Origin of the sequence: Micromonospora sp. NPDC005172, from assembly GCF_040608555.1 — a bacterium.
GTDB lineage: Bacteria > Actinomycetota > Actinomycetes > Mycobacteriales > Micromonosporaceae > Micromonospora.
In genome coordinates, this window is record NZ_JBEXIL010000028.1 from 1 (window position 1) to 57,506 (window position 57,506).

Here is a 57,506-nt window from a genome sequence, read left to right on the forward strand (position 1 = left end):
CGTACCGCTGGAAGACCACCCCACGGCCGGACGGGCTGTCGATTGTCGAGCCGTCGAGCGGACGCAGCGACGTGACGTCCACGCTCCGGTCGTGCAGGGTCAACAGCCGGGCCGGAGTCACTGCTCCGGGGCAGCGCGCTGTTCGGGGTGGGTCAGCCGTCCACACGCTCGGCGAGCCGGTGGAACACCGCCTGGGTCGGCGAGCCCGGCTCGGGCACGTAGACGATCAGCCGTTGCTCGGTCTCCGGCACCATTAGCACCCGGCACTCGAACTCCAGCGGCCCCAGCCCGGGGTGCGCCACCCGCTTCACGATGGGACGCCGCTCCTCGACCTCGTGCTCGGCCCAGAGCCGGGCGAAGCGTGGCGACGTGCCGAGCAGCTCGGTGACCAGCTCGCGGATCGCCGGATCGTGCGGGTAACGGCCGTAGGCGGCCCGCAGGTCGGCGACCGTGCTGTGCACGAACCGGCGGGCGTCGGCATCGGACCAGTGGGCGTCGGTCACCGGCTGCCGGAAGGTCCAGCGGATCATGTTGCGCTCCGCGTGCGGCACGGCCGCGAGATCCCCCACGAAGTACGTGGCCAGCCGGTTCCAGGCCAGGACGTGGTACGCGGCGTCGACGAGGTACGCCGGGGTCTCCGTCATGGCGTCGAGCAGGTGCCGCAGCCCGGGCGGCACCTCGCGGCTCGGTCCGACGGGCGACGGCGGGTTCTCCCCCGCGACCCGGAACAGGTACTCCCGCTCGTCGCGACTCAGGAGCAGCGCCCGGGCCAGCGCGGCGAGCACCTGCCGGGACGGGTGCGGCCCCCGGCCCTGCTCCAACCGGATGAAGTAGTCGATCGACATCCCGGCGAGCTGGGCGACCTCCTGCCGACGCAGCCCCGGCGTACGCCGCCGTACCCCGTCGGGGAGGCCGACCTCGGCGGGCCGCAGGCGGGCGCGCCGGGCGCGGAGGAACGCCGCCAGTTCGTCACGCCGCAGGCCGCTGGTCGTCATGCCTCCCAGCATGCCGCCTGCCGGGTCGGCCAGGGTGGTACCGCTGGTCCCAGCCTCGGGGCGTCTCTCCCCACCGGCCGCCGGCGAGCACAGGCTCGGTGGCATGACGAAGATGACCGCCCTGATCACCGGGGCCAACAAGGGAATCGGCCTCGCCACCGCCCGTCAGCTCGGCGGCCTCGGGATGACCGTCCTGGTCGGCGCGCGGGACACCGAGCGGGGCCGCGCCGCGGAGCGGGAGCTGCGCGACGGCGGCGTCGATGCCCGTTTCGTGCCGCTGGACGTCACCGACGCCACGTCGGTGGCCGCCGCCGCGAAACTCGTCGAAGCCGAGTACGACCGACTCGACGTGCTGGTCAACAACGCCGGCATCGTGCTCGCCGACGGTACGCGGGGGCTGCCCAGCGAGACGACCGTGGCGACGATGCGCCGGTTGTACGAGACGAACGTCTTCGGGGTCGTGGCGGTCACCAACGCGCTGCTGCCGCTGCTGCGCCGGGCACCGGCGGCACGGATCGTCAACGTCTCCAGCGAGGTCGGCTCGATCGCCGTGATGACCGACCCGGACGGCGCGCTCTTCGCGCTGACCTCGGTGCCGTACCCGTCGTCGAAGGCGGCGCTCAACATGCTCACCGCCATGTACGCCAAGGAGCTGCGGGACACCCCGATCAAGGTGAACGCGGCGAACCCCGGCTACTGCGCCACCGACTTCAACGGCAACAGCGGCTTCCGTACGCCCGAGCAGGGCGCCGAGGTGAGCGTGCACCTGGCGACCCTCCCGGCGGACGGGCCGAGCGGGTTGCTCTGGGGCTTCCAGATGGACGCCGGCGGTGGTTACGGCGTACTCGCCTGGTGAGACGGGCGCTTGACCTGGAGTGCACTCCAGCCGCCAGGGTGGTCCTCGGCGCCCACCGGCAGGGCGCACGGAAGGAGATCCCATGCGGTACCGCACGATCGGCACCGACCCGGCGACCCGGCGCGAGGTCAGCGTGCTCAGCCTCGGGGCCATGCTGTTCGGCAGCACCACCGACGAGGCCACCTCGTACGCGATCCTCGACCGGTACGTCGAGGCGGGCGGCACCTTCATCGACACGTCGGACAACTACGCGTTCTGGGTCGACGGCTCGCAGGGTGGCCAGAGTGAGGAGTTGCTGGGGCGGTGGCGGCGCAGCCGGGGCATCGGCACCGAGATCGTCATCGCCACCAAGCTGGGTGCCCGTCCACTGGCCCCCGGCACCAGCTACCTCGACAACGCCGAGGGTCTGTCGGCGAAGGTGATCCGCGAGTCGGCGGAGCGCAGCCGCGACCGGCTCGGCGTGGAACGGCTGGACCTGCTCTACGCGCACATCGAGGACCGCACGGTGCCGCTCGCGGAGACCGTGGAGGGCTTCGCCGACCTGGTCGCCGAGGGCACGGTGGGCCTGTTGGGCGCGAGCAACCACCGCGCCTGGCGGGTGGAGCGGGCCCGCGCGCTCGCCGCCGCCGCCGGCCTCCCGGGGTACGAGGTGCTCCAGTACCACCACAGCTACCTGACCCGGCGCACCGACGTGGCCAGCGAGCTGGACCCGGACGGCGACCCGGGCGCCGCCGGCGGCCACCTGCTCAGCTACCTGCGCGCCGAGCCGGAGCTGACCCTGGTGGCGTACTCGCCACTGCTCAGGGGGGCGTACAGCCGGGCGGACATGCCGCTCAACGCCGCGTACGACCTGCCGAGCGCACCCCGGCGGCTGGCCGCCCTACGGGAGGTCGCCGGGCAGGCCGGCGCGACGGTGAACCAGGTGGTGCTCGCCTGGTTGCTCGGCGGTGACCTGCCGTCGATTCCACTGGTGGGCGCCTCCTCGGTGGCCCAGCTCGAGGAGAGCCTGGCCGCGGTGGAGCTGGAGTTGACCGCCGAGCAGCGGCACCGTCTCGACACCACCTGGTGACCTGCGACGGCCGCCCCGCCGACCTCAGTCGTCGGCCGGCGGGGCGGTCAGGTCGAGCTGCCAGTCGTTGGCACGCATCAGGTGCCCGGGCGGGTACTCGAAATTCGTCTCGCCCAGCAGGGTGAAGCCCGCCTTGCGGCAGACCGCGTTCGAGGCGGGGTTGTCGACGGACGGGTACGCGTGCGCATAGCCCCGGTCCCGTCGGGCGCGCGTCACGTCGAGAGCCGCGCGCACCGCGGCGGTGGCCAGCCCCTGCCCCCGGTACGCGGGCAGCACCGCCCAGCCCAGCTCGTACACCGGTTGGTCGCGCCACTCGCGAGCCCAGTAGCCGACGCTGCCCGCCCGCGTGCCGTCCGGCAGCACCACCGTGAACATGCACCCCTGCCCGCCCTCGGCGAAGTGCACGTACCGGTCGTGCCGGGCGACCACCTGCTCGTCGGTCTCCGGGCCGCCCGTGTGTCTGCGCGTGTCCGGTGAGTTGAGCAGCCGCAGCAGATCGAGATCATCCTCGTGCCACGGCTCGATGCGTACCTGCGTCATTCCGTCCCCCTCGTCGGTCCCAGTCAAGCCGGTCCCACCGACATTCCGTCCCGAAACGGCACGTGCTAGTTCCGATCTAGCGGACAGGCGATCGTCACCTCGCGCCTGTAGGACGGCGGGGTCGTTGGTCACACCGACCACGACGTCGCCGGCCATCGGACGAGAGGTAGGAATGATGAACACACGCTCCACCGGCCTGGCCATCGAGGCCGAGGGGCTCACCCGCACGTTCGGAGAGACCCGGGCGCTGGCCGGCATGGACCTGCGGGTGCCCGCCGGCACCGTCTACGGCCTGCTCGGCCCGAACGGGGCCGGCAAGACCACGGCGGTCCGGGTGTTGGCGACGCTGCTGCGTCCCGACGGCGGCACGGCGCGGGTCTTCGGGCACGACGTGGTCACCGAGGCCGACAAGGTTCGCAGCCGCGTCAGCCTCACCGGCCAGTACGCCTCCGTCGACGAGGACCTCACCGGCACCGAGAACCTGGTGCTGCTGGCCCGTCTGCTGGGCCTGCGCAAGCCGGCCGCCCGGGACCGCGCGGCGGCGCTGCTGGCCGCGTTCGGTCTGACCGAGGCGAGCGACCGCCAGGTGAAGAAGTACTCGGGTGGCATGCGACGACGCATCGACATCGCCGCGAGCATCCTGAACACCCCTGACCTGCTCTTCCTCGACGAGCCGACGACAGGCCTCGACCCGCGCAGCCGTAACCAGGTGTGGGAGATCGTCCGCGCCGTGGTGTCACACGGCACGACCGTGCTGCTGACCACCCAGTACCTCGACGAGGCCGACCAGCTCGCCGGGCGGATCGCGGTCGTCGACCACGGTCGGGTGATCGCGGAGGGCACACCGGGCGAGCTGAAGTCGTCGGTCGGCTCCGGCACGGTCCACCTGCGACTGCGCGACCCCGGCCAGCGGCCCCAGGCCGAGCAGGTACTCCGGGAGGCACTGAACGTGCCGGTGCAGCTCGCCGCCGATCCGGTGGCCCTGACCGCCCGCGTCGGCGAGGCCGGCACCGACCTCGACGCCAGCGCGCAGGCGGCCCGCGCACTCGGTGACCTGGCCCGCGCCGGCATCGTCGTCGACGACTTCTCCCTCGGCCAGCCCAGCCTGGACGAGGTCTTCCTGGCCCTGACCGACCACCCGGCCGTGTCGGCCGACGAGCGCGACGACGAGCTGGAGGCAGCCCGATGAGCGACACCACCACCGCCACCACCGCCGAACGGGCACCGTCGGTCTACGTACCGTCCGCCGAGGCGTTGGCGACAGTCCTCGCGCCGGGCGCCCGACCGACCCGGCCGAGCGCGTTGGGCGCGTCGCTCACCTTCGGCTGGCGAGCCCTGCTGAAGATCAAGCACGTGCCGGAACAGCTCTTCGACGTGACCGCGTTCCCGATCATCATGGTGCTGATGTTCACGTACCTGTTCGGTGGCGCTCTCGCCGACAGCCCGCGCGACTACCTGCAATTCTTCCTGCCCGGCATCATGGTGACAAGCGTCGTGATGATCACCATGTACACCGGCGTCGGCCTCAACACCGACATCGAGAAGGGCATCTTCGACCGCTTCCGGACGCTGCCCGTCTGGCGACCCGCCGCGCTGGTCGGAATGATCTTCGGGGACGTGCTGCGCTACATCCTCGCCGCCCTGGTCATCCTCGGTGTCGGGCTGGCGCTCGGCTTCCGGCCCGCCGGTGGCGTCGCCGGCGTGGCCACCGGGATCGGGCTGCTGGTGGTCTTCTCGTTCGCGTTCTCCTGGGTGTGGACGTTCTTCGGCCTGATCCTGCGCAGCGAGAAGTCGGTGATGGGGGTCAGCATGATGGTGCTGTTCCCGCTGACGTTCCTCAGCAACGTCTTCGTCGAGCCGACCACCATGCCCGGCTGGCTCCAGGCCTTCGTGAAGGTCAACCCGGTGACGCAACTGGTGGCCGCGGTACGCGCCGTCATGTCCGGCGAAACGGACCCGTCCGCCACGATGTGGCTCCTGCTGTGGAGCGCCGGCTTCGTCGTCGTCTTCGGCACCCTAACCATGCACCGCTACAACCGCCGCTAAACCCGCTCCCCGCTCCCCGCTCCCCGCTCCCCGCGCCCCGCGCCCCTGCCCCCGCCCCGTCGATCATGAAGTTGTGGTGGGCGACAAATCAGCCCGCAAATCCCCAAACCGGGCACCACAACTCCATGATCGACGAGACCTGACGGCGACTGCCCCGCGATCTTGCACTTGCTGTGGCGACATAAGCCACGGGAGCGCCCAAATCAACAACCGAAAGTGCAAGATCGCCGAAGCGGGGGCGGGCGGGGGCGCGGGTGGGGATTTAGAGGTGCCAGGGGAGGCGGGTTTGCGGGAGGTAGCGGCAGGTGGCACCGGTGGAGACCGCATCGCGCAGGTGGTTGGCCAGCGCGGGATGGTTGTCGTCGAGCTTGCGCAGGGTGTCGCGGATTCGCGCGGTGACCGTCTTGCGGGCGCGTTCGGCCTCGTCGCCCAGCCGTCGGCTTCGACCGGCCAGCCCCGCCGCGGCGCGCAACTCCTCGATCAACGCGCCGCGCTCGACGTCCAGCGCGCCGACCTTCGCCGTGTCGCCACGCGCGGCGGCCCGGTCGATCTCGTCGTCGAGGCGTGTCAGGTGCCGCCGGTAGCGGGCCTTCGCCTCGTCGTCGAGGACCGGGTCGCCGCCCATCCGACGGGCGGCCACCAGCACCGGCCCAGCGGCCGGGTCGAGCAGTTCCACCGCCGGGACGTCACTGCCGGGGCGGCCCAGCAGCAGGTGCAGGTCGTGCAGGCCCTTGGCGTCGGGCAGGTGCGCCACCACTCCCGCGTACGCGAGCCGCCAGACCGGCCCGTCGCGCTGGAACGCGTACCCCTCGATGGTGGGGTCGGACGGCACCACCTGACGCCGGCCGACGGCCGGGCCGCCCCCGACCACCTGGTCGCCCCCGCCTGCGTGGCCTTCCCCGCCGGCCTGGCCCGCGAGCGCGACATCGCCCAGCCCGCTGCCCCCGGCCCGGCCAACGGCGTGGCCCGACGCAGCGTGAGACAGCCCGCCTTGGTTCAGCTCGGCGTGGGTTGGGTCCGGGTTGGCGAGCCGGAGGAGCACCTGCTTCATGCCGAGGGCGGTGGCGTCCCGGACGGTGGTGGCGCGCACCTCCGCCAGCGTCGCGGCGTCGCCCGGGTGACCACGGCGGGCGAGGGCGTTCACCAGTTCGGCGCGGGCGATGAGTGACCAGGGTCGGGAGCCCATCCGGTCGGCGGCGTCGCGGGCCGCCGTGAAGCCGGTGATCGCGTCGTCCCAGCGCTCCTGTGCGGCGTTGACGACGGCGAGCCAGTGGTCGATGGGTCCGCTGATGTCGCAGCCGAACAGCCCTACTGCCCACTGTCCAGCGTGTGGGGTCAGCGCGACGCGGGCGTCGTCGCAGCGCCGCGGGTCCCGGGACGCGGCGGCGGCCTGTGCGCGCAGGCGCAGCCACAGCGGCGACACCGGACGCGGGTAGTGGATGCCGGCGGCCTCGATGCCAGCGGTCAATCGCACCGCCTCGTCGTCGTCGCCACGTTCGGCGGCCGTGATGGCCGACAGTAGTTCCCGGTACGGGTAGTCGGTCGGCGCCCACTCGCGCAGCAGCGCGTCGATCTCGTCGAAGCGCCCCTGCAACAGCAGCCGGGCCCAGCGCAGGTGATGACCCATGAAGGCGAATTCGGCGTGCCCCGGGTCGGACAGCTCGGCGATGACGGTGAACCGCTCGTCCGCCTCGGCGAAGTCGCCCCGGAACGCCGCGATGATCCCACCGTCGACCGCCGCCGCCATCCGGGGACGAGCCAGCTCACCCTGCTGGCCCACGGTGACGAAGGCGGTGAACTCCTCCATGAAGCGCGGGTCGCCCAGTTCCAGTAACGCCACCCAGCGCAGCGACGTGGCCCACAGCTCGGTCTCCCGGTCACCCGAGCGTCGAGCCACGTCCCGGATCTCGGCGGTGAGCGCGGCTCTCGCCGCCGCGGTGCCCAGCCCCCAGGTGGTGTCGTGGCGGGCCCACAGGCTGAAGGTGAGCGCTTCGTCGTCGCGACCCCGACGGGCGATGGTCTCCGTGGCGGTGATCAGATCCGCTACCAGGGTGCCCGTCGAGACGGTGGCGGCGGGCTCGCCGATCAACCGCCGGTACGCCTCGCGGATCAGGTCCGTCGTGTCGACCGCGTGGGTGGTGTCCACCTGGCGGGCGCGGTGCACGGTGAGCGCGACGCGGGCCAGCGGCACGGGGTCGTCGAGCGTACGGGCGAGCGTCGCGGCTTCGGCCAGCAGACGTACGGCCTCCGCTCTGCCGGCGTGGTGGGACTGCACCTCTCCGAAGTCGACGAGCAGCCGAATCCGCTGCGCGGGGTCCTCGACGATCTCCAACGCTCGGCGGAAGTGCATCCCCGCCTCGTCGGCGGCGAGCCGGGCGAACGCGTCCCGCCCGGCGGCGACCAGCAGCTCGACGGCCCGGGTCCGGTCGAGCGCGGCACCGGCCAGGTAGGCGTGGCGGGCCAGGTCGGCAGGGATCGGCCGGTCGGTGGGCGCTCTCGGCGGGTCCACCGCCCGGACCACTGCGGCGTGGCGGGACTGCCGGTCGTCGACGGTGAGCCCGTCGTACAGGGTCTCCCGGACGAGGTCGTGGGCGAAGGTGAAGCGGCCGCCGCCCCGGGCGACCACCAGGCGGGCGGTCACCGCGTCGTCGAGGAGCCGGTCGACCTGCGCGGGCGGGACCGCCGCGCTGGCCGCCACGACCTGCCGGTGGAACTCGCGGCCCAGTACGGCGGCGACGGTCAGCGCCTCGACCACCGCGGCGGGCAACTGGGCGAGCCGACGTCGTACCGCCTCGCGTACGCCGGGCGGGATGGCGCCGGTCGTGCCGTCGGTGTGCCACAGCCGCGCGGTCTCCTCGACGAAGAACGGGTTGCCGCCGGTGCGGCGGTGCACCTCGTCGGCCAGCTCAGGGGCGGGTTCCCGGCCGGCGGTACGCGCCATCAACGCGGCCACCTCGTCGCGGGCCAGGCCGGTGAGGGTGATCGTGGTGGCCTTGGCGACCAGAGGCAGCAACAGCGCGCGCAGCGGATGGTCGCCCGCCTCGACCTCCGCGTCGCGGTACGTGCCGATCAGCAACAGGCGTTCGAACCAGGTGTGCTGGGCGGCGAACGCCAGCAGCCGCAGCGAAGCCGGGTCGGCCCAGTGCAGGTCGTCGAGGACGACCACCACCGGCCGGCGCGCGGAGACGGCGACCAGTGCCGCGGTCACCGCGTCGTACAGGGCGAACGCCTCCTGGTCGGCGACATCCTGGCCGTCGCGGGTCGACCAGGCGGCGGTGAGGCCGGGTACGTCACCGGTGCCGGTCTCGCCGAGCAGGGCGGCGAGGGCAGGCTCGGCGTCCGAGCGTGCGAGCGCCCAGTCGTCGGCGGAGCGTCGGATCGCGCGCAACACCTGCACCCATGGCCAGTAACCGGGGGCGCTGTCGGAGTCCCAGCAGGCCGCGCCCACCACGAGCGCCCCTCGCCGGCGGGCTTCCCGCGCCGCCGACGTGACGAGTGTGGTCTTGCCGATGCCCGGCTCACCGGTGACCAGGACGAGACCGCCGTGGCTGGTGGCGGCCCGGTCCAGTTCGGCGCGCAGCAGACCCGCGGGATGATCCCGCCCGATGATGGCGTCGCCGGCCCGCGCGTCCATGGTTTCCAGACGGTACTGGAACCCTGCGACGACCAGTGTCGAGATTTGACAGCGGCATAGCTAGCGGTTATCTATAAGCGATCTATTCGGGGGGGTCGCATTGCAGGACGTGGTGCTAGCCCTGTTGGCCAAGGAGCCGGCGCACGGGTACGAGTTGCGCAGCCGGATGCGGAACGCACTTGGCCCGCTCGGGGAGTCGATGAACGCAGGGCAGGTCTACGTGACGCTGGCCCGGTTGGCGAAGGCTGGCCTGGTGACCTCGGAGCAGGCCGAGGGCCTGCCGGACCGGCCGGACCGACGGGTCTACGCGTTGACGCCGGCCGGACAGCAGCGTTTGGCTGGCTGGCTGACCGAGGTGAGCTGGCCGAAGCCGGACCTCACGGAGTTTCACCTGAAGCTGGTAGCCGCCGCAGCTGCCCGGTTGGCCGATCCGGTGGCGTTGGTGGACGCGCAACGACGTGAGGTGCTGCGCCGCCTGCGTGACGCGCAACGGGCGGCGTTGGAACGGTCGGTCGATCCGGTTGCCGGGTTGCTGTTGGAGGGCGTCGTGTTGCGGCTGCGAGCTGATCTGGAGTGGCTGGAGGCGTGCGAGCGCATCTGGTCCGAGCGTGATCGAGCTGAACGGAAGGCGGGGGCATGACCGGGTCGATGGCCGTGCGGACGCGTGGGCTGAGCAGGTGGTACGGCTGGGACAACGCGCTGGTACGCGCGGTCGACGAGGTGGACCTGGACGTGCCCGCCGGCCAGACGTTGGCGATCATGGGGCCGAGCGGCTGCGGCAAGTCCACCCTGCTGCACCTGCTGGGCGGGCTGCAACGCCCCACCGACGGCGAGGTGTGGCTGGCCGACCGCCGGATCGACACGATGAGCGAGCGCGCCCTCGCCCGACTCCGGCGCGACACCATCGGTCTGGTCTTCCAGTCCTTTCACCTCATGGACGAACTCACCGCCGTGGAGAACGTCGAGATGGCCGCCCTGCTGGCCGGGTGGTCTCCGGGTCGCGCTCGGCGGCGCGCGCTGCATCTGCTCGACCAGGTCGGGCTGGCCGACCGAGCCACGCACCTTCCCTCGGCGCTATCCGGCGGCCAGCGCCAACGCGTCGCCATCGCCCGCGCGTTGAGCAACGAGCCGCAGGTCGTTCTGGCCGACGAGCCGACCGGCAATCTCGACACCGCCGCCACCCTGGAGGTGCTACGGCTGTTCGAGGAGTTGCGCCCCACCGGGCAGACCCTCGTGGTGGTCACGCACGACGCCCGCATCGCGGCGGTCGCCGACCGGGTGATCTCCATGCGCGACGGGACCTTCGCCGACGACAGCCTTCTCACCGGGACCGGCACCGGCACCGTCTACGGCGGGGTGCACTGAGATGGCTGGTCGTCTGCTGCTCATCTGGCGACTACTGATACGGGGCCTGCGTCAACACCGGACCGAGAACGTGCTGCTGCTGGTCGCCATCACCGCCGCGACCGCGACGTTGACCCTCGGCCTCGCCCTCAACGAACTCGTCACCCGCCCCTACGAGCGCACCCAGGCCGCCACCGCCGGGCCCGACCTGGTGGTGGAGTCGGGCCTCACCGGTCCGCAGGCCCTCGACGCGCTTGCCCCGCTGGCGACCCTGCCCGGCGTCACCGAGCACAGCGGCCCCTTCCCGCTGGCCTTCCTGACACTGACCGCCCGCGACACCACCGTCCGGGTCATCGTCGAGGGCCGCGACGAGGCACCCGCCGCCGTCGACCGGCCTGCGCTGACCGACGGCACCTGGATACGTGCCGGCGGCGTGGTCATGGAACGCACCTTCGCCGAGGCCCTCGACGTACACACCGGCGACACGGTCACCATCAACGGCCACCCATTGCAGGTGACCGGGTTCGCGGTCACCGCCGCCCGTGCGGTGTACCCACAGGTCCACTGGCACCTTCCGGGCGGGAACCTGGTGGAGAAGGGCGGCCTGGTCTGGGTCGATCACCGCGACATCACCACCCTCGCCGGCGACCGGCGGCTGTCGTACACCCTGAACCTCAAGCTGGTCGACCCACAGGCCGGCGCCCAGGTCGTCGGCCGGTCGACCGACGATCCCCGCTTCCGCGGCTGGATCTTCCGGTCGGCGGGCGATATCGCCACCAGCAGCGGCCGGCAGAACAGGCAGGCGGAGACGGCTCTGACGGTCGGCAGTTGGTTGCTGACTGGCCTAGCGATCGTCGGCGTCGCCGGCATCGTCGCGGGCCGAGTCATCGCCCGGCGTCGCCAGGTGGGGCTGCTCAAGGCCGTAGGCGCCGGGCCGGGCGTTATCGCTGCCGTACACCTGGCCGAATACCTCGTGCTCGGGCTCGCCGCCGCCGGGGCAGGCCTGGCTACCGGATGGTTCGCGGCGCCCCTGCTGTTTCGTCCCAGCCCTGGATTCATCGGCTCCGTCGACGTGAACCCGCCGCTTCGCATGGTGGTCACCGCCACCACGTTCGCCCTCGCGATCGCCGTCGCGGCGACCCTGGGACCGGTGCTACGCGCCGTGGCCACCAGCACCGTCCACGCGTTGGCCGATGCTCCCACGCCAGCGCGCCGCCGACGGTGGCTCATCTGGCTGTCGCGCCGGCTGCCCACCGCACTCCTGATCGGCGTACGCATCAACGCGCGGCGGCCGCACCGTGCCCGACTCGTCACCATGAACACCCTGATCACCACGACCGCGATCGCCGCCGTCCTGTCGATCCTGGCGCAGGACGACGACCCACTGAATCTCGGCTACTCGGAACTCCCCGACCCCCGCAACGAGCGAACCCTCCAAGCCATGCTCATCGTCGCCGGGGTGGCCTGTTTCCTCGCGCTACTCAACGCCATCGTGAGCACCTGGACGGCAGTGCTCGAAACTCGGCACCCGCTGGCGGTCGCCCGCGCGCTCGGCGCGACACCTACCCAGGCCGGTATGGGCATGGCGGTGGCGCAACTCCTACCCGCCGTGCCTGGCGTCGTCGCAGGGATTCCCGTCGGCACCGGGCTGTACCTGTTCTTCGACGGCGAACGATATCCACCCGCTTCCTGGGCCCTCACCGCGGCACTCGGAGTCCTGCTCGGGGTGGCCCTGATCACCGCCATTCCCGCGCTGGCCGCCGCCCGCAGACCGGTCGCGGACACCCTCCGGGCCGCAGCGACCTGACCGACGCCGTGCAACCAGTCGAGTGGCGGTCCTCTGGAGCTGACGTGGTCAACGAGCCGACCCTATCGTTACCCAAACTTCCCTCTAGCGCTATGTTAGGGAACGATGACGGAAGAAATGTACTCGGTTGAACAGGTCGCCGACCGGCTCGGCCTGCACGTGCGCACGGTGCGCGGCTACATCCGCTCCGGCCGCCTGCGGGCGGTGCGGATCGGCAAGCAGTACCGGATCGCTGCCCGGGATCTCGACGCGCTCACCGGACGGCCGCCCGCCGCCATGGTGGCCGGGCAGGCGGAGGTGTCCAGCATCGTGCAAGTCGACGGTGTCGACCGGGCCGCCGCCGACCGGCTCGGCACGCTCGTGCTCACCAGCGCCAACACGGCCCACGACCAGGCCAACCCCCTGCGGGTGCAGACCATGTACGACGAGGAACGCCACCGGATGAAGGTCATCATCCTGGGTGACCCCGCCGCCACCGCCGAACTGCTGCACCTGCTCGACGCCGTCCTCACCGCCGACAACGGCCTACTCGACCGGGAGGTCCACGATGCCTGACGAGATGCAGCAGCGCGCCGGGGTGCCGGTGCTGGTCTGCGACCCGACCGGCCCGCCGATCGCCACCGAGCAGGACGCGCTGGACCTGATCGGCGCGGCCTTTCTCGGCGCCCAGGTGGTCGCGGTGCCGGCTCACCGGCTCGACGAGCGGTTCTTCTCGCTGGGCACCCGCTTCGCCGGCGACGTGATGCAGAAGTTCGTCAACTACCGGGTGCGGCTCGCCGTGGTCGGTGACATTTCGACACAGCTCGCGGGAAGTTCGGCGCTGCGCGCACTCGTGCACGAGTCGAACCAGGGCGGGCAGGTCTGGTTCGTCCCCGACCTCGACGCCCTCGACGAGCGACTGCGCACGGCGCGATAGCCACCTCAGCGGCCCGATCGGAGCGCCATCTCCACCGCGTCCGACTCGATCCCCCGGATGCTGGCCTGCTCGGCGGCCCAGCGCAGGTAGGCCAGCCACACCTCGGACGACCACCCGTCGCGGCGACCGACGCCCGCCTCGGCGGGGAGCAGGCCGGCCACTACACGGTCGAGGATCAGGGGTTGCACGCCGCCCACCCCGCGCCGGTAGCCGACGACGTAGAGGACCTTCGTGAACAGGCCCGGCCCCAACCAGGGCAGCCGAGCGTGGTCGCGATGAGCGAACCGGCGGTACGCCGCGCCCAGCGCGGCCTCGTCTGACTCCGGTGTGGAGACCTCCTCGAGCGCGTACGCCAGGCGTTTGCCCTCCGGATCGGCGTCGAGCGACCGGGTGGCACGCCACGGGCCGTACCCGATGGGACCGTAACCCCAGACCAACACGGCGGTCAGCAGTTGCCGTGCGCTCGCCAGGCCGGCCCGGTATGCCTCGGCCACCGCGAAGACGTCATGTCGCCAGATCTCGCCGCTCGCCGGCAAGCTGTCGGGCCAGGCGTCCGGCGGCAGCCCGGCCCGCCAGCGGTCCACCCGCACCGTGACCGGGGCGGACTCACCCAACACCACACCTGCGGCCGTCTGCATGGTCGCCTCCCTCGAATCGAGCGCGTGGACCGTCGATCGGGACGCTACGGTCGGGCCCTCCCGTCCACCGTCCTTCGACGCCATATCGGGGTATCGACCGCAGAGCGCAGGTCCCGAAGCGGCGTGGCCACCCCGAGCGGTATGGGGTGGCCACGCCGGACCATCAGCCTGTTACGGCGTGGCGCAGATGGCGTACGCCGTGTCGGACCAGTTGCCGGCGAAGGCGTCCTCCTCGTACGCGCCGGACGCGGCGGACGTCGGGGCGGTCGCGGGGCCGCCGTTGGGACGGAAGTCGTCGACGATGCCCTCGCCGGTCACGCCGTTCAGTTCGTAGCCGGCACCGGTCAGCACCTTCCCGACCGGGCAGGTGGCGACGACGCTGCGAAAGTCGACGGAGTTGCTGGCACCTACTGTCGACGTCCGCACCAGACCGGCCAACGGGTTGGCGCAGATCGCGTACGCGGTCACGGACCAGTTCAGCGCGGTGGCGTCCGACTCGTACGCGCCGACGGTGACCGCTGTCGGTGCTGCGGCGACACCGCCGTTGGGGCGGAAGTCGTCAACGACGCCCTCACCAGTGACGCCGTTCAGCTCGTAACCCGTACCGGTCAACACCTTCCCAGCCGGGCAGGTGGCCGTGGCGGAGTGGAAGTCGGCCGAGTCGCTGACGCTGACCGTGGAGACCCGGACCAGGCCGGGCAGCGGGTTGGCGCAGATCGCGTACGCCGTCACCGACCAGTTGCCGGCGAACGCCTCCGTCTCGTAGGCACCTGCGGTGACGGCCGTCGGCGCGGTCGCCGGGCCACCGTTGGGGCGCAGGTCGTCGACGATGCCCTCACCGGTGACGCCGTTCAGCTCGTAACCCGTGCCGGTGAGCACCTTGCCGACCGGGCACGTCGCGGTGGCGCTGTGGAAGTCGGCCGAGTCGCTGACGCTCGTCGCGGTTATCCGGACCAGGCCGGGGACTGCGGCGGACGCCGGGCTCGCCGGGGCGATCACCGCTCCGGCGGCGACAAGACCGAGCACGAGTACGGACGCGCGGGCACCGAACCGGCGGCAGGTGTTCTGAGTACGCATATTTTTCTCCCGTCTGAGGCCGGACGGGGCGGCAGGTAGGACGCCGACGTCGAGGCCGTTCGTGATGACGGGTTGACGCTAGGTAACCACCTGACCAGGCATTATCTTCAAGCCGACTACGTCGCGTAATGGACCGATGGTCCGGCGACCACCACTGTCAGTCGACGTGGGCGGCGGGCGGACGGGTGCTGAGCAGGTCGCCGAGATTCATCATCGCCGCCTGGAAGTCGACCCGGTCTGCGGCGTGGAACCGCCGGAAGAACCAGTCGGGAACGCGCGCCTGGGCCTGCCTGCTCTGGAATATCAGGTCCTGAGTCTGCCTCGCGAGGGTCAGCAGGTCGGGTACGGCGGACGAGTCGTCGCCGCGCCGGACGGCGGCGGTGAGCCGCCTGTGCACGATCCCCAGGGCCCGGTATCGCTCGATGGCGACGTCGCGTTGCCCCCGATAGATCTCGACACCGAGCAGGAGAGCGCCGAGCGACGGCACGAACCACTGCGTCAACAGGTTGGCGACGGTGAGATCGGCGGTCACCGCGAAGACGACGCCCACCGCCGTCCAGAGCGCGACACCACCAAGCACGCCGTACGCGTAGCGTCGGCGCACCCGAGCGCCCCACCCGAGGTTCTGCTGTTGACATGCGAGCACGTCGTACGGGCGGGGCAGCGGGGGCACCTCGTAGTAGTCCCGCAGGTATCGCTCGTCACCCCGGTAGGCGCGGTCCAGACGGCTGACCTCCTCCGCACCGAGCGGCTCGCCCGCCGCGACAGTGTTCCAGGGCAGCTCGAAGAGCCGTACGTCGAACATCTCCTGGAGGGTGGCCGCCCGACGGAGCTGGCCGGTCGACCAGGAGGCGAGCCCGATCGCGTTGACGACCGCCCACAGGGCACCGACGGCGGTGACGGCGACGGCCGACACGCCGATGAAGGCGACGACCGCGCCGACGATGCCGATGGCGATGGAGAGCACCATCCGGAGGTTGTCGAGCCGTTGGGCCCGGCTGTGGCACACGGACATCGCGTGCAACAGTGCCATCATGTCGGGTCGGTTCTGCCGGCTGAGCAGGGAGTCAGTACGCTCTGTCACAGGACCCTCCCATCCTGGTGACGAGTCTATATCCAGGTCAATAGATGTGACGTACCGTCGCGAACCGGCTCTCCCCAGTGATCTTTTAGCTACCATTTAGTAGCTTTCACATATCGCTGCGAATTTCTCACGCATTCGCCCTTTCCAGGGGTAATCTTTGATGCCGCGCACATCCCACGCGCGACTCTTTTCGGCCGACACAGACCCGGTCACCCTTGTCCGCTCGAACCAAAGGACCGACCGACGGTCATGAACGACGGCCTCGATGACCTGTTCCAGGACCCGCCAGCCACAAGACGTCTACGAGGCTGGGCGAAGCAACTGGACGGCACGGTGCGGGCACCGAGTCACGCGCTGGTGATCCGCGGCTACACCGACGCCTACCTGGTCGCCGTCACCCTGAGCCGACGCGCCCGCTGGGGCGGCAACAGCGCCGAGAAGCTGATCGTCAAGGTGCACAACCGCGGGACGAGGGAGTCGGGCGGGCACGAACGGGCGTGGCGGCTGTCCAACGAGGAGTTCGCCAAGCGCCACCTGGTGCGACAGCCCTACCCTCCGCTGGATCTGGACGGCGACCGCATCCTCACCTTCCAGGAGATCGCCGCCGGCGGCTGCCAGGTGATCGCCTTCGACGACCTCGGCGACGAGTACGTCGTTGCCGCCTTCTCCGTCGTGGCAGAGCAGCTTCTCACCAACTTGAACCAGCACCCGGACGGCGACCACCACAAGGGCCGACCGCTCGGCAACAGGAGGGTCAGCTCCTACCTCTCTCGGGAGCTGAAGGTTGGCGGCGTCCAGCCCGACGTAAGCCTCCTCGCGGAGCGCGTCGGACTGCCGGACCCGTCGAGCGACTGGTTCGTCGTGGACGGCGTCGTCCTACCGAACGCGCTGCGGCTCATCGCGCCGACATCGAGTTTCGGGGCCACCCGCATCGACTACGTCTACGGGTACGCACACAGTGACCTGCACGGTGGCAACATCCTGGTGCCCTTCGACAGGTTCCCGCGGCCCGAGGAGTTCCAACTTGTCGATCTCGGCGCGTTCGCGGAGAAGGCACCTCTCAGCCGGGACCTGGTCTGCCTCCTGCTGACCACTCTGCTGCGCTACGTGGCACCCCGCGATCCCAACGACGGCCCTGGGCTGCCGTCGGCGCAGGCCACGGCACTCATCGACAAACTGCTCGACCCGTCGCCCGGGCGACCGAGCCTGGTGCTGCCGCCGGTGCTGAACGAGCTGGTGGACACCGCCCACCGGGCAGGCCTGAATGCCGTGTTCAGCAGCGGCCTGGGTGGCGAGTGGCAGCAGCAGTTCCGGCTCTCCCTCATCGCGCAGGCCCTGATCTGCACGACCTTCGACAACCTCAGCGCCGCCGGACGTCGGTGGTGCTTCCGCCTGGCCGCGGAGGCGTACAAGAACGTTTTCTACCGGTCGATCACGCCGCCCGCGCCGGCCCGGCTCCCAGTGCTGCCCCGCGTGACCGACCAGCCGGCGCCGCTGCCTGCGGCCGGGCGCCCGTCGGTGTCGCGGCCGGGCGACGACCGGCTCGACCAGGGCTGGTCGAACTTCACGGCCGTGCCGGGTGCGCAGCACGGCGATCACCACCGCCCGGCGATCAACACTCTGAAGGCCGAGAACGCGGCGAGGGCAGGGCGCACCGGCCCGGTGGACCACTGGATCCACCCCGCTCCGCGAGCGGGCAATCAGTCGGCACGCCAGCGTCCGGCCCCGACCACGGACGGGATACCGCAGCCGAGGCTGCCGCTGAACGACGGTATGGACTGGTCTCGGCGGGCCGCGAAGCACAGGACCATGCGGAGGGTGGGCGCGCGGTGGATCACGGCGGTCTTCGTCGGCGGGGCGGTCCTGGGCACCGCCGCCGCTGTCGCCGTCCCCTCGCCCCTCGGGCTGGATCGCCTGGAGGTGACTCCCACACCCCACCCACGCGCCGAGTCGGAGGCACCGGATCGCGGAGCGTCCCGGGACGAGGCCAGCCAACACCTGACCGAGCTGGCACTGAAGGTCGCACAGCTGCGAGAGGCTGTGCCGCCGGGCCGCTTCACCTATATCTGCCGGCGGGTCCGAGGTGCCGAGGCAACTGACGAGCCTGGCTCGGAGGACGAGCTCTATCAGGAGATTCGTCTCTGGTGGAACTCCCGCCTGGCCGGCCGTTCCGTCACGACGACCTCAGCCAGCGGGCATCCGACCGAGCCGCCGGACGTGGACACGTACGCCGACGGGGAGCTGTCGGAGGTCCTTCCGCTGCCGGCGCAGGACCTGAGTGAGCTGAACGACCAGCTAGGGACACTCTTCGATGAGTTGCCGCCCGGGCGGCGCAACGCCGCCGGAGCCTTGCGACTCGTGGCACGCTTCCACCAGTACCACCTGTTGACGCCCGGCCAGCGGGCCGTGCTGCTGTCGTACCTGGCCTCGACGCCGGGGATCACCTACCGCAAGAAGCAGCTCGACCAGGCGAACCGGCGCGGCTACGGGTTCAGCGCCGACGATGGTGAGAGCCGCCGCGACACCGTGATCTTCGGCGAGGACGGGCGGCTACTCAGCCACGAGTTGACCGGCGTCGGCGGCGCGGTCCTCAGTCATGAACTGCTGATGACGAGTACGCGGACCGAGACGACTGCGCGCCCCGGCTGCGACTGATCCCGGACGGCCGTGCCGGCTGATCCCGGATGGCCGTGGCGGCGCCATGACCGTCATGGGCAGTACCGGTCCACGTAGTTCGACCACTCCCGGTAGGGCGCGGCGTCGCTGCGGACACGGTTGCCCGTGCCGATGGTGAACAGCTTCGTGCCGTAGTAGTAGAACGACACGGACCCGCTGCTGAGGTTGTAGTGCGCGGACTCCACCCGGTCCTGCCACTGCCAGGTCGCCAGATTCTGACGGCCACACGAGGAGAGCCGCCCACGGGGGTACCCGAAGTTGGGCAACTCGTAGAAGCAGTACCAACCCGAGGGACAGTCGGCGGTTGCCAGCACCCCGAAGGGCGCCCGCAGGGTGACGACGAACGTGCCGTTCTGATAGCTGATCTCGTTGTCGTTGATCGCCGTACCGCCCGGATGTTCGGCGAGATAATTCGCCATCTCCGGACGGAGATCGGAATGATCGACCGTCGCGGCGTGGGCCGGGACTGGAGCCAGGAAAAGGACCATGAGCCAGCCAAGCGTGGCGGTCAGCGCGGTCCGATAAATGGGAGAAATGACCATTCGACACCTCGCGATGTGAGCGCGCAGGGACCTGAGGGAGGCGCGGGGAATCGGTGGACTCCACCACTCGGCAAGCATATGAACCAGCCGCTGTGATCACCAGTCATGCGGCGACAATCGGCCCGATTGCCATTTCTGCACCATCGAGGAAAGGCTTTCAATCCGACCCGTTGACTTCGGTTGAGTTATGGAAGTTGCATCCGGCAGATGACCAGCAAGCACGAAGAGACATTGATGCCGTGTGATCGAATCTCTACAATCCGGGCCATGCATGCTCGCCGCGTCATCGCAGCCGTCACCGTCGCCGCGCTGGCGAGCCTCCTCGCCGTCACCGGCGCCCGTGCCGACGGCCCGGCCATCAGCACCCCCGGCACCCCGATGGTGGTGGCCAACGGGCCACACCAGCTCACCCTCAGGTGGACACCCTCGACCTGGATTGGCGATCCGGCCGCCGAGCAGCCGATCAACTACGAGGTGCAGGCACCCCTGGGCACCAACACGTACCGCTGGCTGGGCACCACCCTCGACACCACGATCACGCTGACCGACCTCGCGCCCGGCACGACGTACCGGATCGCGGTTGCCGCCCGCGCGCTCGGCGGCTACTCGGACAGCTCGCCCGTCGTCACCGTGCGCACCGCCAGCGGGCGCGCAACGGTCAGCTACCTCAACCTCGACTGGTCACCGACGAACAACCAGATCCAGCACCTCCTGAAGGTCACCAACACCGGCACCGGGCCGCTCGATCTGCGAGCGGTGCGGGTGCGCTACCACCTGCGCTTCGAGGGCGGCAACACGTCGCTGGTGCCGAACTGCGACTGGGCCGCGCTGGGTTGCCAACGGGTCCGGCAGACCGTGCAGTTCTTCGTCCCGCCGGGCGGCCCGCCTGTGCTGACGACGCCGGCACCACCGGGCTACCCGATCCCCGGCACGCCGGTCCCCGGGTGGGTCGAGCTGACCTTCATCGACGGCACGCTGGAGCCCGGCGAGTCGACCGGACCGATCCAGCTGCGGCACCACCGGCACAGTTGGAGTGACATCGACGAGCGCGACGACCCGAGCTGGCTCGCCGCCACCGGCCAGTGGACCGAGAACGGACGGATCACGCTGGACGTCGACGGGGTACGCGAGTTCGGCGACACGTGGTCCTGACCGCGCACCGGCCGGTCCGGCGGGCCTTGTCCTAACGAGCGGTATACCTGTGAGTCATAGTTATGACTCACAGGTATATCGCTTCACGGGGACCTACTCCCGACTGTCCCGCGCCCTGGCTCTGGCGGCCAGGCGAAGGCCCCTGGGCAGGTGGATGCGCGCGGCGGGGATGCCGAGGGCGCACAGCCGTGACCGCGCGGCGGTCAGCATCGCGGGTGGGCCGCAGACGTAGATGTCCTGGCCCGGCTGGTGATGGTCGAGAGCGATGGTCAGGGCGTCGCCCTGCTCGGCTGGCTCGGCGCAGGGGTCAGCCGACAAGGCCGGCACGATTGTCAGCCAGTCGTGGGCGCACTGCAGCTTGTCGAGGGCGACCGCGTCGTACAGGTGAGTGAACGTGCGCGCGCCGACGACAAGCGTCACCCGCCGACCGTCCGGTGCGGCGGCGACCTGCTCGACCAGGGCGCGCAGCGGCGCCAGCCCGGTGCCACCGGCCACGAGCAGCAGATCGTTGGTGCCCGTCGGGTCGAGGCTCAGCCCGGTGTCGACGGGTGGGCCGAGCCAGAGCAGCTCACCGGGGCGTACCTGATGAACCAGGCGGTGGGAGACGGTGCCGGCGGGTACGGCGCGGACGTGCAGCTCGACGGTGCCGTCCGGGCGTGGGGCGTTGGCCGGCGACAGCCAGCGCCAGTGCCCGGGCAGGCGCGGCGTACAGACCGGCACGGCCTGACCTGGCTGCAACGGCAGTCGCTGCCAGGGACGTACCGTCAGGATGGCAATGTCGGGCGACGGCCGATCGTGGCCGATCACCTCGACGTGCCACCAGGCTCGGCCGTCGCCGGTGTGCGCGGCGGCCCGGCGGATGGCGTGCTTGGCGTGGCGCAGGGCGCGCTCGGCGACGACGGTGAGCTGCGGCGTCCACACTGGCCGGGCGTGGCGGGCGACTGTCGCGAGCAGCGCGTCGCCGATGGTGGTGGCGTGCGGGAGCAGGTCGAAGTGACGGTACGCGTGGCCGAGCACCCGGAGCAGCGCCGCCCGATTCGCCGGCGCGTCGCCGCCGACCAGGAGGCGGCCCAGCGCGGTGAAGAACAGCGGCGCGTCGCGGCGTGGGAGCAGCCCGGCTCGGCGGTCTTCGACTGTGCACCAGAAATCGCCGGCGGCCCGCACGTCGACCGACTCCCAGGCGGCGGCCAGACTCGCGTGGACCGGGTGGTCGTCGTCGATCACGGTGGGCATACCGGCTCCAAGTCGTCGAATCGTGGGCTGGCACCGGGGCGGGAGGAGCTGTGCCGATGAGGGCCGGCGCAACTCCGGGGCCGAGCACCCGCCCCGGGCCATGCGTCGACTGTCGCGGCTGACCAGGCAGAACGGCATGTCGCGGTGATCGTTGACGGCATACGTGATCGGTATGGGCTCCACGCCGAGACTGTCGAATCGGGCAGACTGCGGGCATGACGGAACGCCCGGTGCTGTATCTGGTCGTCTGCGCCGCGGGTCCGGCGGAAAATATCGACGAGCTGGTCGACCTCCTGATCGCCGACGGCTGGCGGGTCTGCATGATCGTCAGCCCGACCGCCGCGCCATGGCTCGACCGGGCGGCGTTGCAAGAAAGAACCGGCTATCTGGTACGCGTGGAGTGGCGGATGCCCGGCGACCCCGAGCCCCACCCGCCCGCCGATGTGGTGGTGGCCGCCCCGGTCACGTTCAACACGGTGACGAAGTGGGCGTTGGGCATCAACGACACGCTGGCGCTCGGCGTCCTCAACGAGTCACTGGGGGCGGGGCTGCCGATTATCGCGTTCCCGCACACCAAGGAGGAGTTGGCCGCGCATCCCGCCTATGCGGGGCACCTGGCGGTTCTACGCGCTGCCGGCGTGGTGGTGGCGGACGGAAAGCCGCTGAACTCGGTGAACGGGCCGGGGCGTTGGGGCGTGGTCGTCGACGCGGTACGGGCGGCGCGCCCGTCCTGAACCGTTGCCGCCTGTTGGCGGTCCATTGGCGATATGCGTCGCGCGTATACCAGTGCTCCACGCAGCGTGTTCAATGGATACGCTCGATGAGGCGAGACGGACGGAGCCGCCGGTGACACACGCGAACTGCCCTCGGTGCGGCGGACGGCTGGCCCGGGACAACGACAGCGGGCGGTGTACGCCGTGCCAGGCCGCCGAGCGAGACCGGTTGAGCGCGCCGCCGGTGGTGCCGGCGAACTTCTGGGACCACGAGCCGGTACGACTCGCGCTGGCCGAGCGGCATCTGGGGCGGGTGATCCGGGCGTACCGCTGCCATCCGTACCACGGGCGGGTCGCGTTGCCGCAGTCCGTGGTGGCGGGGTGGCTGGGGATCACGCAGGCGCAGTTGAGTCGGGTGGAGAACGGGTCGCCACTGGTGCATCTGGACAGGCTGGCGCATTGGGCACAGCTCCTCGGGATTCCGGCTTCTTGTCTCTGGTTCGCCCTCCCTGGACGGCCTCAGCAAGCGGCCACGAGAGCCCTGAGCGCCAGCGTCTCAACCGACGCACCGGGTGCTGGGCCGGACGAGGGTCGACGGGCCCTGTTGGCCGGTATCGCCGCTGTCGCTGCGGGTGCGGGTCTGCTCGGCGGCAGCGAGCTTGTCCAGCCCCGGCGAATCGGCACGGCGGATATCGCTCGGCTGAACGCCGTGCTGGAGCTATATCGGTCGGTGGACCGCGAAACTGGGGGTGGCCTGCTGTATCGAGAGGTGGCCCGGTTCGCCGAATCGGTATACCGAATGCTTGATTGGTCGCACCCGGCCGAAGTCACACCATCCTTCATCGCAGCGGTGGCGTCAGCCCGGCAACTGGCCGGTTGGACCGCGCTCGACGCTGGGCAGCACGGCGACGCGCAGCGGCATTTCGTCGCCGGTGAGCGCGCCGCATTGACTGCCGATAACGCCCCTCTGGTCGCGATGATTCGGTACGCGCAGGCCAAGCAGCTTCAACACCTACGGCACAACCGGGATGCCCTCGCGACACTGCAACTCACCTACGCACAGCTCGGATCTCATGCCACACCAGCGGCCAAAGCCCTGCTCTGGGGCGCGAAGGCAGCCTCCATCGCGGCGCTCGGGGACCATCAGACCGCCTTGAGCGCCCTCGGCAAGGCGAGCGACCAGTTCGAGCGCATCGACAAGGAGCGCGAGCCGGCCTGGATGGCCTTCTACGACCGCGGCGAGCTGTTTGCTCAGTACGGGCGGGTGTACCGGGACATGGCACGGATAGACCGCAGGCACTCGTCGGAGGCGGTGCGGTGGGGCAGGGATTCCATCGCGGCCTTTGGCGCTGGGAACGTGCGAAGCGCCGTGCTCAATGAGGTCGGACTGTGCAGCGCGCTGTTCTTGGCGGATGAGCCCGAACAGGCGCTCGCTGTCGGGGCGCGGGTGCTGAAGCAAGCACAGGCGATGAGTTCACAACGGGTAATCGATCGGGTGGTGAACCTGCGTCGCGATCTCGTTCGACACCGGGAGCTTCCGGAGGTGGCATCGTTCGAGCGGATGCTCACCGCTCAAGCTGCGAAGGCCGCATGAGCGGGCGGCTCTCCGAGGAGGCAATGACGGCGGCCATGCGAGACATCGCCGCCACCCTTCGCGTCTCTGCCGATGATGCCCAACTGCTGCAACTGACCAACAACGCCGTATTCGCATTGCCCCGATCCGGGATCGTCATCCGGATCGCACGGACCCATCAGCTAAGGGACAGGGTGGCGAAGGTGGTACACCTCGCGCGCTGGTTCGCCGACATCGACGCGCCGACCGTCCGCCTCGCGCGCGAGGCAGAGCAGCCAATCGAAGTCGGCGACCTGGTCGCTTCGGTGTGGCAATACGTCACGCCGCATCCACCCGAGTTGACGGCCGAAGACCTCGGTACCGTGCTTCGCAAATTTCATGCCCTCGGTGTGCCCAGCTTTCCACTGCAAGAGTGGGACCCTGTTGGTGACGCACGGCGGCGGCTGGCTGACGCCGACGGACTCAGCAAGTCAGACAGGGACTTCCTGGCCGACTGGTGTGACCGCCTAGAGCCGGAAGTTGCGGCCCTGAACGAGCATGGTTTGCAGACGCTTATTCATGGAGACGCGCATGTAGGGAACCTTCTCCGAACGTCGTCGGGCCGGACGCTGTTGTGTGATTTCGATGCCACATGCGTAGGCCCATGGCAGGTCGATTTAGCAGCGGTCGCGGTCGGCGAGGCGAGGTTCAGGGGAGCAGGAGGACACCGTTCGTTGGTAACAACCTACGGCTTCAATGTCACCTTGGACCCGTCCTGGAGCGTCCTGCGAGAAGCCCGCGAGTTGAAGATGATCGCAGCCGCCGCGCCGATCCTCGCTATGTCGCCGGGCGTTGCGGCCGAGTTTGCCAACCGCCTGGAATCCATCCGCCGTAATAACGAAACAGCCCACTGGACACCCTTTGCCGATATTGCCTCAAAACAAAGAGGCACCACGGCGATCTGACCGCGAGTCCGACTCACCTATTCCTACAACGGCACGAAACAGGTTCCTGCCCCTGCAAAGGCTGAATTCTATAGCTAGAATAAGCATACGCTCACGCGCTTCTCGGCGGGCAAATTCGGTGTCAGGAACCTTCAGAATTGCCGAGACTGAACATTTCGACAAGTTCCGGAAGCGCCCTAATAAGGCTCTGCTGCTGTTCCGGACGCAGCCTTGACACAAACTGGATCACACCAGATGCGAGCTCACTAGAGCCTGATCCAGCTAGAACCGGTCTTGCGCTAGCGACACTATCACTTAGCGCACGGATGAACTCGAGTCCTTGCTCGTTCATCACGTGATCCGATTCTTGGCTAACGAACCAGGCTAGCGCATTAGCCGGCTCAGCAAGCAACGATGCTGCCACTTCCACTCTAGTGCGAGTTGCTAGCGCTTCAAGATGTTGGCGTCTACGGAGTTCAGAGAATTCTTTGACCATGCTAGCTTGACGTCTTCGCAACTTAGCGCGGACCCTCACCCGAGACACGATGACTGGATAATCGTCACTAGTCTGAAGTTCACCGCATGCCAAAGTTAAGTCGTCACCAATAGCCGATTCTGAACGATCCGGAGGGAGTGTAGAGGCCAAATCTTGGCATTTCCCTCTGACAAGGCTCCTTACAAGCAACTCGCCATGTCGCTTGTCTCGCGTCCCGGCCTGCTGCCACCGCCAAGAAAGCTTCAATGTCACACGAACGTGAACTCCCGGCAAGCTTGTTAGCAGAAGATCAGAGAAACGCAATCTCCGCCCTCGCCGGCGAAGACTACAGTTAGGCCAAGAGATCACAGAGCTTCACGATCCTCAGAAGCTGACGGATGCGCAGCAGCACCAACTGCTGCCTGAAATGGAACAGGTTCCAACTTTCGCCGGCCGAAGACAGCTCTTAAGACTTGCCTTCTGAGCTGTCGGAATTGGAGCGCACCGAAGGAATCCGAACCAGGGTTTACGGGATCAATCAACGCTTCCAATATTGAAAGATCCTCAATGGCCACTTCGCAGAGGACATCAAAGAGAAAGGCATATGCAGATTCCTCCTCCAGCTCCCCGGCTGCAATCGCTGCCGTCCATTGCTGAATAACAATAGTGGCTTTATGGCGATGGGAAGAATCTCGCAATATGGCTCGCCAGCCAACCTTCAACGCATTATGGCCTGCGTTCAGCGAGACAGCTTTACGAACAAGGCCGTCAAGATGGGGCGCGTACCGAGACTCAGGGGTAACCAAAGCCACGAAGGCCATTTTTCCCGCCCGCCGCACCGCTCCAGATTGCTTTATCCAACTTACTGCCGTCTGCATTACGAGATCGTCGGGCCGAATCTCCGCGGCCAACCTTCGGAGTGATTTTTCCGCTCCTTCGGTTACGGATGTATCATCTCCAAGCAGCAACCAGCGAAGGCGAGTAAGCGCATAACCCGGGTAATCCACACCGAAGGAGCTATTGCAAACTTGCAGCACCGACTTCTGGTTGCCGACTGATTTACTTCTAGACCACTTAAGAAGAAGTTCTCTCGTGAACTGGCCCACCTCAGCATCCCGCACGGCCAGCGTCAGCACTTCTGTTGCAAGTTCGCGTTGACGAGAATCCAGATCGGCATTTTTCGCCACTGACTCGATGATAGAGGGGTCCTTAACGTCGATCGCGAGAGCAACCACCGCTACCGCGACCTGGGGCGCGATACCGCTGCCATTTTCGAATCTCGCCGGGAGCCCAGCCATCCAATCAAGCAGTTTATCGTGGAGATCCCAATAATTGATCCAGACATGCCTAAGGATGGTTCTACTCAATCCGGGTCTGGCACGATCGAGGAAGGCGAAGCCGTCAATCAGCTTGACCTCAAGCTCTGCCAGGCGGCCCTCAATGTCTGGTTGTCCTATCGAAACCTCGGGCTTTGACTGCACGCCCAACGCCGTAAGCAACTCTTGCTGAGCACTCGTTATGAACCCCGGCGACTGCTTACCCAGAACCGCAAGCGTCAGGAGCAGTGCGCGATGCGAAACTGGCCTCGATCGCCGGAATTCGTTTTTTATGTAATCCGGCCATCGCATAAACTCTTCGAGGTAATTGTCAATATCCCCTAGATTGTTAACTGAGGCGCTTGCCATCTTCTCGGCCAAGCGAACAGCAGCTTCGGGCTCGGTAACCGTCGTTATAGCTGCTTGCAGTGGCTGGTGATCGAGCCACGCGAGGCGGTAACCCTCGGAGGTCAAGGACCTAAGGCGTCGGTCAAGAACGTCTGCCACTTTAGGCATGACATCGAGCGTCGCGAAAGGCAAGCCTAGTCCGGCACATTCCTCCCATGCTTTAGGTGTCACAGTCATAACCAGACACGAGTCTATGAGCTTTAGCCGCTGTCCGTAGGATGCAAGCTCCCTGCCATACGGTTGCGGCAGCGGATGAACTTCACTACCCAGATCCAGGAGATATGCCGTGCGGGGCTGCGCCGGCAGTTCCCCTACCGATGGCTTCTCCCAGTCAACAAAGAGCTCTGTCAGGACAGGCATCTTAACTTCGGGCGCTCGCCATGCCTGCGTCCACTCGTAGAGTAGCCTCAGGGCGGTCGTTCGCTTACCTGTTCTCTCTGGCCCTACAAGCACAAGCACAGGGACGGCGGAGAGCAGTTGTCTCGCCCGGTCAAAGCCCAACGGCTCAGCAAAACGCGAGTCTCGAACCACCTTAATCTCACTAGCGAGAACGCCGCCGCCTCGCAGCATATCTCTGTGATATATGGTCTGATCACCTAAGGACTGATAGATATCACCAACCCCTGCACTCTCGGCGTGTTGAAGCATGTACGGACCATCAACTTGCGGCTGAGCAGGCTCAAATAGGTTCACTAGCCGCGACCCGACCCGAAATTATATTGATTTTTTCCAACTTGATTAATGCTGTTACCGAAACCGTCAGCCCGCGCCACTTGGACTACTGGCTCCGAGCTTGACTCAGTTTGGAATTCTTGTAACATCTCACTCAAGAGATCGCGTATTTCGTCTGCGCGTTCGGGGTTGCGGATTACCGATTCGACCACAAACTCGGACCATTTGTCCGCGACGAAAGTCTTGAGCGATGGAAGGTTGACCGCTTCTGCTGATGCGAGCCGCTGTCTATCCTGATCGAGCCGATCCGAAATTCGATTCTGATCATTCACATTTTCCACACCCGTTGCGCGAGCGAACATCGCTTTCGCCTTACCCCAGCCGCTCGCGAACATCGCCGTCACGAGAGCTCCACCCACCTGCACCGCAAGAGCAGAGACCTCCGGAGTTACGTCCATTCTCACCCTCCTGAAAATTGCCACGGCGGCAGGTTGCATCGAAGGCTGCTAGCCCATGAACGATTGACCGGTAATTTTCGCTTCCAGACGTGCACCAACAAGGGAGGGCGCGGTCAATGATTTGAAGGATGTCGGGGTGGCGGTTGCTCTACGGGCGTCAGCCTTAAAGGCGCCAAGTCTCAACCTCCCGTCTCTTCAGATGGTGTTTCGAGAACAATACCGGCTCGGATCCCACCAGCGGGACCCCCGTCGCGGACCTGCCTTCGACAGCTGAGTTCCGGTCGATCTTGCAAGATCTACCAGGCCCATCTACCCGTGATTCAACTCTTGGCGTCGAAGTGCGTTTTGCCAGGCCAGTAGGCATAGGGCCAATCCGAGTTCGATGAGGCGAGGAGGGGTATCTCGGGTCGCGCCGGGCGCGACTGTCAAGGACCTGACAGCCAGCAGTACCAAAGCAAGCCTCCCGGATACCGTCGCCGAATGACGGATCTTGAGCGGGGTGTGTACGAGCACCTGATTACCCGCGAGCTGGCTGATCGCCTTCAGCACGTCGACCCCGCCCTGGTCCAGCACCACAACCTCGACCCGGCTGACGCGCACACCGCCCTCGCCCGGCACATCGCCACCCTGGCCGCCCGAGCCCTCCAGTCCGTCCCGAACGGCGACGACAAACTCCACCACCAGATCGCAATGGCGAACCGGATCGCTGACGCCATCACCACCCTGAGCCCCAGGGCAGCAACAGAACAAGACCAGGTCACCGACGCCAAGCACCTGCTCCATGCCATCGCCGCCCCGCCCACACCACCGGCGCTACCAGCCTTCCCGCAACGCCCCACCACTCCCCTCTCCACCGGAGCGCTGCTGGTCAACGGCCGCCACCAGCCCCGTATCGGCCACGAGGTCAACCACGAGATGGCGTCGGCTGAGAGCGTCGACCTGCTCTGCGCGTTCATCAAGTGGTACGGCCTGCGCATCGTCGAGCACGCCATCCGCGACCTGATCGACCGAGGTGGCAAGGTCCGTGTCATCACCACCACCTACCTCGGCGCGACCGATCAGCGAGCACTGGACCGGCTCAAGGAGTTGGGCGCCGAGGTCAAGGTGTCGTACGAGACGCGGACCACTCGCCTGCACGCCAAGGCGTGGCTCTTCCGCCGCACCAACGGCACCACCACCGCGTACGTCGGCTCGTCGAACCTGTCGAAGACCGCCCTGGTGGACGGCGTCGAGTGGAACGTCCGCATCTCGAACATCGAGCAGCCGCACGTCATCGACACGTTCACCGCGACGTTCGAGGACTACTGGAACGATCCGGCGTTCGAGGCGTACGACCCGAGCAGGGACGCCGAGCGGCTGCGGCACGCACTCACCGGGGAGCGTCGCGACCAGACACCCACCGAGATCTCGAACCTGGACGTGCGCCCGTACCCGTACCAGGCGGAGATCCTTGCCGACCTGGACGCCGAGCGGTTGGTACACGGACGCTGGCGCAACCTCGTGGTGATGGCGACGGGCACCGGCAAGACCGTCGTCGCGGCACTGGATTACCGCCGGCTGCACTGGGCGAAACGAGCAGACTCGCTGCTCTTCGTCGCTCATCAGGAGCAGATCCTGCGGCAGAGCCTTTCCACGTTCCGGCAGGTCATGGGGGACGGCAGTTTCGGCGAAACACTTGTCGCGGGCGAGAAGCCCAACGGTTGGAAGCACGTCTTCGCCTCCATCCAGTCGCTGCACCGCCGCGAGGTCGACCCCGAGGCGTACGACATGGTGATCGTGGACGAGTTCCACCACGCCGAGGCGCCCACGTACACGCGCCTGTTGGAGCGGCTGCGTCCCCGCGTACTCCTTGGACTGACCGCGACCCCCGACCGGGCTGACGGCGGCGATGTGCGCCGGTGGTTCGACGGGCGGGCGGCCGTTGAGCTGCACCTGTGGGACGCGTTGGAGCGGCAGTTGTTGTCGCCGTTCCAGTACTTCGGGCTGCACGACGACGTGGACCTGTCGCACCTCGCGTGGAAACGCGGCCAAGGCTACGACCCGGCCGACCTGGACGTCGTCTACACCGGCAACCACGCGCGGGCGCGTTCGGTGTTGCGCGCCGTCAGCGACAAGGTGGACGTCGGGCGGATGCGGGCGCTCGGGTTCTGCGTGAGCATCGGGCACGCCGAGTTCATGGCCAGGTGGTTCAACGACCACGGCGTGCCGTCTGCGGCAGTGACGTCGCGGGCCGGCACCGACCGGGCCGGGCTGTTGCGGGACTTCAAGGCTGGCAAGCTGCGGGTGCTCTTCACCGTGGACCTGTTCAACGAGGGCGTCGACCTGCCGATGGTCGACACGATCCTGATGCTGCGACCCACCGAGAGCGCCACGATCTTCCTGCAACAACTCGGCCGTGGCCTGCGACTGGACGACGACAAGCCCTGCCTCACGGTGCTCGACTTCATCGGCGGGCAGAACGCCAACTTCCGCTTCGACCTGCGCTGGCGCGCCCTGACCGGGGTGAGCCGGCGGGCGATCACCGAGGCCGTGCGCGACGATTTCCCGAGCCTGCCCAGCGGCTGCCACGTCGAGCTGGACCGGGTGGCAAAGGAGATCGTCCTCGCCAACCTGAAGAGCGCACTGCCCACCTCGAAGGCCGGCCTGGTCTCTGAGCTGCGGCACCTCGGCGACGTCACCCTGGCGACGTTCCTGCGCGAGACCGGCCTGGAAATCGAGGACGTGTACCGATCGGCCAGCATCGGCGGCTGGACCGGCCTGCGGCGGCTCGCCGGCGTCGAAACGGCCGCGCCCGGCCCCGACGACCGCGAGCTGGGCCGGGCCATCGGTCGCATGCTGCACACCGACGACGTCGACCGGCTAGAGCTGCTGACGACGGTCGCGGCCGGACCGCCCGCGCCAGGTCAGCAGGTGTACGCGGGCAGCAGCCGGCTGCTGGACATGCTGCACTTCAGCCTCTGGGGGCCGAACGCCCCGTTGACGACGCGCGACGAACGGCTGGCACGGCTGTGGAAGGAGCCGCCCCGTTGCGCCGAGTTGCGGCAGGTCGCCGAGGTGCTGCGGGACCGCATCCACCGGGTCACGCCCGCGCTCGATGCGGGGGCGGTGCCGTTGCGGGTGCACGCCCGGTACAGCCGCAACGAGGCGTGCGCCGCCTTCGGCATGACCAACCCTGGGTCGCTGCGCGAAGGGGTGAAGTGGCTGCCGGACGCCCAGGCCGACCTGTTCTTCGTCACCCTGGTCAAGTCGGAAGCGCACTACTCCCCCACCACCATGTACGCCGACCGGGCCATCACCGACACGGTGTTCCAGTGGGAGTCGCAGAGCACCACCTCGGCGGCGTCGGCGACCGGGCAGCGCTACACGTCGGGCGGCTCGACAGTGCACCTCTTCGTTCGGGAGACCCGTATCGCCGACCGCGACCTGGGCGCGCCGCCGTACCTCTACGCCGGCACCATGACGTACAAGTCCCACAGTGGTGACCGACCCATGCGCGTCCTGTGGCAGCTCCAGCACGCCCTACCCGCCGACGTCTACGCGACCGCGCGAACAATCGCCGCTTAGCCCTCAACGGCGGTTGGTCAAGCTGCGTCCGCGTTTGAGGCGAACCTGACGTCCAGCCGTCGGTCCAGAGCCCGGGCTAACCTCTCCAGGACCGGCAGGGTCGGCACGGTCCCGCCCGCCTCGAAGCGTGCCACCGCGGACTGGGTCATGCCGGCGGCCCGCGCCAACTGGCTCTGACTCCAGCCGTGCCCTTCGCGCAGGTTGCGCACCTCCTGGCCAAGCTCGAAGGCGATCCGGGTGGCCTCGTACGTCTCGGCCGCTCCCGGCTCCGCCATCCGGCGCTCACGCAGGTCGTTCCAGTCAAGGCGATCACTCATCGCTCTGCCCCCTCGTTCACGATGTGCCGCTCCGCCACACATCGCTCGAATGCGCGGCGAGCCCGCTCGACTTCCCGCTCCTCCCGCATCCGCGTCTTGCGGAACACCGTCAGCAGGATGATCCTCCGGTCGGAGGCTATCCAGTAGGTCACGCGGACTGCGTCGCGCTCCAGATAAAACCGCAGCTCACGCAGTTTGCCGTCAAGCTGTCTGCTGTGCGGCTCGCCGAGCAAGACGCCTCGGCCAGCCAGAAGATCGATGTAGAACGCCGCTCGGGCGAAGTCGGCAGTTGATAATTCCTCCAGCCAGTCTCGGACCTCTGGTTCCAGCTCCACGCTACCCCAACCCATAGCATCGATGCTATGGGTTGGGTCGATCTCACCGAACTCCATTCAACGCGTGTCGGCGATGATTTCGGTGCAGCCCTGGCCGCTCGGGCGGCCACATCGTCGGGGCCGCCTGCCGAACCCGCGGCGGAACTGCGCGTTAGGTTGAAGACCATGGAACAGCGGATCACCCTCATCACTCTCGGAGTCGCGGACATTGCCCGCGCGAAGGCGTTCTACGAGCAGCTCGGCTGGCGAGGCCAGGAGGTCGAGGGGACGGTCTTCATCCAGGCCGGCGGCCTGGCCCTCGTCCTCTGGGGCCGCGACAAGCTGGCCGCCGACGCGGGCATCGACGACCCGGGCACCGACGGCTTCGGCGGGGTGACCCTCGCCCAGAACGTCCGCTCCCGGGCCGAGGTCGACGAGGTGATCGCCACCGCGACCACGGCTGGCGCGACGGTGACCAAGCCAGCCCAGGAGACCTTCTACGGTGGCTACGCCGGCTACTTCGCCGACCCGGACGGTCACCTGTGGGAAATCGCCTGGAACCCCGGCTTCACCCTCGCCGAGGACGGCTCCCTCACCGTCCCCGACTTCAGCACCATGGACTGAGCAGACAGCGGCACGAGAGTCAGCGATGACGCCGATCACGGTGCCGGGGACGGGCAGAGCAGCGGGTCCAGCACCGGCAGCTGAAGAGGGTCCAGACAGATAGCCAGCACCTCCGGATTCGGTGAGGGCGTAGCCGTCAGAGTCGGGGTCGGCGTCGGTGAGGCCGACGCGACGGGCGGCGTCGGCAGGGCTGACGCGGGCGGGTCCGTGCTGGGGATCGGCGTCGGTACCGGACTCGCCGAACGGGTCGGGACGACGGGCGGCGCGGCGACCGGTGGCAGGGCCACCGCTACGACAGGGGGCACCACTGTAGAAGCATCGGTCGGGGCCGACGGCCGGACAGTCGAGGCGGGCGGGGTGGTCCATACGGCACTGACGGCCGAGCCCACCCGCGTCCTGGCCGGCATCGGCCCGACGGGACCGATCGGAACGAGGACCGCCCCAGCCCTCGGCAGGTCCATCGCGACGATCTCCGCCGAGGGCACTGGGCCGACGGGACCTGACGCTCCAGGGCCCAGAGCGCCCGGTCCGAGCGTCACGAACACCACTGCGGCGACGGCGGCAGCACTGACCGCCCGTCGGTCGGGGCGTACCGCCGTCAGCGGCGCGTCGTCGGGCCCCACCGACAGAGGAGGCGCGGGCGGGGTGGCCCGGTGGGCGTTCAGCAGCGCGTCGATCCGCGCGATGACGGCGGCGCGATCATCCACGGACGCTGCGAGGGTGAGATAGAAGCGGAAGTTCACCACGGCACCGGACGGGACCAGTAGCCCGTCCAGTCGGCCGCGGTCGGGCAGCAGGGTGACCGGCACGTCGGGGTGGTGGGCGGGGCCGATCAGGTCGTCGTACCGCCACTCACGCCGATGCTCCCGACCGCCGAAGGCCACCCGTCGACTGGTCACCACGGCCATGCCGGTGTCGACGGCCCGCAGGCCCGGCGGCAGCGCCTCGCAAGACGGCTCAGCGAAGGAACACAAGCCCGGTGTGGGTAGCCCGGGGACGTGTCGCGCCTCGGCCTCGACAAGCGTGGCGACGGGAAGGACGCGGAAGACGAGTTCGTCGTCGTCGAGCTCCACCGGTAGGCCGGTGCGGGGCTGCGTACACCCGAGGAAGCTGGCGGCTTCGATGCGGAGCCGGACCAGGTGGTCGTCGCGGCGCTGCCAGGCGTCGGTGGCGTGCCGGTACGCGCGCTGCCGGCGCTCGTTCTCGCGCTCGGCCCAGGCGGTCCGCCAGGGGACGTGGGCCACAGAGGTCACGGTCACACGCGTTACAACCGCTCACGTACGTGACAGGCAACGCGACCGTGATCGATGTATCCCGTTGCGCCCGAAAGGAGAGTATTGACGGGACGCAGCGCGTAGCCCGCTGCCGGCGGCTGCTCCAGCAGGAAACCGGAGCAGCCGCCGAGACAGCACTACGGCCGCAGCGAGGTGAAGAACTGCGTCAGTTCACCGGCCAGCAGATCGGGCTCCTCCAGCGGCATGAAGTGCCCGCCCCGGCCCGGTTCGCTCCAGTGCCGGATGTCGGTGCAGGCCCGCTCGGCGATCGAACGGGGAAAGTTCGCCTGCGAGGGTTCGGTGCTCACCGTGAACGCGGCGGGCACAGTGATGTCGGGTCGTGGCGTGTTGTGGTCGAAGTCGGCGTACTGCCGGAACGACGAGCCGATCGTGCCCGTCACCCAGTACAACGTGATGATGGTGAGTAGGGTGTCCCGGTCGATGCTGTTCGCCAGGTCACCGTGGTTGTCGCTCCAGTCCCGGTACTTGTCGACGAGCCACGCGGCCAGCCCGGCGGGTGAGTCGGCGAGCGCCGCCGCCAGGGTGTCCGGGCGGGTGCCCATGATGGCGCTGTAGCCGCCGTCGGTCTCGTCGTACGCGGCCTCGGCGTCCAGGAACGCCTGCTCGGCCGGCGACAGCGGATGCGCGTCGAAGCTGGCCGGGAACGGTGGATGGATCATGTGGATGCCGGCCACCTGCTCCGGGTAGAGGGCGCCGAGCCAACCGGTGACCACTCCCCCGACGTCGCCGCCGAAGGCGCCGTAGCGTTCGTAGCCGAGCACGTCGGTCATCAGCTCGTGCAGCGTCCGGGCCAGCAGCGCCCGGGTGACCGGCTCGTCCGGTGTCTCCGAGAAGCCGAAGCCGGGCAGTGAGGGCACCACCACGTCGAACGCGCCGCCGGGCCGGTCAGGGTCGGTCAGACGGTCGACCAGCGGCAGCATCTCGACGAAGCTGCTGGGCCAGCCGTGGCTGAGGATCAACGGCAACGGCGCGGGCGCGCCGGCCGGGCGCGCGGCCCGGACATGCAGGAAGTGCAGCTTGCGGCCGCCGACGACGGCCAGGTGCTGGGGGTACGCGTTGAGCTCGGCTTGGCGAGCTGACCAGTCGAACCCGTCGTGCCAGTAGGACACCAGGTCCCGCAGGTAGTCGGGATCGACGCCGCCCTGCCACGGTCGGGTGCCGCTGCGGTCGGTGAAGCGGGTACGGGCCAGTCGAGCCCGCAGGTCGTCGAGAACCGCAGCGGGAACGTCGATGCGGAACGAGGAGACAGACATTTGTCCTCCGGTGAAGGAGGGCGCTCCCCGACGCGAGAGGTCAGCTGAGGGGGACGGCCGAAAGGAGCGCCCAGGAATGACGATGGGTAGTCACCGGGCTCACCTCCTCTCATGGCTGACGACGATCACCCTACACAGGCCCGCGCCGCCGTCGGAGGTCCGGCGTTGGGACAAGGAAGCTGGCACGGCCCGGCGGTCAGCCCGCCCGCCGTCGGTACGGCTGTGGCCCTTGGGTCGGGAACCGCGACCGGGTACGCGGTGGGTACGCCTCGCAGTGTTCGGCCCAGTGCTCGGCGGCGGTGGCCAGGGCGTCCGCGGAGACGGTGAGGATCAGCGGGTAGATCGCCGTGGATGGGCGGCGCATCCACGGTGGCAGGGACTCGGCGGAGAACTCCACGATCAACTCCAGCCGGCGGCGGCGCAGCACCCGGCTGCGCACCGCCAGGTTGGGTTCGGTGAACCGGACCATCGCCGGCGGCGCGCTCAGCCCGAGGGCTGCGGTGGCCTGCCCGTGCAGCCAGCCACCGAGTGCGCGGGCCTCCTCGACCATGAGGCTCGGATAGTGGTGTGACCAGGTCTGACCGTCGGCGGTGCGGGCGTCCACCTCGATGAGCAACCAGTCGTGCCAGCCGGGTGCGGCCGCGTCGAGGTCGTCGGGCGGGTCGATGCCGGGCTGGTAGCCGACCGGGCGGATCCGCACCCGGGCACCGTCGTCGGAACGGATCTCCACTCAATCATTCTGACTGACCTGAACGAGCGTTCGGGTCAAAACGCGCTACTTCGTGACGGTCCGCCGGACGCCCCGGTGCTCGGCGCACGCGTCCACTCGCCCACCCGCGAGGCTGACCGAGCCGTCCCGGCACTGCACCAGGTAACCCCGTCCCGCCCAGAACTGCGGCACGCAGTCGAACCAGTCGCACACCTCGGCGGCCGGCTTGCGGATCCGCGTCCCGCCACAGAAGTCGTACCCCAGGGGGTTCTCCGGCGCCCCGCAGCGCGGCCCGGACGTCGCGCTGGGCGACGGGCGTGGCGACGGTTTCCGCTTGGGCGTGGTGCTGGGCGCGGGCGGCGGTATCGCCGGCCGCAGCAGCGCGGGGAACGCATTGCTGGTCGGTGCCGGCGTGGCCGCCACGGCGACCTCCGCGCCACGTGTCGGGTTCGACGGGTTCGAGTCGACAAGCGCCGCCGGTACCAGCAGCGCGACGGCCGCCGCCACCGCGATGGACCGACGACCACCGGGCACGAGCGAGGAGAGCCGGGCCTGCGCCGGCGTGGCCGCCGCCGGCCGGAACGGCTTGAGCTGCTCGTGTTCCGCGATCAGCTCGTCGAGCTGGGCGAGCACCGCGGCGCGCTGCTCGATCGAGTCGGCGAAGGCGAGCGTCAGCTTGAACCGGAAGTCCGCCGCCGCGTCGGTGGGCAGCAACAGCCCGGAGGTACGCCGCCGGTCCAGCACCTGGACGAGGCTCACCGGGGCTGCCGGGTCGTGGGCCAGACCGGTCATCCGGCCGTACGCCCAGTCGCGCCGGCCGCGCCCGCCGAGCAGCACCAACCGACGGCTGGTGATGACGGCCACGCCGGCGTCGGTGACGCGTACGCCGTCCGGCCGACGCGGACGCAGGGGCGCGGCCGGCACGGCGACCGTCAAATCGGGGGCGGGCAGCACGGTCGTGTGCCGCACCTCGACGAGCTGCGCGGCGGGCAGCGCCCACAGCACCACCTCGTCGTCGAGGAGTTCGAGTGGAAGGCCCGCGCCGGCCGCCGCGGAACCGTGGAAGTCGGCGGCCAGGGCACGCAGCCGCCGTAACTCGTCGTCGCGTCGCCGCCAGGCCGTCTCAGCGCCGCGGTACGTGCTGACCCGCCGCACGTTCTGCCGCTGCGCCCAGCGGTACCGCCAGGTGGAACCCGTCGATTCAGTCTTTGCCACGCCGACTCCTTCGCCGCGCAGGCCACCAATCCGGGGTGCACTCGGATTAACAGTCGTGATGGTCCGCCGGGACACGCCAGGACGGGCGAACTATCCGAACGGTGGAGCAACCCGGACGATAGGGCGATACTGCCGCGTCGATTCACCTTCGCTCGTGTCGTGCGGGGTGGTCGCTGTCTCGGTAACGTCAGCCGCAGCCGGGTGGCGACGCCGCCGCACCGCCCGCACGAAGGGGGTGAGGGTCATGCCGCCGGACACCCTGCCCGGTGTGGTCGTCGGGGTCGACATCGGCACCACGAGCACCAAGACCATGGCGTACGACACCGACGGGCGGCTGCTCGCCAGCCACTGGGCCACGTACCCCCTCGACGACCCGCACCCCGGGTACGCCGAGCAGGACCCGGAGGTGATCCTCGCCGCCGTCGTCGAGTCGATCCGGATCGTGGTGGCCGAGCTGACCGTGCCGGTCGCCGGCCTGGCCTTCTGCTCCGCCATGCACAGCCTGATCGGGCTCGACGCGGCCGGCAACCCGCTCACGCCGTCGGTGACCTGGGCCGACTCCCGGGCCACCCGCCAGGCCGAACGGTTGCGGGCCGTGCCGTCCGGGCTGGCCCTGCACCGGCGCACGGGTACGCCCGTGCACCCGATGTCGCCGCTGCCCAAGCTGCTCTGGTACGCCGAGCAGGAGCCCAGGATCTTCGAACGCGTCGCGCACTGGGTCGGCATCAAGGAATGGGTGCTGCTGCGACTCTGCGACGCGCTGGTCGTCGACCACTCGATCGCCTCGGCCACCGGCCTGATGGACATCCACACCCTCGAATGGGACACCGAGGCGCTGACCGTCGCCGGCATCACCGAGGAGCAGTTGCCCCAACTGGTCGCCACCACCGCCGTCCTGCCCGGCCTCACCCCGCAGGCCGCCACCTCCCTCGGCCTACCTCAGCGCACCCCGGTGGTGGTCGGCGCGGGTGACGGACCGCTGGCCAACCTGGGTCTGGGCGCCGTGCACCCCGGCATCATGGCCTGCTCGATCGGCACCAGCGGCGCCCTGCGGGTCATGGTCGAACGCCCCAGCGTGGACCCGCTGGGCGGGGTGTTCTGCTACGCGCTGACCGAGGATCGCTGGGCGGTCGGCGGCGCGATCAACAACGGCGGCATCGTCCTCAAGTGGGCCGGCTCGGCGCTCGCGCCCGACCTGGGCGAGCAGTCCGAGGAGGAGCTGGTCGCCCTGGCGGCCCGCGCTCCGGCCGGCTCGGGCGGGCTCATCATGCTGCCGTACCTGCACAGCGAACGCGCTCCACACTGGAGTGCGCTGCCCCGCGGCGCGTACGTCGGGTTGACCCACGGGCACCGCCGCGAACACCTCGTCCGGGCCGCGATGGAGGGGGTCTGCCAACAGCTCGCGCTGGTGCTCACCTCCGTACGTGCCGCCGGCAACGAGGTCCGCGAGATCCGGGCCGGTGGCGGTTTCGCCCGCAGCGGCCTGTGGCGACAGATGCTCGCCGACGTGCTCGGCATGCCGGTGAGCTTCCCGGCCGGCCGCGAGGGGTCGAGCTTCGGCGCCGCGCTGCTCGGCATGCAGGCGTTGGGCCTGATCCCCAGCATCGACGTGGCGGCCGATCTGGTCCTCATCGACGAGGTCATCCGCCCCGACCCGGCAGCCGCCGCCACGTACGCGGCGCTGCTGCCCCTCTTCGCCGAGCTGTACGACGCGCTGGTGCCCACCTTCACGTCGATGCGTCGACTGGCGCCCGGCCTGCCCGCCGAACCGATGTAGGCCCTTCGGCCGGCCCACCCCCGGGCCGACCCCCACCGGAGAAGGTCGTGATCGCCGTGCACCCACCCCTCGTCGAACCGCTGACCGTCCTTGCCGCGCCGGCCGAGCCGGTCACCACGGCTGGCGACGGCCAACTCGTCCTCGCCGCGTTGCTCGGCATCGTCGCCGTGGTGCTGCTGATCGCCTGGGCAAAGGTCCACCCGTTCCTGTCGCTGATCCTCGGCGCGGCGGTGCTCGGCGTGGTCGCCAGCGTCGCGCCCGACAAGATGATCGCCTCGTTCACCGGTGGCGTCGGCACCACTGTCGGCGGTGTCGGGCTGCTGATCGCGCTGGGGGCCATGATCGGAGGGCTGCTCGCCGAGTCCGGCGGCGCGGACGGCATCGTCAACCGGGTCGTCGGCCGGGTGTCCGGTCGCGCGCTGCCCTGGGCGATGGCCGGGGTGGCGGCACTCATCGGGTTGCCGCTCTTCTTCGAGGTCGGCGTGGTGCTGCTGGTGCCGATCGTGCTGCTCGTCTCGATGCGGACCGACGTACCGCTGATGAAACTCGGCATCCCGGCGCTGGCCGGCCTGTCGGTGCTGCACGGCCTCGTGCCACCGCACCCCGGCCCACTGGTGGCGATCTCGTCGCTCGACGCGGACCTGGGCCTGACTCTCGGGCTGGGCCTGCTCGTCGCGATCCCCACGGTCATCATCTCGGGGCCGGTCTTCGGCAACCTCATCGCCCGGTACGTGCCGGCGACCGCACCCGCCGCGCTGCTGCCCACCCGCCGCGACGCCGACGGCGGCCAGGCCGCCCGCCCCGATGTGGACGGTGACCTGCTCACCGACGACGATCTCGTCAATCCGGGCGGCGGTCGACCGGGCGAGCCGGTGGACGACAGCGGCACGGAGACCGCCCGTCGTACCCCGGCGTTCTGGCCAGCGGTGATCACCGTGCTGCTGCCGGTGGTGCTGATGCTGCTCCGCGCGATCGGTGAGCTGACGCTGGACGAGGGCACGGCGGGCCGAAAGACGCTCGACATCATCGGTACGCCGATCGTGGCGCTGCTCGCCGGGGTGATCCTGGCGATGTTCACCCTCGGCTACCAGGCCGGTTTCAGCAGGTCCCAGGTCTCGTCGGTGCTCGGAGGTTCGCTGCCTCCGATCGCCGGCATCCTGCTGATCGTGGCGGCCGGCGGTGGATTCAAGCAGGTGCTGGTGGACGCCGGTGTGGGCAACCTGGTCGCCGACGCCGCCAAGGACGCCAACCTCTCCCCGCTGCTGCTGGGCTGGCTGGTAGCGGTCGGCATCCGGGTGGCCACCGGCTCGGCGACGGTCGCCACCATCACGGCGGCGGGCATCGTGGCACCGCTCGCGGCGACCCTGGACCGGCCCGGGGTGGCCCTGCTGGCGCTCGCCATCGGCTGTGGGTCGCTGTTCTTCTCACACGTCAACGACGCCGGTTTCTGGCTGGTCAAGGAGTACTTCGGCCTGACCGTCGGGCAGACCATCAAGAGCTGGTCGGTTATGGAGACGCTCATCTCGGTGATCGGCTTCGCCGGCGTACTCCTGCTCGACCTGGTGGTGTGACGGAGCGGACCCGGCTGTTCGGTGTTGCGCATGATGCCTCTGCGTCATCTTGATGCCGCTGAGGCATCACCCTTTCGGGGACGAGCCCTCCCGGACGGGTGACTGACGTCCCGGCAACCCCATCCGCCTCCCCCGCTTCTTATCGTGCAAACGTGAGGAAAAGCGACAAGAAGCGCTCATCTTCCCTGCTCGCGGCGGCGGTCGCGCTGGTCGTCGCCATGACGACCGGCCCGGCCACCGCCGACGGTCCCGGACCAAGCGACGGGGGCGGGCGCAGCGACGAGCCGGGCGTGGAGCCCGCGCCGGAGCGGGCGCCGACCAGCGAGGTGTCCTGGCTGTCGTTCCCCGGCGGCGCGTTCGCGGTGGACTCGCTCGGGCACACCGTGCGCTACCGGGCCTGCGACGGCGATACCGGCCGGGTCGCCGACCCGGGCATGCGCGTCGCCGCCGGGGTGGCCAGCGGCGAGGTCACCGTCGACGGCCGGAGCTTCCGCTACCGGGTGCCGCTGGTCGGGCGCAGCACGGGCACGCTCGTGGTGTCCGGGCCGCAGGCCCAGCCGGTGGAGCTGCCCGGCGTCGTGGTCACCAGCCCGCAGCCACCCACCGACCCGGCCGAGGGTGCCCGACTGTTCCCGCTCAGCGGGCAACTCGCCCGGGTCGTCGCCGACGCCAGCCTCAACGCCGCCGGGGCGACCGTGCGGGACCTGTCCGGCCGGTACGGCGACCAGCAGGTCTCGGTCAACGGCGCGTTGCGCCCCAAGGCCGCGAGCGTCATCAAACTGTGGATCCTGGTCGAACTCCTGCGCCGCGTCGACTGTGGACAGGTAGCCCTCGACGACGGCGTGCTGGTCACCCCGGCCGACGTGGTGGGTGGCACCGGCCAGCTCCAGTTCGAGACGTTTCCGCAGGTTGTCACGCTGCACCGACTCGCCCAGTACCTGATCAAGTACAGCGACAACGTCGCCGCCAACGTACTGATCACCTACCTGGGTGGGTTCGCGCCGGTCAACGCGCTGATCGACTCGATGAACCAGCGCTCGACGATCCTGGCCCGGCGGATGCTCGACAGCGCGGCGGCGCAACGCGGCGAGGAGAACTACACCAGCCCGGACGACGTGGTGTCACTGCTCGGCGCGGTCTGGGACGGCGAGATCCTCACCCCGGCCTCCCGCGACCTGATGATCGGCTTCATGCGCGAACAGACCCTCAACACCAAGATCCCGGCGGCGCTGCCACCCGGCGTACCGGTGGCCCACAAGACCGGTGACCTGCCGGACGCCTCCCACGACGTCGGCTACTACCTGATCCCGGGCACGGAGACCGCCGTCGCGTTCCTCACCGCCGGGCCGATGGAGACCGGGGACGAGACCGTCCGCCGGATGGCCAGGACCGTCTACGACTTCCTGGTCACCCCATCCGGCGGAGCGGTCGAGGAGTGAACCGCCGTCAGGCCCGGCTGATCGCGTTGGCGTGGATCGCCTCGCTCACGTACGCGGCCAGCCCGGGGGCGATGTTCTCGAAGTACGCGGTGAACCGCTCGTCGGCCAGGTACATGTCGGCCAGCCCGATGTGCATCTCGTACGAGCACTCGTAGAACCAGCGGCTGATGAGCTGCCGGTGCTCCTCGGCCAGGTCCATCGCCTCCGGGCTGTCCGCCGGCACACCCGAGGTCAGCAGCGCCACGATCCGCCGACCCCAGTCCTCGTTCTCCGCCTTGTTCCGCAGCCAGTCGTCCTTGCTGTACCGCGCCACCCGCCGGTTCGACTCCCGGTACGCGTCGGTGTCGCCCCAACGCTGCTCCGCCTCGGCCTCGTACTCCTCCGGCCGGAAGTCACCGAAGACCTCGAACCGCTCCTCGGGTGTCAGTTGGATGTTCAACTTGCTCGCCTCCATCGCGAACTCGACCGCCGTGACCATCTCCTGCAACCGCTTGATCCGTACCGTCAGCAGCTCGTGCTGGCGGCGCAGGTGGGCGGCCGGGTCGGCCGCCGGGTCGTCGATGATCGCGGTGATCTCCTCAAGCGGGAAACCCAGCTCGCGGTAGTACAGGACGAGTTGCAACCGTTGCAGGTCCGCGTCGTCGTAACGGCGGTAACCCGTCGAGGTCCGGCCGCTCGGCGAGAGCAGACCGATCTCGTCGTAGTGGTGCAGCGTCCGTACCGTCACGCCGGCGATCCTCGCCACCTGACCCACCGTGTACGCCATGGTTCCCCTCCCTTCCGGGAACCAGGCTCCCGCCTGCCGTTACGTCAGGGTCAAGCCCGATTCTGGCCCACCGTGGCGGGGCTGTCCGGTCGCCCGTACAGATAGCCCTGGCCGCGCGGACAGCCGATGGCGGTGACCGCGTCGTGCTGGCGCTCGGTCTCCACCCCCTCGGCGATCACCGCCAGGTCGAACGCGCCGGCGAGCCGGGTGACCATCTCCACCGTGGCGTACGCCCGATCGTCCGACCCCAGCCGCGCCACGAACGAGCGGTCGATCTTCAGCTCGGTGGCCGGGATGCGGTGCAGGTAGCTCAGCGACGAGTAGCCGGTGCCGAAGTCGTCGATGGCGATCTGGATGCCCAGCTCCCGCAGCTGGTGCAGCCGTTCCAACACCGAGTCGGTCCCCTCGATCAACGCCGACTCGGTCAGCTCCAGCGTCAACGCCCGTGGCGCCAGTCCGGCGCTGGCGGTCGCCGCCGTGACAGTGGCGATCAGGTCCGGTCGGCGCAGGTGCGCCGCCGCGATGTTCACCGCGACAGTCGCCTCCGGCGCGCGTTCCCGCCACGTCGCCGCCGCCCGGCACGCCTCGTGGATCACCCAGCGGTCGATCGGGAGGATCAAGCCGGTCTCCTCGGCCAGCGGCAGGAACCTCGCCGGCGGCAACATCCCCAGGCGGGGGTGCCGCCAGCGCACCAGTGCCTCGGCGCTGCGCACCGCGCCGGTGGCCAGGTCGACGATCGGCTGGAACTCCAGGCGCAGTTGCTCCTCGTCGACGGCCCGGCGCAGGTCGGCGATCAGCTCGGCCCGGGACACGGCCGACTCGCGCAACGCCGGGGTGCACGTGCGGTACGCGGACTTACCGGCGGCCTTCGCCGCGTACATGGCGATGTCGGCGTCGCGCAGGAGGTCGCTGTGGGTGGCGTGCTGCGGCCCGTACTCGGCGATGCCGATGCTCGCCGACGGGTGCACGCCCACGCCCTCCTCTCCCTCGGAGGGGCGCAGAGCGTCCAGCAACCGTTCGGCGAGGCGCTCCGGGGATACCGGACGGTCCCCCTCGACAAGCACCGCGAACTCGTCGCCGCCGAGCCGGGCGATCGTGCCGTCACCGTCCACGGCAGCCCGCATCCGAGCCGCCAGCCCGGTCAGCAGGGTGTCACCGGTGGCATGCCCGAACCGGTCGTTGACCTGCTTGAACCCGTCGAGGTCGAGCAGCAGGACGGCCACCGGCCGGCCGTCGCGCAGAGCCAGACGCAGCAGTCGGTTGAACAGCAGCCGGTTCGGCAGGCCGGTGAGCTGGTCGCCGTACGCGAGCCGGCGCAGTCGCGCCACCAGGCGCAGATTCTCGTTGGCGGCCAACCCCTGACGCACCGCGAGGGCAGCGAGCAGCACCATCATGGTCACGAAGACCAGCGGCGGGGTCTGCCCGGTGGGCCGGCGGGCCAGCAGCACCGCGATGATCGCCCCACCGACCGGCAGGTACGGCAGCGCCACCCGCCACCACGGCGGCAGCGGAGACTCGGCGGCCTCGTCGATGCCGTCGCAGTCCGGCGGTGGAGGGCTTCCGGTGGCCAGGCCGATCAGGAGATAGCTCAGCGGCCAGCACAGGTCGATGGGGTGGCCGGCGACGTAGTCACCCCGGGCGACCAGCGAGACGTACACGACGTCGGCGACCACCCGGAGGGTGAGGCTCGCCGCGAGCAGGCGCATCGGCCGCCACAGCGGTCGTGCCGGGCCGGCCACCGCCACCAGGATGGTGAGCTGCATCAGTTCGAACATCGGAAAGAGGAGCCCCAGCGTGCGCGCCGGGTCGGCCAGCTCGGCGGACGCGACCCCGCGGAACACCAGCACCCACGCGACCGGCACCAGGGCCAGCGCGACGATCACGCCGTCCAGCAGCGTCCGCGCACGCCCGACCGCTGTCCGCGGCCCGGAGGGTGAGCTGAGCAGCGCGGCGGTGCCGGTGAGGATGCCGGCGGTGAAGACCACCCCGACCAGCGCGTTGTGCGGCAGGTCGCCACCGGCGAGCCGCTGCACCGTCCAGATCGCCCGACCCGACGCGGCGAGCGCCATGGTGACGGCGAGCAGGGTCCAGAACCTACGCAGTGGGGCCGGATGTCGACGGGCGACGGTCACGCAGGCGACTGTCGCCCAGCCGGCCACCAGCAGCGCGCCCACGTCGCTGACCAACGCGGCGCCGGGGAGCGCGGCGGCCAGCCAGCCCGCCTCGACGGCCAGGACCGCAACCGCGACGATCGGGCCGGCGGGCTTGAGCTGCCCCACAGCCTGCTTCACGTCCTGTCGCGACACGGTCGCTCCGGCTCCTGGTCGTGTGTGCACAATCGGTCGGACCGGTCCACGGCAAACCCCGAAAGCCTAGCCACCGCACGGATACGCCGCCAGGGCCGAACATCCAGGTCGGTGCGGCCTCCCCGGGCGATCATCGCGGCGTGAGTCGTTGGCGGAGCGAGGGATCAGGTCAGCGGCCGGCGGAGCGGTTCCAGGGTGAGCGGGGCAACGCGGTGCCGGCCAGGGGTCGACGCACGGGTCGGCGTCGTCGCCGGCCCGGAGTGCACGGCGGGCGGGCGGCGGTGTGCACCACGGCCTCGTCCGACGACGGTCGGCCGATCAGCCAGCACAGGAAGCGGGCCATCTGCGACTCAGCCGACCGGGAGACGCTGGGCGTCGGACTTGGCGATCTCGTACTCGGCTCCGCAGAACGTGCACTGCTGCGCGTACCGGGTACGGATCGGGATGAGCGGAATGAAGAAGAGGGTGAACTTGGTCGACCGGCGGGTGATCACCTGCGCGGCGTGGTTACCGCAGTGGCGGCAGACCTCCTGCACGACACCGGACCGGTCGACCTTGGTACGCAGACCAAAGATGAGGAACATCGCCCGGCAGTACCCACTCCACCCCGAAAAGTCACCGAACCCGCCCCACGGGCTGCAAGATCCGCACAAGTACAGGGAACTGCTGCCTCCAGACAGCCTGAGGCAGCAGTTTCCCTGATGTTGTCCGGATCTTGGACCCTGCCCGATGATCGAGCACGATCACGGCGGGGCGGTCAGAGGGTGGGCTGGGGCTCCAGTCCGGGAACCTCCTCGGCGAGCCAGATCGGCTGCCAGGCCGTCATCTCGTGGAATCGGCGCAGCTCGAACAGCCCGGCCACCGAGCCGGACCAGGCGGCGTACGGCGGGTTGGTCTCGTCGAAGCCGCTCTGCACGAAGGTGAGCGTGGTGCGACCGCCGGATTCGGCGAGCTCCCAGCTCGTGACGCCGGTCGGTCCCCAGTCGACGGACATCCTCCGGCCGGGCTCCAGGTCGACGATCTTGGCGGCGTATCCATGCTCGAAGCCGCCCATGGCGTACCGGCCGCCGACCCACGGCTCGATCCCGATCGGATAGCCGAACCAGGCGCTGGCCTGCTCGGAGTCGGTCAGGGACTCCCACACCTTGTCGGCGGGTGCGGCGATGACCAGCTCACCGCGCAGGTCGGCGGAGGTGAAGTCGGTGCGCGGCAGCAGCGGCCTGCCTTCCAGGTGCGCGGCCAGGTTGGCGATGGACAGCGCCCAGTACGTCTGGAGCACGCCCCGGATGCTGGAACCGCTCATCGCCTCGGCGAAGTCGAAGTGGCTCTGCGTCAGCGTGAGCACCGTGGCGTCCGGGCCGTCGTCGGCGAGCTGGAACCCGGTGGTGGTCTCGACCCCGTCGAGCAGCCAGGCGAAGCGCAGCGTGTCGTCGTCGGCGTGCAGCAGACGCTGATGCGGGGCGTCGCCCTCGGGCGTGTAGCGACCCCAGAACTCGTACCGCTCGGGCAGCTCGACCTCGGCGTGCTCGGCCAGCCAGAGGCGCAGCTCGGCCGGGTCGGTCAGGGCCTGGCGGACGCGCTCCACGGGCGCGGAGAGACGGGCTTGCACCTTCAACGGCTCACTCATTGTCGTTCCCTTTCGGATAGCAGGCGACGGCCAGCTTGAAGGCATCTCCTTCGCTGCCGCCGTAGCGGGTGAACAGGTCCTGAAGTGCGGTTTGCAGGTCGTGCAGGAATTCCTGTCGCCGCTCGGCGGGCACCCGGATCTCGCCGGACACGCCGATCGAGGGCAGCTCGGGCGCCGTCCGGTCCAGGGCGGCGACGTCGGCCTGGACCTCCTCCATCAGGTCGAGCAGGTAGCCCAGGCTCAGCTCGTCACGGGCGCGGCGCAGCCCGATGCGCCCGACCAGCCGTGGTGAGAGCCAGTAGGACCGGGCGGCGGCCTGGTAGATGCCCTCGGTGATGCCCCGGACCTTGCGCTCGTTGACCAGCTCGACCAGGCCGGCCGCGACGAGCTGCTTGACGTGGTAGTAGACGCGCTGTGGCGTCTGGTCGAGTCGGGCCGCGACCTCGGTGCAGGTGCGGGGTTCGGCCAGCTGCCGCAGCACTTCCACGCGCTGCGGCTTGAGCAGGACCTCGGCCTGCTCGATCTGCTCCAGGTACAGGACGTCTCTCATGGCAAAATCAGTTTGTACGTACAAAACTTGTTTGTCAATCGCTTCGCGAGAAGCCGCGCCGACTTTCTCGACGCGGCTTCAGGCGACGTTCAGCAGATGATCAGGGCAACCAGTCGGGTCGCAGCGGGTAGCCGTTCACACCGTCCGGGCCGTTGTGGGTGGCCAGCACCTGGTGCAGCTGGATGCCGTTGCGCTCGAACGCCATCCGCGAGCCAGCCATGTAGAGACCCCACACCCGGGCGGTCCCCGCGCCCACCTCGGAGACGCAGAAGTCCCAGTGCTCCACCAGGTTGCGACACCAGGCCGCGAGCGTCAGCGCGTAGTGCTGGCGCAGGTTCTCCTCGTGGTGCACCTCCAACCCGGCGTCGTGCACCTCGCTGATCAGCCGACCCGGGCCGGCCAGCTCGCCGTCCGGGAACACGTACCTGTCGATGAACGCGCCCGAGCGGTGCGGCGCCCGGTTGTCGGCCCGCGTGATGGTGTGGTTCAGCAACCGCCCGCCCGTGCGCAGCCGCGACCGCAGCGCGCCGAAGTAGGACGGGTAGTTGCGCACCCCGATGTGCTCGGTCAGCCCGATCGAGGAGATGGCGTCGAACTGCTCCGCCGGCGCGTCCCGGTAGTCCAGGTACCGCACCTCGGCCAGCTCGGTCAGACCCTCCCGCTCGATCGCGGCCTGCGCCCACTGCGCCTGCGCCTTCGACAGGGTCACCCCGAGCGCCTTGACGCCGTACTCGCGCGCGGCGTGCCGGACCATGCCGCCCCAGCCGCAGCCCACGTCCAGCAGCCGCATGCCCTTCTTCAGCGCGAGCTTGCCGGCGACCAGGTCGTACTTCGCCGACTGGGCCTGCTCCAGGGTGTCGTCCGGGGAGCGGTACACCGCGCAGGTGTACGTCATCGACGGGCCGAGCACCTTCTCGTAGAAGGCGTTCGAGACGTCGTAGTGGTGCGAGATCGCCGTACTGTCGCGGACCCGGGAGTGCCGCAGCCCGTTCACCACCCGCTTCCAGCGCGGCTGGGCCTCCTGCGGCGGGGCCGGCGGCGGCAGCAGTCGCTCCCAGCCCAGCCCCCGCACCAGCGCCACGCCGTCGGCCACCGACGGTGGGCGCAGCCGCAGCTCGTCCTTGAGCACCCGCAGCGCCTCGTACGGGTCACCCGGGTGCACCCCCTGCAACGCCAGGTCGCCGCTGACGTACGCCCGGGCCATGCCCAGGTCGCCGGGGGCCGTGAGCAGGTACGACAGTCCCCGCTCGGAACGGATCGACAGGGTGATGCCGGCATCGGTCGGCCCGACGGCGCTGCCGTCGTACCCGACGATGCGGATCGGCAACGGCCCGCCGGTGACCGCGCGGACGACATCCGCGACGGTCGGACCGGTGCGCCGGCCCCCCGCCGGCGGGGTGGCGGGGACGCTCGCCGCCCCCTGATCTCGGTCGGTCAGGCTCATGCTCGTGCTACCGCCTTCTCGTACAGTCCCGTCAGCCGGTGGTCCGGGTCGTAGCGGTCCTTCACCGCGCGCCAGGTCTCGCCGCCGTAGAGGCGATCGAAGGCGTCCCGGTCGTAGTACGCGTCGGAGTAGAGCGACTTGTGCCCGCCCAACTCCGACACCCTGCGCTCGATCGTGCGGTTGACGTCGCCGTCGGCGGCGCCGGGCGCGATCGGCACACTCCCCCAGAACCCGATGTTGACGTAGTCCTGCCCCGCGTGGAGCGGATACAGCGGCCACGACCGCGCGGAACCGGGACCCTCCGGCTCGCGCAACCGCAACGGGCAGAGCCACACCGGGGTCATCCCCACGCTGGCCGAGAACCAACGCAGGAAGTCGGCCATCCGGTCCAGCGGGATCTCCACGTCCTGCACGACCCGTTCCCGGGCCGGCTGGCCGCGCAGCCGGTCGATCCGGGCCGCCACCTGGTGCCGGTGTTCGAGGCGGACCAGTCGGTGGTAGACGTCGCTGCGCCGGTAACGCGCCGGCCAGAGCCTGCGCACGACCGGATGCTGCGCCCCGAACGCCGCGGAGCACCAGAACCAGTCGGTGTCCCAGCGCCACAGATAGTCGTACGCGGTCAGCACGTCGCGGGTGCGCTGACGCAGCGACCGGTAGTAGATCTCCTGGCCGGTGTAGTCGCTGGGCGGGTCGGCCGTGTCGGTGAAGGTACCCAGCACCAGGTACGCCTCACCGGGGCTGAACATCACGCCGTCCAGCGCGTCGACCGGCTCGCCGGCCCAGGCTCGGGTGGCGGTCACCTCGGCGATCGCGTCGGTGAGCGCCTCCAGCTGGGTGAACCGGATGTTGCGCAACGCCACGTACCGGCCGACCGGTTGCAGCTCGATGCGCAGCCGGGTGGCGTAGCCGAGGCTGCCCAGCGAGTTGGGGAACGCGCGGAACAGGTCGGCGTGCTCCCCGTCCGGTCGGGCGCTGACGATCGCGCCGGAGCCGGTCAGGATGTCCATCTCGCGTACGGACTCGTGGGGCAGGCCGTTGCGGAAGGACGTCGACTCGATCCCGAGGCCGGTCACCGCGCCGCCCAGGGTGATCGTGCGCAGTTGCGGCACCACCAACGGCATCAGCCCGTGCGGCAGCGTGGCGTCGACCAGGTCCTCGTACGTGCACATGCCCTGCACGTCGGCGGTACGCCCGGTCTCGTCGACCGAGAGCACTCCGTTCAGGCCACTCACGTCGAGGCCCGGAGTGCGGGGAGCGGATCGGGGACGGAACAGGTTGGAGGTGCGTTTGGCCAGCCGGACAGGCTCGCCCGTGGGCACCGCGGCGTACGACCGCCGCAACGTGTCCACCGCTTGATCATGGTCAATGGGGTGATCCACACGCTCAGCGCGCATGTGATCACCTTACGCCTGGACCCGGAAAATCGTGGGATGTCCTCGCCTGCTGTTTCCCGCCCCACAGCAGGTCCGCCGGCTACCGTGGCGGTCATGCCGTCGCCCGCGATCGTCGCACTCGACTCCGCCGGACTGCCGTACCGGTTGGTCAGTCACGGCGCGGTCGGCAGTCTCGCGGAGGCCGCCGCCGTCCGCGGTGTGGCGATCCCGGACGTGGTCAAGACGATCGTCGTGCGCCGTGGCGAGGACGACCACCTGTTCGTGCTCACCCCCGGTGACCGGGTCGTCTCCTGGCCCAAGCTGCGCGCCCTGCTCGGTGTGCACCGCATCTCCATGCCGGACGCGGCGGGTGCGCTGGCCGCCACCGGGTACGAGCGCGGCACCATCACCCCGTTCGGCGCGAGCACGGCGTGGCCGGTGATCGCCGACGAGCGACTGCGGGGCCGGGAGATCACTCTGGGTGCGGGCGAGCGGGGTCTCGCCGTCGCGGTGAACGCCGACGCCGCCATCGCCGCCCTCGACGCCACTGTGGCCGACGTCACCGATCCGCAGCCCACTCGTTGAGCGCCGCCGCGGTCGCCGGACTGGCTCCGGCGCGCCGCCGTGGGTGAGGATGGCGCCTATGCCCGCCCCCGAGGAACGCCCCGACCCCGCCGGCACCGTCTACGGCGGCCGGCGCCGAGCCAGCTCGGGGCCGCTGGCCGACCCGCTGCTGCGGGTGGCGTTGGCGGTCGGGCTGGTGGGCGTACTCCTTGGTGTGGTCTTCGCCACCGGTCTGCTCGACGGCGACGACGAGCCGGTGGTACCGGCGACCGTCGGCGCACCGTCCAGCGCGGCCGAGCCGACCGCCCCGGAAGCCGAGCCGAGCCCGACGCCGTCGGCCGAGCCGTCGCCGACACCGTCGGCCACGCCGGCCGTCCCCAGCACCGGGCCCCACGTGCTGCGGTCGCCCTCGGGCCTCTGCCTCGGGCTCGACGGTGACGGTGAGAAGGCCGGGGCCGAGCTGGCCCCCTGCACCGGAGGCCCGGAGCAGCAGTGGGTGGTGAACCCGGTCGGACCGGACGCGGCGACGCTCACCAACGCCGCCCACGGGCAGTGCCTCGACGTCGAGGGCGGCAGCGGTGACGACGGCGCGCGGATGATGCAGTTCCCCTGCCACGGTCAGGCCAACCAGCAGTGGCGACTCACCGCCACCGGCGCCGGCCCGGTGCTGCTGGTGGCGGTGCACAGCGGCAAGTGCGCGCAGGCCGAGGACGACGGCGCCGAGGCCGGGGACGAGATCCGGCAGCGGCCCTGCGACGGCCGCCCCGCCCAGCAGTGGACGGTCGGCTAGCCCCGGAAGCTCCACGCGCGCGGCGCGGTCGCGGCGACGAGGACCGCTTCCGGCACCGGCCGGCCCGGCCGTCGGCGTAGCAGCAACGACAACCCGGCCGCGCCGATCGACAACGCGCCAGCCACGTACCAGGCCAGCGCGTAGTCGCCGAGCCGGTCGCGCACCAGCCCCGCGCCGGTCGCGGCGAGGGCCGCCCCGAACTGGTGGGCGGCGAACACCCAGCCGAACACGACCGCCCCGGCACCCCCGAAGTACTCGCGGCACAGCGCCACGGTCGGCGGCACCGTCGCCACCCAGTCCAGGCCGTAGAAGACGATGAACACCAGCATGCTCGGCTCGGCCCTGCCCGCGAACAGGCTGGGCAGCACCAGCAGCGACAGCCCGCGCAGCGCGTAGTACGCGCCGAGCAGCAGCCGGCTGTCCACCCGGTCGGTGAGCCAGCCCGAGGCGATCGTGCCGACGATGTCGAAGAGCCCCACCAGCGCGAGCAGTCCCGCTGCCGTGGTCTCGGTCATGCCGTGGTCGTGCGCGGCCGGCACGAAGTGGGTGCCGACGAGGCCGTTCGTTGTCGCGCCGCAGATCGCGAACCCGCCGGCCAGCAGCCAGAAGGGCCGCGTCCGGGCTGCGGCGGCCAGCGCGCCCAGCGCCCGCGTCGCCGCGCCTCCGGTCGGCGGCGGTGCCGCGACGACCTCGGTCGCGCCGTAGGCGGGCAGGTCGAGATCCGCCGGGTGTTCGCGCAGCAGCCACACCACCAGGGGTACGACCGCCAGGCCGGCTCCGGCCACGACGAGGGCCGCCGTGCGCCAACCGTGGTCGCGCACCAGCACGGCGATCAGCGGCAGGAAGATCAGTTGCCCGGCGGCCCCGCCCGCGGTCAGCACCCCGGTGACGAGGCCCCGCCGACGGACGAACCAGCGCCCCGTGACGGTCGCCACGAAGGCCAGCGCCATCGAGCCGGTGCCCAGACCGACGAGGACACCCCAGCACAGCAGCAGCTGCCAGCTCGCGGTCATGAACACCGTCAGACCGCTACCGGCGGCGACCAGCAGCAGCGCCACCGAGACGACCCGGCGGATGCCGAACCGGTCCATCAGCGCGGCGGCGAACGGCGCGGTGAGCCCGTAGAGGAGCAGGTTGACCGAGACGGCCGCGGAGATGGTGGCGAGCGGCCAGCCGAACTCCGCGTGCAGCGGGTGCAGCAGCACCGACGGGGTAGCGCGGAACCCGGCCGCGCCGACGAGCGCCACGAAGGCGACGGCGGCGACCAGCCAGGCGGGATGCAGGCGACGGTTCTTGGTCACGGGACAAGTCTGAGCTGGGCCGGCCTGCTCGGCGAGTGGCCGGAAAGCCATCATACGCAATAATCAGGCCATGAGCACTGGCCCGCACCGGATCGCCGTCCTCGCCCTCGACCAGGTCGTCGGCCTCGACCTGGGCACTCCGTCCCAGGTCTTCAGCACCGCCCGGGGCGCCGACGACGCGTACCGCTACGACGTGCGGGTGTGCACCCCGGGCGGGAGGCCGGTCCGCAGCACCGCCGGCTTCCAGGTGCTCCCGGACCACGGGTTGGAACTCCTCGACACCGCCGACACGGTGATCGTCCCGGGCATCCACGACGGCGATGCGCTGACGTCGGGCAGCATCGACGACGAGGTGGCCGAGGCACTACGGTCGGCGTACGAGCGGGGTGCCCGGATCATGTCGATCTGCACCGGAGCGTTCGTGCTGGCCGCGGCCGGCCTGCTCGACGGCCGCCGGGCGACGACCCACTGGGCGTACGCCGATCAGTTCCGCCGCCTGCACGGCCGCGTGGACCTCGACCCTGACGTGCTCTTCATCGCCGACGACCGGGTGCTCACCTCGGCCGGAGTGGCCGCCGGCATCGACCTCTGCCTGCACGTCATCCGCCTCGACCACGGCAGCGAGATCGCCAACCGGGCCGCCCGCCGCTGCGTGATGCCGCCGTGGCGCGACGGCGGGCAGGCGCAGTACATCGAACAGCCGGTGCCGAAGGCCACCGATGCGAGCACCGCTGCCGCCCGGGAGTGGGCCCGGCAGCGGCTGCACGAGCCGATCGCCCTGCGCGACCTCGCCGAGCAGGCCCGGATGAGCGTCCGCACCTTCACCCGACGCTTCCGCTCGGAGACGGGGCTGAGCCCCGCCCAGTGGCTGCTGCGTCAACGTGCCGACCACGCCCGACTGCTGCTGGAGACGACCGACCTCACCGTCGACCAGATCGCCCGCCGCTGCGGTTTCGGCACGACTGCCGCCCTCCGTCAACAACTCCACCAGCGCGTCGGCGTGGCCCCGTCGACGTACCGCCGCACCTTCCACCCCCGCCCAGAGCTGGCAACACCCTGACCCCAGCCCCAGCCCCGGCCCCGGCCCCGGCCCCGCGATCTTGCACTTTCTGTTGTTGAAACGCCCCTTATGATCGCTTTTGTCGGCGCAGAAAGTGCAAGATCGGCGAGGTCCCGGGGTGGGTCAGCGGCGGAGCATGTGGAGCTGGGCCTGGTGTTTGGGGAGGTGAACCCGGGCGTGCAGGTCGAGCGTGCGGGACCAGGGCAACGGCTCGTCGACGATCAGGTCGAAGCCCTCGCGCAGGTGGGTCTCCACCGGCGCCTCCGATGCCAGGCCGAGTTCGGTGACCAGTCCGCAGAGCCGGTCACTGGTGTCGTGCAGCAGGGCCGCCAGACCACGCAGTCCACCCTGCTCGGCGGCCAACGCGTCGAGCTGCGGACGGTGGATGTCCTCCTCCAGCTCGTAGTAGGCGAACGGCGACCCCGCGAGCAACGCCTCGCTCGCCTGGATCATCAGTTCGTCGTTGGCGACGAGGTGCGCGACGATCTGCTCGGCGCTGAGCTGCCCCTGCGGCGCAGGCCCGAACGTCGCCCCGTCGATCTCGGCGAACACCCCGTCATAGGCCCGCCGCAACCCGCCACTGTCCACCACACCCCCACCCCACCCGCCCACCGTGTCGATCATGGCCTTGTGGTGCCCGGTTCACCCGGACGAGCGGCATTCGCCACCCACCACAACCCCTCGATCGACACGGTGGACGTTCAGCGGCGGGACTGGCGGGACCGGAGGTAGTCGGACACGACGTACTCGCCCAGGTCGTCCGTGTCGGGGGTGAACATGCGGCCACGGCTACGTCGGGCCACCGCGTCGATGAAACGCCGCAGGCCGTCATCGTCGCCGAGCATGAACAGGTTGAGCGTGGCGCCGTAGCGGCTGAGCCGGTCCACCTCGCGGACCGTCGCCTCGATCGTCTCCGGCAGGGGCGGCCAGTGGAACAGCGCCTCCCCGTCGTCCGGGTCCAGGTGTGCGGTCGGCTCCCCGTCGGTGACCACCAGGACGATCGGCTCGGCGTCCGGATGGCGGCGCAGGTGCCGGGCGGCCAACCGCAGCGCGTGCTGGAGGTTGGTGCCCTGTTCCAGATCCGGCTCCACGGCGGCCAGCTCCTGCTGGGTGAGCGTCGTCGCCTCCCGGCCGAAGCCGACGATCTGCAGGGCGTCCTGCGGAAAACGCGTCTCCATCAGGTGCGCCAACGCCAGGGCCGTCTGCTTCATCGGCCCCCAACGACCCTGAGAGATCATCGAGTACGACAGGTCGACGCAGAGCACCACCGCCGCCGAGGCACGCTTCTCGGTCTCCACCACCTCGAAGTCGTCCGCTTCGAGCTGTAGCGGAACCGTCGGCCCGGCCCGGCGCACCGCCCGGGTGAGCGTGCGGACCACGTCCAACGGCTGCTCGTCGCCGTACTCCCAGGGGCGGGACGCACCGCTGACCTCGCCGGCCGCACCCGCCGACCGCAGGTCGTGCTGGCCCCGCGGCCCGGCCGTCAGGTCGGCGAAGACCCGCCGCAGCGCGGTGCCACCGAGCCGGCGCAACGCCTTCGGACTCAGCGTCAGCCCGTCCGCGTCCCGGCCCACCCAGCCCTGCCGGCGCAACTCCCGTTCCAGCTCACGCAACCGGCGGACGTCGTCAGCCGCGTCCCGGCCCAGCGTCCGGGCCACCGCGTCGACGTCCACGTCGTCCAGCGTGGCCCCGGGGTGCTCCTGGTCGAGTTGGTCCAGCAGGTCGTCCAGCTCACCGATCTCACCGAGCGCGCCGGCCGCGTCCGCGTAGTCCAGGGGCTGGTCGCCCCGGACCCGCTCGCCGCGCCCCCAGCGCAGGTCCGGCCGCAGCGCCCGCAGGTTCGCGTCGAGCGCCGACAGCTCACCGGCCAGGCGGTCGCCGAGCGACTGCTGCATCAGACCGGCCAGTTCGGCGCGCTGCCGGTCGGACAGCGAGTTCATCAGGCGCTCACCCGCCGCCGAACGGCGAGCCAGCACGTCGATCAACTCGTCGACCGTCTCGGGCTTCTCGGGGAAGAAGTCGCCGTGCCGCCGCATGAACTCGGCGAACGCGTCGGTGGTGTCCTCCGCGCGGCCGTGCCGGGCCAACAGGTCGTTCAGGTCCCGCATCATCTCGGCGAGCCGCTGCTGCGCGGCCGGGTCGGCGGACGCGCGCACCGCGTCGCGCAGCCCGGCGAAGCGCTGACCGAGGACGTCGTCCCGGAGCTGGTCGAGGATCTGCTGGTACGAACGACGGGCGTCCTCGCTGGCCCACTGGTAGCCGGACAGCTCCTCGACCGCACGAGCCGTGGAGCGGGGCAGGTTGTCCAGCACCGACTCGGCGAACCGCGCGCCGTCGTCGTCGCGCTCCCGCAGTTCGTCACGTTCGGCGGCGAGTGCCTGGTCGAGCAGGGCCTGTGCCCGGGTCACCGCGCCGTCGAGGTCGCCGCGACGAAGCGCCTCGCGGCGCAGCCGTCGCGCCCGGGCGGCCAGGTCGTCCAACCCGCCACGCCCCTGCGGACCACGGCGCAGCAGATCGCGCAGCGCCTGCCGCAGGCTGCCGCCGGCCAGCACCTCGGCGCCGACCGCGTCCACCGCCTCACGCACGTCGTACGGGGGTGCCAGCGGATCGGGGCCGCCGTTCCACTGCCCGTACCGGAACCGGTTGCCGGCCATGGTCAGCCCCGGCCGCCGTAGACGGTGCGCCCCGACTCGGTGACGTCCTTGCCGAGCCGGCGGGTCAGGTGCAACCCCTCCAGCACGAACTCGACGGCCGCGGCGGCCTCCTCCGGGGTGGGCGCGTCGCCCAGGCCGAGCCGGTCGAGAACCTTGGCCAGGCCGGGCACGGTGCCCACCTGGCGCAGCAGCTCGGCGGAACCGACCAGCTCCCCGGTCTCGATCGCCGCCCCGTCCTCGACGAGGGCGGTGAACCCGGACAGGTCGAGCCCGGCCAGGTGGGCGCGGAACGTCTCGGCGGTCGCGGTCCGCAGCAGGTGAGCCAGGACCTCGATCTCCCGCCCCTCCTCGCCGCTCTCGAACTCCACCTTGCCCCGCAGCGTGCTGGTCACCGACACCGCGTCACCGACCCGGGCCACCGCGGCCTCCGGCCGACCGTCCGCGTCGTCGGAGGCGGCGAGCAGGCCGGCACGACGCAGCGCGGCACCGGCAACCGTCTCAGCGGCGGCGATCGCGAATCGAGCGGAAACTCCGGAGCGCGGGTCCACCGACGGGGATTCCCGCACCGCGCGGGCGAAACGGGCCAGCACCTCCAGCACATGCTCGGGGACGGCCGCGACCAGATCCGCCTCCTGGCGGATCAACGCCAGCTCCAACTCCAGGTCGACCGGATAGTGGGTACGGATCTCCGCGCCGAACCGGTCCTTGAGCGGAGTGATGATCCGGCCCCGGTTGGTGTAGTCCTCCGGGTTGGCGCTGGCCACCAGGAGCAGGTCCAGTGGCAGCCGGAGCTGGTAGCCCCGGACCTGGATGTCTCGCTCCTCGAGCACGTTGAGCAGCGCCACC

Annotated in this window: 50 protein-coding genes (1 of these 50 running past the window's edge); 22 read left to right on the plus strand and 28 right to left on the minus strand. The window is 69.9% G+C overall.

Features of this window, described 5'->3' with window-relative positions; translation table 11 throughout:
• Positions 1-152 precede the first annotated feature (152 nt).
• Positions 153-995, minus strand: a complete 843-nt coding sequence (locus ABZV06_RS19725) for a helix-turn-helix transcriptional regulator (RefSeq protein ID WP_355623133.1) — start codon at positions 993-995, stop codon at positions 153-155.
• Between the two features lie 103 nt (positions 996-1,098).
• Between ABZV06_RS19725 and ABZV06_RS19730 the strand changes: the two genes are divergently transcribed.
• A complete protein-coding gene (locus ABZV06_RS19730) occupies positions 1,099-1,851 on the plus strand; it encodes an SDR family oxidoreductase (protein ID WP_355623136.1) in 753 nt (250 codons plus the stop codon).
• A gap of 82 nt (positions 1,852-1,933) precedes the next feature.
• On the plus strand, positions 1,934-2,920 hold the full coding sequence (locus ABZV06_RS19735) for an aldo/keto reductase (RefSeq protein ID WP_355623138.1): 987 nt from the start codon (positions 1,934-1,936) through the stop codon (positions 2,918-2,920).
• A 24-nt stretch (positions 2,921-2,944) separates the two neighbouring features.
• On the opposite strand, the gene ABZV06_RS19740 is transcribed toward ABZV06_RS19735, so the two are convergent.
• Positions 2,945-3,460 carry a GNAT family N-acetyltransferase gene (locus tag ABZV06_RS19740; protein ID WP_355623141.1) on the minus strand — a complete coding sequence of 172 codons (516 nt, stop codon included), beginning with the start codon at positions 3,458-3,460 and terminating at the stop codon, positions 2,945-2,947.
• A gap of 175 nt (positions 3,461-3,635) precedes the next feature.
• On the opposite strand from ABZV06_RS19740, the gene ABZV06_RS19745 reads away from it, so the two are divergent.
• The gene (locus ABZV06_RS19745) at positions 3,636-4,649 is read left to right on the plus strand and encodes an ATP-binding cassette domain-containing protein (RefSeq protein ID WP_355232783.1); all 1,014 of its coding nucleotides are present in this window, start codon (positions 3,636-3,638) and stop codon (positions 4,647-4,649) included.
• Positions 4,646-5,506, plus strand: coding sequence for an ABC transporter permease (locus ABZV06_RS19750; RefSeq protein WP_355623144.1), 861 nt, complete (start codon positions 4,646-4,648; stop codon positions 5,504-5,506). Before ABZV06_RS19745 ends, ABZV06_RS19750 begins: the two co-directional genes overlap by 4 nt.
• A gap of 262 nt (positions 5,507-5,768) precedes the next feature.
• Here ABZV06_RS19750 and ABZV06_RS19755 read toward each other — a convergent pair whose 3' ends face one another.
• Positions 5,769-9,140, minus strand: coding sequence for an AAA family ATPase (locus ABZV06_RS19755; protein ID WP_355623147.1), 3,372 nt, complete (start codon positions 9,138-9,140; stop codon positions 5,769-5,771).
• A gap of 109 nt (positions 9,141-9,249) precedes the next feature.
• Between ABZV06_RS19755 and ABZV06_RS19760 the strand changes: the two genes are divergently transcribed.
• From ABZV06_RS19760 to ABZV06_RS19780, 5 genes are all read left to right on the plus strand, one after another.
• Entirely contained in the window at positions 9,250-9,780 is a 531-nt protein-coding gene (locus tag ABZV06_RS19760; protein WP_355232780.1) for a PadR family transcriptional regulator, read from the plus strand.
• Positions 9,777-10,505: an ABC transporter ATP-binding protein gene (locus ABZV06_RS19765; protein WP_355232779.1), complete on the plus strand. Its 729-nt coding sequence runs from the start codon at positions 9,777-9,779 to the stop codon at positions 10,503-10,505. Before ABZV06_RS19760 ends, ABZV06_RS19765 begins: the two co-directional genes overlap by 4 nt.
• Position 10,506: 1 nt before the next feature.
• Positions 10,507-12,291: an FtsX-like permease family protein gene (locus ABZV06_RS19770; protein ID WP_355623150.1), complete on the plus strand. Its 1,785-nt coding sequence runs from the start codon at positions 10,507-10,509 to the stop codon at positions 12,289-12,291.
• 105 nt (positions 12,292-12,396) lie between these two features.
• Positions 12,397-12,846, plus strand: a complete 450-nt coding sequence (locus ABZV06_RS19775) for a helix-turn-helix domain-containing protein (RefSeq protein ID WP_355232777.1) — start codon at positions 12,397-12,399, stop codon at positions 12,844-12,846.
• A complete protein-coding gene (locus tag ABZV06_RS19780; protein WP_355623153.1) occupies positions 12,839-13,207 on the plus strand; it encodes a DUF4180 domain-containing protein in 369 nt (122 codons plus the stop codon). Before ABZV06_RS19775 ends, ABZV06_RS19780 begins: the two co-directional genes overlap by 8 nt.
• A 5-nt stretch (positions 13,208-13,212) precedes the next feature.
• Here the strand turns inward: ABZV06_RS19780 and ABZV06_RS19785 are convergent, their stop codons facing one another.
• From ABZV06_RS19785 to ABZV06_RS19795, 3 genes are all read right to left on the minus strand, one after another.
• A complete protein-coding gene (locus ABZV06_RS19785; RefSeq protein WP_355623156.1) occupies positions 13,213-13,845 on the minus strand; it encodes a hypothetical protein in 633 nt (210 codons plus the stop codon).
• 171 nt (positions 13,846-14,016) lie between these two features.
• A complete protein-coding gene (locus tag ABZV06_RS19790) occupies positions 14,017-14,922 on the minus strand; it encodes a hypothetical protein (RefSeq protein ID WP_355232774.1) in 906 nt (301 codons plus the stop codon).
• 157 nt (positions 14,923-15,079) lie between these two features.
• On the minus strand, positions 15,080-16,006 hold the full coding sequence (locus tag ABZV06_RS19795; protein ID WP_355232773.1) for an S-4TM family putative pore-forming effector: 927 nt from the start codon (positions 16,004-16,006) through the stop codon (positions 15,080-15,082).
• 249 nt (positions 16,007-16,255) lie between these two features.
• Here ABZV06_RS19795 and ABZV06_RS19800 point away from each other — a divergent pair, with 249 nt between their 5' ends.
• The gene (locus tag ABZV06_RS19800) at positions 16,256-18,661 is read left to right on the plus strand and encodes a hypothetical protein (RefSeq protein WP_355623158.1); all 2,406 of its coding nucleotides are present in this window, start codon (positions 16,256-16,258) and stop codon (positions 18,659-18,661) included.
• A 53-nt stretch (positions 18,662-18,714) separates the two neighbouring features.
• Here the strand turns inward: ABZV06_RS19800 and ABZV06_RS19805 are convergent, their stop codons facing one another.
• Entirely contained in the window at positions 18,715-19,101 is a 387-nt protein-coding gene (locus tag ABZV06_RS19805; protein ID WP_355232771.1) for a peptidase inhibitor family I36 protein, read from the minus strand.
• Positions 19,102-19,491: 390 nt separating this feature from the next.
• Between ABZV06_RS19805 and ABZV06_RS19810 the strand changes: the two genes are divergently transcribed.
• Positions 19,492-20,376 (plus strand): cellulose binding domain-containing protein, encoded by an 885-nt coding sequence (locus ABZV06_RS19810; RefSeq protein WP_355623161.1) that lies wholly within the window; start codon positions 19,492-19,494, stop codon positions 20,374-20,376.
• Positions 20,377-20,469: 93 nt separating this feature from the next.
• Here the strand turns inward: ABZV06_RS19810 and ABZV06_RS19815 are convergent, their stop codons facing one another.
• Positions 20,470-21,609: an FAD-binding oxidoreductase gene (locus ABZV06_RS19815; RefSeq protein WP_355623164.1), complete on the minus strand. Its 1,140-nt coding sequence runs from the start codon at positions 21,607-21,609 to the stop codon at positions 20,470-20,472.
• A 215-nt stretch (positions 21,610-21,824) separates the two neighbouring features.
• Between ABZV06_RS19815 and ABZV06_RS19820 the strand changes: the two genes are divergently transcribed.
• The 3 genes from ABZV06_RS19820 to ABZV06_RS19830 all read left to right on the plus strand — a co-directional run bounded on the left by ABZV06_RS19820 (position 21,825) and on the right by ABZV06_RS19830 (position 24,839).
• Positions 21,825-22,343, plus strand: a complete 519-nt coding sequence (locus ABZV06_RS19820; protein WP_355623167.1) for a flavoprotein — start codon at positions 21,825-21,827, stop codon at positions 22,341-22,343.
• A 208-nt stretch (positions 22,344-22,551) separates the two neighbouring features.
• Entirely contained in the window at positions 22,552-23,916 is a 1,365-nt protein-coding gene (locus ABZV06_RS19825) for an XRE family transcriptional regulator (RefSeq protein WP_355623170.1), read from the plus strand.
• Positions 23,913-24,839: an aminoglycoside phosphotransferase family protein gene (locus ABZV06_RS19830; RefSeq protein ID WP_355623173.1), complete on the plus strand. Its 927-nt coding sequence runs from the start codon at positions 23,913-23,915 to the stop codon at positions 24,837-24,839. The genes ABZV06_RS19825 and ABZV06_RS19830 overlap by 4 nt, the downstream gene beginning before the upstream one ends.
• Before the next feature lie 819 nt (positions 24,840-25,658).
• Here the strand turns inward: ABZV06_RS19830 and ABZV06_RS19835 are convergent.
• A complete protein-coding gene (locus tag ABZV06_RS19835; RefSeq protein WP_355623176.1) occupies positions 25,659-26,990 on the minus strand; it encodes a hypothetical protein in 1,332 nt (443 codons plus the stop codon).
• Positions 26,991-27,709: 719 nt separating this feature from the next.
• Entirely contained in the window at positions 27,710-28,147 is a 438-nt protein-coding gene (locus ABZV06_RS19840) for a hypothetical protein (RefSeq protein ID WP_355623177.1), read from the minus strand.
• 480 nt (positions 28,148-28,627) lie between these two features.
• Here ABZV06_RS19840 and ABZV06_RS19845 point away from each other — a divergent pair, with 480 nt between their 5' ends.
• Positions 28,628-31,711: a DUF3427 domain-containing protein gene (locus tag ABZV06_RS19845; RefSeq protein ID WP_355623180.1), complete on the plus strand. Its 3,084-nt coding sequence runs from the start codon at positions 28,628-28,630 to the stop codon at positions 31,709-31,711.
• Positions 31,712-31,728: 17 nt separating this feature from the next.
• Here the strand turns inward: ABZV06_RS19845 and ABZV06_RS19850 are convergent, their stop codons facing one another.
• Positions 31,729-32,028 (minus strand): helix-turn-helix transcriptional regulator, encoded by a 300-nt coding sequence (locus ABZV06_RS19850; protein WP_355623183.1) that lies wholly within the window; start codon positions 32,026-32,028, stop codon positions 31,729-31,731.
• Entirely contained in the window at positions 32,025-32,420 is a 396-nt protein-coding gene (locus ABZV06_RS19855; RefSeq protein WP_355623186.1) for a type II toxin-antitoxin system RelE/ParE family toxin, read from the minus strand. The genes ABZV06_RS19850 and ABZV06_RS19855 overlap by 4 nt, the downstream gene beginning before the upstream one ends.
• 108 nt (positions 32,421-32,528) lie before the next feature.
• Between ABZV06_RS19855 and ABZV06_RS19860 the strand changes: the two genes are divergently transcribed.
• Positions 32,529-32,966 carry a VOC family protein gene (locus ABZV06_RS19860; RefSeq protein WP_355623189.1) on the plus strand — a complete coding sequence of 146 codons (438 nt, stop codon included), beginning with the start codon at positions 32,529-32,531 and terminating at the stop codon, positions 32,964-32,966.
• A gap of 35 nt (positions 32,967-33,001) precedes the next feature.
• On the opposite strand, the gene ABZV06_RS19865 is transcribed toward ABZV06_RS19860, so the two are convergent.
• The 4 genes from ABZV06_RS19865 to ABZV06_RS19880 form a co-directional block, all read right to left on the minus strand.
• Positions 33,002-34,219 (minus strand): hypothetical protein, encoded by a 1,218-nt coding sequence (locus tag ABZV06_RS19865; RefSeq protein ID WP_355623192.1) that lies wholly within the window; start codon positions 34,217-34,219, stop codon positions 33,002-33,004.
• 158 nt (positions 34,220-34,377) lie between these two features.
• A complete protein-coding gene (locus tag ABZV06_RS19870) occupies positions 34,378-35,514 on the minus strand; it encodes an epoxide hydrolase family protein (RefSeq protein WP_355623194.1) in 1,137 nt (378 codons plus the stop codon).
• 196 nt (positions 35,515-35,710) lie between these two features.
• Positions 35,711-36,244 carry a hypothetical protein gene (locus ABZV06_RS19875; protein WP_355623196.1) on the minus strand — a complete coding sequence of 178 codons (534 nt, stop codon included), beginning with the start codon at positions 36,242-36,244 and terminating at the stop codon, positions 35,711-35,713.
• Positions 36,245-36,289: 45 nt separating this feature from the next.
• Positions 36,290-37,438, minus strand: coding sequence for a hypothetical protein (locus ABZV06_RS19880; RefSeq protein ID WP_355623199.1), 1,149 nt, complete (start codon positions 37,436-37,438; stop codon positions 36,290-36,292).
• A 244-nt stretch (positions 37,439-37,682) separates the two neighbouring features.
• Here ABZV06_RS19880 and ABZV06_RS19885 point away from each other — a divergent pair, with 244 nt between their 5' ends.
• From ABZV06_RS19885 to ABZV06_RS19895, 3 genes are all read left to right on the plus strand, one after another.
• On the plus strand, positions 37,683-39,215 hold the full coding sequence (locus ABZV06_RS19885) for a gluconokinase (RefSeq protein ID WP_355623202.1): 1,533 nt from the start codon (positions 37,683-37,685) through the stop codon (positions 39,213-39,215).
• A 56-nt stretch (positions 39,216-39,271) separates the two neighbouring features.
• Positions 39,272-40,786, plus strand: a complete 1,515-nt coding sequence (locus tag ABZV06_RS19890; protein WP_355623274.1) for an SLC13 family permease — start codon at positions 39,272-39,274, stop codon at positions 40,784-40,786.
• Between the two features lie 152 nt (positions 40,787-40,938).
• On the plus strand, positions 40,939-42,225 hold the full coding sequence (locus tag ABZV06_RS19895; protein ID WP_355623205.1) for a serine hydrolase: 1,287 nt from the start codon (positions 40,939-40,941) through the stop codon (positions 42,223-42,225).
• A gap of 7 nt (positions 42,226-42,232) precedes the next feature.
• Here the strand turns inward: ABZV06_RS19895 and ABZV06_RS19900 are convergent, their stop codons facing one another.
• From ABZV06_RS19900 to ABZV06_RS19935, 8 genes are all read right to left on the minus strand, one after another.
• Entirely contained in the window at positions 42,233-42,991 is a 759-nt protein-coding gene (locus ABZV06_RS19900) for a MerR family transcriptional regulator (RefSeq protein ID WP_355232754.1), read from the minus strand.
• Positions 42,992-43,041: 50 nt separating this feature from the next.
• Positions 43,042-45,297: an EAL domain-containing protein gene (locus ABZV06_RS19905; RefSeq protein WP_355623208.1), complete on the minus strand. Its 2,256-nt coding sequence runs from the start codon at positions 45,295-45,297 to the stop codon at positions 43,042-43,044.
• Positions 45,298-45,466: 169 nt separating this feature from the next.
• Positions 45,467-45,640 carry a hypothetical protein gene (locus tag ABZV06_RS19910; RefSeq protein ID WP_355623211.1) on the minus strand — a complete coding sequence of 58 codons (174 nt, stop codon included), beginning with the start codon at positions 45,638-45,640 and terminating at the stop codon, positions 45,467-45,469.
• 7 nt (positions 45,641-45,647) lie between these two features.
• Positions 45,648-45,881 (minus strand): zinc-ribbon domain-containing protein, encoded by a 234-nt coding sequence (locus tag ABZV06_RS19915; protein WP_355232752.1) that lies wholly within the window; start codon positions 45,879-45,881, stop codon positions 45,648-45,650.
• 173 nt (positions 45,882-46,054) lie between these two features.
• Positions 46,055-46,924 carry an SRPBCC family protein gene (locus ABZV06_RS19920; RefSeq protein ID WP_355623214.1) on the minus strand — a complete coding sequence of 290 codons (870 nt, stop codon included), beginning with the start codon at positions 46,922-46,924 and terminating at the stop codon, positions 46,055-46,057.
• Positions 46,917-47,474: a helix-turn-helix domain-containing protein gene (locus tag ABZV06_RS19925; protein WP_355623217.1), complete on the minus strand. Its 558-nt coding sequence runs from the start codon at positions 47,472-47,474 to the stop codon at positions 46,917-46,919. The genes ABZV06_RS19920 and ABZV06_RS19925 overlap by 8 nt, the downstream gene beginning before the upstream one ends.
• A gap of 100 nt (positions 47,475-47,574) precedes the next feature.
• Positions 47,575-48,918: a class I SAM-dependent methyltransferase gene (locus tag ABZV06_RS19930; protein ID WP_355232749.1), complete on the minus strand. Its 1,344-nt coding sequence runs from the start codon at positions 48,916-48,918 to the stop codon at positions 47,575-47,577.
• On the minus strand, positions 48,915-50,312 hold the full coding sequence (locus ABZV06_RS19935) for an FAD-binding oxidoreductase (protein ID WP_355623220.1): 1,398 nt from the start codon (positions 50,310-50,312) through the stop codon (positions 48,915-48,917). Before ABZV06_RS19935 ends, ABZV06_RS19930 begins: the two co-directional genes overlap by 4 nt.
• A 93-nt stretch (positions 50,313-50,405) precedes the next feature.
• Between ABZV06_RS19935 and ABZV06_RS19940 the strand changes: the two genes are divergently transcribed.
• On the plus strand, positions 50,406-50,876 hold the full coding sequence (locus ABZV06_RS19940; RefSeq protein ID WP_355623223.1) for a YbaK/EbsC family protein: 471 nt from the start codon (positions 50,406-50,408) through the stop codon (positions 50,874-50,876).
• Positions 50,877-50,934: 58 nt separating this feature from the next.
• Positions 50,935-51,645, plus strand: coding sequence for an RICIN domain-containing protein (locus ABZV06_RS19945; protein ID WP_355623225.1), 711 nt, complete (start codon positions 50,935-50,937; stop codon positions 51,643-51,645).
• Here ABZV06_RS19945 and ABZV06_RS19950 read toward each other — a convergent pair.
• Entirely contained in the window at positions 51,642-52,946 is a 1,305-nt protein-coding gene (locus tag ABZV06_RS19950) for an MFS transporter (protein ID WP_355623228.1), read from the minus strand. The genes ABZV06_RS19945 and ABZV06_RS19950 overlap by 4 nt on opposite strands.
• Positions 52,947-53,016: 70 nt before the next feature.
• On the opposite strand from ABZV06_RS19950, the gene ABZV06_RS19955 reads away from it, so the two are divergent.
• Positions 53,017-54,006 (plus strand): DJ-1/PfpI family protein, encoded by a 990-nt coding sequence (locus tag ABZV06_RS19955; protein WP_355232744.1) that lies wholly within the window; start codon positions 53,017-53,019, stop codon positions 54,004-54,006.
• Between the two features lie 123 nt (positions 54,007-54,129).
• Here ABZV06_RS19955 and ABZV06_RS19960 read toward each other — a convergent pair whose 3' ends face one another.
• The 3 genes from ABZV06_RS19960 to ABZV06_RS19970 all read right to left on the minus strand — a co-directional run.
• Positions 54,130-54,594, minus strand: coding sequence for a hypothetical protein (locus ABZV06_RS19960; protein ID WP_355233073.1), 465 nt, complete (start codon positions 54,592-54,594; stop codon positions 54,130-54,132).
• 113 nt (positions 54,595-54,707) lie between these two features.
• Positions 54,708-56,660: a VWA domain-containing protein gene (locus ABZV06_RS19965; RefSeq protein WP_355623231.1), complete on the minus strand. Its 1,953-nt coding sequence runs from the start codon at positions 56,658-56,660 to the stop codon at positions 54,708-54,710.
• A gap of 2 nt (positions 56,661-56,662) precedes the next feature.
• Positions 56,663-57,506, minus strand: partial view of a sigma 54-interacting transcriptional regulator gene (locus ABZV06_RS19970; protein WP_355232742.1) — the 3' portion only. Its footprint extends 608 nt past the window's final position; 844 of the gene's 1,452 nt are visible here — the last part of the coding sequence; its start codon lies beyond the right edge, outside the window; the stop codon is at positions 56,663-56,665.

Bases quoted from the DNA above. Each gene is read 5' to 3' on its own strand.
- ABZV06_RS19725 (WP_355623133.1), bottom strand. From the start codon at position 995: ATGACGACCAGCGGCCTGCGGCGTGACGAACTGGCGGCGTTCCTCCGC.
- ABZV06_RS19730 (WP_355623136.1), top strand. From the start codon at position 1,099: ATGACGAAGATGACCGCCCTGATCACCGGGGCCAACAAGGGAATCGGC.
- ABZV06_RS19735 (WP_355623138.1), top strand. From the start codon at position 1,934: ATGCGGTACCGCACGATCGGCACCGACCCGGCGACCCGGCGCGAGGTC.
- ABZV06_RS19740 (WP_355623141.1), bottom strand. From the start codon at position 3,460: ATGACGCAGGTACGCATCGAGCCGTGGCACGAGGATGATCTCGATCTG.
- ABZV06_RS19745 (WP_355232783.1), top strand. From the start codon at position 3,636: ATGAACACACGCTCCACCGGCCTGGCCATCGAGGCCGAGGGGCTCACC.
- ABZV06_RS19750 (WP_355623144.1), top strand. From the start codon at position 4,646: ATGAGCGACACCACCACCGCCACCACCGCCGAACGGGCACCGTCGGTC.
- ABZV06_RS19755 (WP_355623147.1), bottom strand. From the start codon at position 9,140: ATGGACGCGCGGGCCGGCGACGCCATCATCGGGCGGGATCATCCCGCG.
- ABZV06_RS19765 (WP_355232779.1), top strand. From the start codon at position 9,777: ATGACCGGGTCGATGGCCGTGCGGACGCGTGGGCTGAGCAGGTGGTAC.
- ABZV06_RS19770 (WP_355623150.1), top strand. From the start codon at position 10,507: ATGGCTGGTCGTCTGCTGCTCATCTGGCGACTACTGATACGGGGCCTG.
- ABZV06_RS19775 (WP_355232777.1), top strand. From the start codon at position 12,397: ATGACGGAAGAAATGTACTCGGTTGAACAGGTCGCCGACCGGCTCGGC.
- ABZV06_RS19780 (WP_355623153.1), top strand. From the start codon at position 12,839: ATGCCTGACGAGATGCAGCAGCGCGCCGGGGTGCCGGTGCTGGTCTGC.
- ABZV06_RS19785 (WP_355623156.1), bottom strand. From the start codon at position 13,845: ATGCAGACGGCCGCAGGTGTGGTGTTGGGTGAGTCCGCCCCGGTCACG.
- ABZV06_RS19790 (WP_355232774.1), bottom strand. From the start codon at position 14,922: ATGCGTACTCAGAACACCTGCCGCCGGTTCGGTGCCCGCGCGTCCGTA.
- ABZV06_RS19800 (WP_355623158.1), top strand. From the start codon at position 16,256: ATGAACGACGGCCTCGATGACCTGTTCCAGGACCCGCCAGCCACAAGA.
- ABZV06_RS19805 (WP_355232771.1), bottom strand. From the start codon at position 19,101: ATGGCGAATTATCTCGCCGAACATCCGGGCGGTACGGCGATCAACGAC.
- ABZV06_RS19810 (WP_355623161.1), top strand. From the start codon at position 19,492: ATGCATGCTCGCCGCGTCATCGCAGCCGTCACCGTCGCCGCGCTGGCG.
- ABZV06_RS19815 (WP_355623164.1), bottom strand. From the start codon at position 21,609: ATGCCCACCGTGATCGACGACGACCACCCGGTCCACGCGAGTCTGGCC.
- ABZV06_RS19820 (WP_355623167.1), top strand. From the start codon at position 21,825: ATGACGGAACGCCCGGTGCTGTATCTGGTCGTCTGCGCCGCGGGTCCG.
- ABZV06_RS19830 (WP_355623173.1), top strand. From the start codon at position 23,913: ATGAGCGGGCGGCTCTCCGAGGAGGCAATGACGGCGGCCATGCGAGAC.
- ABZV06_RS19840 (WP_355623177.1), bottom strand. From the start codon at position 28,147: ATGGACGTAACTCCGGAGGTCTCTGCTCTTGCGGTGCAGGTGGGTGGA.
- ABZV06_RS19845 (WP_355623180.1), top strand. From the start codon at position 28,628: ATGACGGATCTTGAGCGGGGTGTGTACGAGCACCTGATTACCCGCGAG.
- ABZV06_RS19850 (WP_355623183.1), bottom strand. From the start codon at position 32,028: ATGAGTGATCGCCTTGACTGGAACGACCTGCGTGAGCGCCGGATGGCG.
- ABZV06_RS19855 (WP_355623186.1), bottom strand. From the start codon at position 32,420: ATGGAGTTCGGTGAGATCGACCCAACCCATAGCATCGATGCTATGGGT.
- ABZV06_RS19860 (WP_355623189.1), top strand. From the start codon at position 32,529: ATGGAACAGCGGATCACCCTCATCACTCTCGGAGTCGCGGACATTGCC.
- ABZV06_RS19870 (WP_355623194.1), bottom strand. From the start codon at position 35,514: ATGTCTGTCTCCTCGTTCCGCATCGACGTTCCCGCTGCGGTTCTCGAC.
- ABZV06_RS19885 (WP_355623202.1), top strand. From the start codon at position 37,683: ATGCCGCCGGACACCCTGCCCGGTGTGGTCGTCGGGGTCGACATCGGC.
- ABZV06_RS19900 (WP_355232754.1), bottom strand. From the start codon at position 42,991: ATGGCGTACACGGTGGGTCAGGTGGCGAGGATCGCCGGCGTGACGGTA.
- ABZV06_RS19910 (WP_355623211.1), bottom strand. From the start codon at position 45,640: ATGGCCCGCTTCCTGTGCTGGCTGATCGGCCGACCGTCGTCGGACGAG.
- ABZV06_RS19915 (WP_355232752.1), bottom strand. From the start codon at position 45,881: ATGTTCCTCATCTTTGGTCTGCGTACCAAGGTCGACCGGTCCGGTGTC.
- ABZV06_RS19920 (WP_355623214.1), bottom strand. From the start codon at position 46,924: ATGAGTGAGCCGTTGAAGGTGCAAGCCCGTCTCTCCGCGCCCGTGGAG.
- ABZV06_RS19925 (WP_355623217.1), bottom strand. From the start codon at position 47,474: ATGAGAGACGTCCTGTACCTGGAGCAGATCGAGCAGGCCGAGGTCCTG.
- ABZV06_RS19930 (WP_355232749.1), bottom strand. From the start codon at position 48,918: ATGAGCCTGACCGACCGAGATCAGGGGGCGGCGAGCGTCCCCGCCACC.
- ABZV06_RS19935 (WP_355623220.1), bottom strand. From the start codon at position 50,312: ATGCGCGCTGAGCGTGTGGATCACCCCATTGACCATGATCAAGCGGTG.
- ABZV06_RS19940 (WP_355623223.1), top strand. From the start codon at position 50,406: ATGCCGTCGCCCGCGATCGTCGCACTCGACTCCGCCGGACTGCCGTAC.
- ABZV06_RS19945 (WP_355623225.1), top strand. From the start codon at position 50,935: ATGCCCGCCCCCGAGGAACGCCCCGACCCCGCCGGCACCGTCTACGGC.
- ABZV06_RS19955 (WP_355232744.1), top strand. From the start codon at position 53,017: ATGAGCACTGGCCCGCACCGGATCGCCGTCCTCGCCCTCGACCAGGTC.
- ABZV06_RS19965 (WP_355623231.1), bottom strand. From the start codon at position 56,660: ATGGCCGGCAACCGGTTCCGGTACGGGCAGTGGAACGGCGGCCCCGAT.